This window comes from Bittarella massiliensis (ex Durand et al. 2017) (genome assembly GCF_001486165.1).
In the GTDB taxonomy this organism is placed as follows: Bacteria; Bacillota; Clostridia; order Oscillospirales; family Ruminococcaceae; genus Bittarella; species Bittarella massiliensis.
In genome coordinates, this window is the sequence record NZ_LN908977.1 from 558964 (window position 1) to 615791 (window position 56828).

General features: G+C 64.8%; 52 protein-coding genes (2 of these 52 only partly in view). 19 read left to right on the forward strand and 33 right to left on the reverse strand.

All coding sequences use genetic code 11. From position 1 onward, the window contains the following. The 3 genes from BN3266_RS09570 to BN3266_RS09580 all read left to right on the forward strand — a co-directional run. A protein-coding gene (locus BN3266_RS09570) for an ABC transporter ATP-binding protein (protein ID WP_059005570.1) crosses the window boundary here: on the forward strand, positions 1 to 1564 show its 3' portion. 161 nt of this gene lie to the left of the window's left edge; 1564 of the gene's 1725 nt are visible here — the last part of the coding sequence; its start codon lies off the left edge, out of view; its stop codon occupies positions 1562 to 1564. After that, positions 1564 to 3327 (forward strand): ABC transporter ATP-binding protein, encoded by a 1764-nt coding sequence (locus tag BN3266_RS09575; RefSeq protein WP_059004976.1) that lies wholly within the window; start codon positions 1564 to 1566, stop codon positions 3325 to 3327. The genes BN3266_RS09570 and BN3266_RS09575 overlap by 1 nt, the downstream gene beginning before the upstream one ends. A gap of 182 nt (positions 3328 to 3509) precedes the next feature. Continuing rightward, positions 3510 to 4415 carry a helix-turn-helix domain-containing protein gene (locus BN3266_RS09580; RefSeq protein ID WP_059004977.1) on the forward strand — a complete coding sequence of 302 codons (906 nt, stop codon included), beginning with the start codon at positions 3510 to 3512 and terminating at the stop codon, positions 4413 to 4415. 71 nt (positions 4416 to 4486) lie between these two features. On the opposite strand, the gene BN3266_RS09585 is transcribed toward BN3266_RS09580, so the two are convergent. From BN3266_RS09585 to BN3266_RS09620, 8 genes are all read right to left on the reverse strand, one after another. Then, positions 4487 to 5926, reverse strand: a complete 1440-nt coding sequence (locus tag BN3266_RS09585) for a potassium/proton antiporter (protein ID WP_059004978.1) — start codon at positions 5924 to 5926, stop codon at positions 4487 to 4489. Between the two features lie 208 nt (positions 5927 to 6134). Next, the gene (locus BN3266_RS09590; RefSeq protein WP_059004979.1) at positions 6135 to 6425 is read right to left on the reverse strand and encodes a DUF1905 domain-containing protein; all 291 of its coding nucleotides are present in this window, start codon (positions 6423 to 6425) and stop codon (positions 6135 to 6137) included. Between the two features lie 48 nt (positions 6426 to 6473). Next, positions 6474 to 7271: an ABC transporter permease subunit gene (locus BN3266_RS09595; RefSeq protein ID WP_059004980.1), complete on the reverse strand. Its 798-nt coding sequence runs from the start codon at positions 7269 to 7271 to the stop codon at positions 6474 to 6476. After that, positions 7271 to 8155, reverse strand: a complete 885-nt coding sequence (locus BN3266_RS09600; RefSeq protein ID WP_059004981.1) for an ABC transporter ATP-binding protein — start codon at positions 8153 to 8155, stop codon at positions 7271 to 7273. Before BN3266_RS09600 ends, BN3266_RS09595 begins: the two co-directional genes overlap by 1 nt. 1 nt (position 8156) lies before the next feature. Next, positions 8157 to 8795: a TetR/AcrR family transcriptional regulator gene (locus BN3266_RS09605; RefSeq protein ID WP_059004982.1), complete on the reverse strand. Its 639-nt coding sequence runs from the start codon at positions 8793 to 8795 to the stop codon at positions 8157 to 8159. Between the two features lie 179 nt (positions 8796 to 8974). Next, the gene (locus BN3266_RS09610; RefSeq protein WP_021658919.1) at positions 8975 to 9571 is read right to left on the reverse strand and encodes a manganese catalase family protein; all 597 of its coding nucleotides are present in this window, start codon (positions 9569 to 9571) and stop codon (positions 8975 to 8977) included. Positions 9572 to 9574: 3 nt separating this feature from the next. Further along, positions 9575 to 9826, reverse strand: coding sequence for a spore coat protein CotJB (locus tag BN3266_RS09615; RefSeq protein ID WP_021658920.1), 252 nt, complete (start codon positions 9824 to 9826; stop codon positions 9575 to 9577). Beyond that, positions 9819 to 10049, reverse strand: coding sequence for a spore coat associated protein CotJA (locus BN3266_RS09620; protein ID WP_059004983.1), 231 nt, complete (start codon positions 10047 to 10049; stop codon positions 9819 to 9821). Before BN3266_RS09620 ends, BN3266_RS09615 begins: the two co-directional genes overlap by 8 nt. 234 nt (positions 10050 to 10283) lie before the next feature. Between BN3266_RS09620 and BN3266_RS09625 the strand changes: the two genes are divergently transcribed. Together BN3266_RS09625 and BN3266_RS09630 are read left to right on the forward strand one after the other, a co-directional pair. Beyond that, positions 10284 to 11030, forward strand: coding sequence for a tyrosine-protein phosphatase (locus tag BN3266_RS09625; protein ID WP_059004984.1), 747 nt, complete (start codon positions 10284 to 10286; stop codon positions 11028 to 11030). Positions 11031 to 11076: 46 nt separating this feature from the next. Continuing rightward, positions 11077 to 11562, forward strand: coding sequence for a YbaK/EbsC family protein (locus BN3266_RS09630; protein ID WP_059004985.1), 486 nt, complete (start codon positions 11077 to 11079; stop codon positions 11560 to 11562). A gap of 70 nt (positions 11563 to 11632) precedes the next feature. Here BN3266_RS09630 and BN3266_RS09635 read toward each other — a convergent pair whose 3' ends face one another. Further along, positions 11633 to 12256: a DUF47 domain-containing protein gene (locus BN3266_RS09635; RefSeq protein ID WP_021658924.1), complete on the reverse strand. Its 624-nt coding sequence runs from the start codon at positions 12254 to 12256 to the stop codon at positions 11633 to 11635. Positions 12257 to 12294: 38 nt separating this feature from the next. Then, positions 12295 to 13347: an inorganic phosphate transporter gene (locus BN3266_RS09640; RefSeq protein ID WP_059004986.1), complete on the reverse strand. Its 1053-nt coding sequence runs from the start codon at positions 13345 to 13347 to the stop codon at positions 12295 to 12297. A gap of 364 nt (positions 13348 to 13711) precedes the next feature. On the opposite strand from BN3266_RS09640, the gene BN3266_RS09645 reads away from it, so the two are divergent. Next, a complete protein-coding gene (locus tag BN3266_RS09645; protein WP_154669053.1) occupies positions 13712 to 14350 on the forward strand; it encodes a hypothetical protein in 639 nt (212 codons plus the stop codon). 64 nt (positions 14351 to 14414) lie between these two features. Here BN3266_RS09645 and pyk read toward each other — a convergent pair whose 3' ends face one another. Then, positions 14415 to 16184: a pyruvate kinase gene (gene pyk / locus BN3266_RS09650; protein ID WP_059004988.1), complete on the reverse strand. Its 1770-nt coding sequence runs from the start codon at positions 16182 to 16184 to the stop codon at positions 14415 to 14417. Positions 16185 to 16495: 311 nt separating this feature from the next. On the opposite strand from pyk, the gene BN3266_RS09655 reads away from it, so the two are divergent. The 8 genes from BN3266_RS09655 (at position 16496) to BN3266_RS09690 (ending at position 25613) form a co-directional block, all read left to right on the forward strand. Then, the gene (locus BN3266_RS09655; protein ID WP_059004989.1) at positions 16496 to 17260 is read left to right on the forward strand and encodes a YczE/YyaS/YitT family protein; all 765 of its coding nucleotides are present in this window, start codon (positions 16496 to 16498) and stop codon (positions 17258 to 17260) included. Positions 17261 to 17760: 500 nt separating this feature from the next. Further along, positions 17761 to 18348, forward strand: coding sequence for a TetR/AcrR family transcriptional regulator (locus BN3266_RS09660; RefSeq protein WP_059005571.1), 588 nt, complete (start codon positions 17761 to 17763; stop codon positions 18346 to 18348). 201 nt (positions 18349 to 18549) lie between these two features. Further along, positions 18550 to 19221 (forward strand): hypothetical protein, encoded by a 672-nt coding sequence (locus tag BN3266_RS09665; RefSeq protein WP_059004990.1) that lies wholly within the window; start codon positions 18550 to 18552, stop codon positions 19219 to 19221. A 1552-nt stretch (positions 19222 to 20773) separates the two neighbouring features. After that, positions 20774 to 21946, forward strand: a complete 1173-nt coding sequence (locus tag BN3266_RS09670) for a phosphopentomutase (RefSeq protein ID WP_021658935.1) — start codon at positions 20774 to 20776, stop codon at positions 21944 to 21946. Positions 21947 to 22029: 83 nt separating this feature from the next. Then, positions 22030 to 22704, forward strand: a complete 675-nt coding sequence (locus BN3266_RS09675; protein WP_059004991.1) for a YczE/YyaS/YitT family protein — start codon at positions 22030 to 22032, stop codon at positions 22702 to 22704. Positions 22705 to 22973: 269 nt separating this feature from the next. Then, positions 22974 to 23807 carry a Cof-type HAD-IIB family hydrolase gene (locus BN3266_RS09680; RefSeq protein ID WP_075109783.1) on the forward strand — a complete coding sequence of 278 codons (834 nt, stop codon included), beginning with the start codon at positions 22974 to 22976 and terminating at the stop codon, positions 23805 to 23807. A gap of 982 nt (positions 23808 to 24789) precedes the next feature. Further along, positions 24790 to 25269, forward strand: coding sequence for a DUF6530 family protein (locus BN3266_RS09685; RefSeq protein ID WP_021658939.1), 480 nt, complete (start codon positions 24790 to 24792; stop codon positions 25267 to 25269). Beyond that, positions 25269 to 25613 carry a GIY-YIG nuclease family protein gene (locus tag BN3266_RS09690; RefSeq protein ID WP_059004993.1) on the forward strand — a complete coding sequence of 115 codons (345 nt, stop codon included), beginning with the start codon at positions 25269 to 25271 and terminating at the stop codon, positions 25611 to 25613. Before BN3266_RS09685 ends, BN3266_RS09690 begins: the two co-directional genes overlap by 1 nt. 78 nt (positions 25614 to 25691) lie before the next feature. On the opposite strand, the gene BN3266_RS09695 is transcribed toward BN3266_RS09690, so the two are convergent. Further along, positions 25692 to 26249, reverse strand: coding sequence for an NUDIX hydrolase (locus BN3266_RS09695; RefSeq protein WP_059004994.1), 558 nt, complete (start codon positions 26247 to 26249; stop codon positions 25692 to 25694). Next, on the reverse strand, positions 26246 to 27343 hold the full coding sequence (gene mutY, locus BN3266_RS09700) for an A/G-specific adenine glycosylase (protein WP_082671780.1): 1098 nt from the start codon (positions 27341 to 27343) through the stop codon (positions 26246 to 26248). Before mutY ends, BN3266_RS09695 begins: the two co-directional genes overlap by 4 nt. Positions 27344 to 27475: 132 nt before the next feature. Here mutY and BN3266_RS09705 point away from each other — a divergent pair, with 132 nt between their 5' ends. Further along, positions 27476 to 27832 carry a hypothetical protein gene (locus BN3266_RS09705; protein ID WP_143161555.1) on the forward strand — a complete coding sequence of 119 codons (357 nt, stop codon included), beginning with the start codon at positions 27476 to 27478 and terminating at the stop codon, positions 27830 to 27832. 92 nt (positions 27833 to 27924) lie between these two features. Here BN3266_RS09705 and BN3266_RS09710 read toward each other — a convergent pair whose 3' ends face one another. From BN3266_RS09710 to BN3266_RS09735, 6 genes are all read right to left on the reverse strand, one after another. Beyond that, entirely contained in the window at positions 27925 to 28536 is a 612-nt protein-coding gene (locus BN3266_RS09710; RefSeq protein WP_075109784.1) for a hypothetical protein, read from the reverse strand. A 207-nt stretch (positions 28537 to 28743) separates the two neighbouring features. Then, positions 28744 to 29499 carry a TraX family protein gene (locus BN3266_RS09715; RefSeq protein ID WP_059004996.1) on the reverse strand — a complete coding sequence of 252 codons (756 nt, stop codon included), beginning with the start codon at positions 29497 to 29499 and terminating at the stop codon, positions 28744 to 28746. Positions 29500 to 29578: 79 nt separating this feature from the next. Then, the gene (locus tag BN3266_RS09720; RefSeq protein ID WP_059004997.1) at positions 29579 to 30058 is read right to left on the reverse strand and encodes a COG2426 family protein; all 480 of its coding nucleotides are present in this window, start codon (positions 30056 to 30058) and stop codon (positions 29579 to 29581) included. An 83-nt stretch (positions 30059 to 30141) separates the two neighbouring features. Continuing rightward, entirely contained in the window at positions 30142 to 31542 is a 1401-nt protein-coding gene (gene rlmD / locus BN3266_RS09725; protein ID WP_242861753.1) for a 23S rRNA (uracil(1939)-C(5))-methyltransferase RlmD, read from the reverse strand. Positions 31543 to 31631: 89 nt separating this feature from the next. Next, entirely contained in the window at positions 31632 to 32798 is a 1167-nt protein-coding gene (locus BN3266_RS09730; protein ID WP_059004998.1) for an alkaline phosphatase family protein, read from the reverse strand. A gap of 319 nt (positions 32799 to 33117) precedes the next feature. After that, complete coding sequence (locus tag BN3266_RS09735) at positions 33118 to 34011, reverse strand: LysR family transcriptional regulator (protein WP_075109736.1); 894 nt, start codon at positions 34009 to 34011, stop codon at positions 33118 to 33120. A 111-nt stretch (positions 34012 to 34122) separates the two neighbouring features. On the opposite strand from BN3266_RS09735, the gene BN3266_RS09740 reads away from it, so the two are divergent. Next, positions 34123 to 34695, forward strand: coding sequence for a chromate transporter (locus BN3266_RS09740; protein ID WP_059005000.1), 573 nt, complete (start codon positions 34123 to 34125; stop codon positions 34693 to 34695). Next, positions 34692 to 35258 (forward strand): chromate transporter, encoded by a 567-nt coding sequence (locus BN3266_RS09745; RefSeq protein ID WP_021658959.1) that lies wholly within the window; start codon positions 34692 to 34694, stop codon positions 35256 to 35258. The genes BN3266_RS09740 and BN3266_RS09745 overlap by 4 nt, the downstream gene beginning before the upstream one ends. 1010 nt (positions 35259 to 36268) lie before the next feature. On the opposite strand, the gene BN3266_RS09755 is transcribed toward BN3266_RS09745, so the two are convergent. The 9 genes from BN3266_RS09755 to rlmD (BN3266_RS09795) all read right to left on the reverse strand — a co-directional run bounded on the left by BN3266_RS09755 (position 36269) and on the right by rlmD (BN3266_RS09795) (position 46950). Beyond that, a complete protein-coding gene (locus tag BN3266_RS09755; protein WP_059005002.1) occupies positions 36269 to 37207 on the reverse strand; it encodes a phosphotransferase family protein in 939 nt (312 codons plus the stop codon). After that, positions 37204 to 37770, reverse strand: coding sequence for a DUF3783 domain-containing protein (locus BN3266_RS09760; RefSeq protein WP_082671782.1), 567 nt, complete (start codon positions 37768 to 37770; stop codon positions 37204 to 37206). Before BN3266_RS09760 ends, BN3266_RS09755 begins: the two co-directional genes overlap by 4 nt. 126 nt (positions 37771 to 37896) lie before the next feature. Then, positions 37897 to 39333 carry an esterase/lipase family protein gene (locus BN3266_RS09765; RefSeq protein WP_059005004.1) on the reverse strand — a complete coding sequence of 479 codons (1437 nt, stop codon included), beginning with the start codon at positions 39331 to 39333 and terminating at the stop codon, positions 37897 to 37899. A 23-nt stretch (positions 39334 to 39356) separates the two neighbouring features. Beyond that, on the reverse strand, positions 39357 to 42446 hold the full coding sequence (locus BN3266_RS09770; protein WP_082671856.1) for an EAL domain-containing protein: 3090 nt from the start codon (positions 42444 to 42446) through the stop codon (positions 39357 to 39359). Between the two features lie 58 nt (positions 42447 to 42504). Continuing rightward, positions 42505 to 43359 (reverse strand): aminoglycoside 6-adenylyltransferase, encoded by an 855-nt coding sequence (locus BN3266_RS09775; RefSeq protein WP_059005005.1) that lies wholly within the window; start codon positions 43357 to 43359, stop codon positions 42505 to 42507. Between the two features lie 164 nt (positions 43360 to 43523). Then, positions 43524 to 44615: a hypothetical protein gene (locus tag BN3266_RS09780; protein ID WP_059005006.1), complete on the reverse strand. Its 1092-nt coding sequence runs from the start codon at positions 44613 to 44615 to the stop codon at positions 43524 to 43526. Between the two features lie 50 nt (positions 44616 to 44665). Next, positions 44666 to 45136: an LURP-one-related/scramblase family protein gene (locus BN3266_RS09785; protein ID WP_059005007.1), complete on the reverse strand. Its 471-nt coding sequence runs from the start codon at positions 45134 to 45136 to the stop codon at positions 44666 to 44668. Positions 45137 to 45188: 52 nt separating this feature from the next. Continuing rightward, the gene (locus BN3266_RS09790; RefSeq protein ID WP_059005008.1) at positions 45189 to 45560 is read right to left on the reverse strand and encodes a YkvA family protein; all 372 of its coding nucleotides are present in this window, start codon (positions 45558 to 45560) and stop codon (positions 45189 to 45191) included. A 28-nt stretch (positions 45561 to 45588) separates the two neighbouring features. Next, entirely contained in the window at positions 45589 to 46950 is a 1362-nt protein-coding gene (gene rlmD / locus BN3266_RS09795; RefSeq protein WP_059005009.1) for a 23S rRNA (uracil(1939)-C(5))-methyltransferase RlmD, read from the reverse strand. Between the two features lie 809 nt (positions 46951 to 47759). Between rlmD (BN3266_RS09795) and BN3266_RS09800 the strand changes: the two genes are divergently transcribed. Next, the gene (locus BN3266_RS09800; RefSeq protein WP_059005010.1) at positions 47760 to 48512 is read left to right on the forward strand and encodes a GNAT family N-acetyltransferase; all 753 of its coding nucleotides are present in this window, start codon (positions 47760 to 47762) and stop codon (positions 48510 to 48512) included. A gap of 78 nt (positions 48513 to 48590) precedes the next feature. Here BN3266_RS09800 and BN3266_RS09805 read toward each other — a convergent pair whose 3' ends face one another. The 5 genes from BN3266_RS09805 to BN3266_RS09825 form a co-directional block, all read right to left on the reverse strand. Further along, positions 48591 to 51137 (reverse strand): transglutaminase-like domain-containing protein, encoded by a 2547-nt coding sequence (locus BN3266_RS09805; RefSeq protein WP_059005011.1) that lies wholly within the window; start codon positions 51135 to 51137, stop codon positions 48591 to 48593. 13 nt (positions 51138 to 51150) lie between these two features. Then, positions 51151 to 52320 (reverse strand): DUF58 domain-containing protein, encoded by a 1170-nt coding sequence (locus tag BN3266_RS09810; protein ID WP_059005012.1) that lies wholly within the window; start codon positions 52318 to 52320, stop codon positions 51151 to 51153. Positions 52321 to 52332: 12 nt separating this feature from the next. Next, positions 52333 to 53304: an AAA family ATPase gene (locus tag BN3266_RS09815; RefSeq protein WP_154669054.1), complete on the reverse strand. Its 972-nt coding sequence runs from the start codon at positions 53302 to 53304 to the stop codon at positions 52333 to 52335. Positions 53305 to 53700: 396 nt separating this feature from the next. Beyond that, positions 53701 to 53958: a hypothetical protein gene (locus BN3266_RS09820; protein ID WP_059005014.1), complete on the reverse strand. Its 258-nt coding sequence runs from the start codon at positions 53956 to 53958 to the stop codon at positions 53701 to 53703. Between the two features lie 55 nt (positions 53959 to 54013). Next, the gene (locus tag BN3266_RS09825) at positions 54014 to 55978 is read right to left on the reverse strand and encodes an alpha-amylase family glycosyl hydrolase (RefSeq protein WP_082671857.1); all 1965 of its coding nucleotides are present in this window, start codon (positions 55976 to 55978) and stop codon (positions 54014 to 54016) included. A 326-nt stretch (positions 55979 to 56304) separates the two neighbouring features. On the opposite strand from BN3266_RS09825, the gene BN3266_RS09830 reads away from it, so the two are divergent. Next, positions 56305 to 56828: the 5' portion of a response regulator transcription factor gene (locus tag BN3266_RS09830; protein ID WP_059005015.1), read on the forward strand. 157 nt of this gene lie beyond the right edge of the window; 524 of the gene's 681 nt are visible here — the first part of the coding sequence; its start codon is at positions 56305 to 56307; its stop codon lies beyond the right edge, outside the window.

Here is a 56828-nt window from a genome sequence, read left to right on the forward strand (position 1 = left end):
GACCGGCGCGGTGATCGTGCTGCTGGGGCTGGTGGGGCTGGGCTGCGCCCTCATCTGCCAGTACTCGGCCGCCCGGGCCTCCCAGGGGGTGGGCACCCGGCTGCGCCACGACCTCTTTGCCCATGTGGGCACCCTGTCCCACGCCGAGATCGACAAGCTGGGCACCTCGACCCTCATCAACCGCATCATCAGCGACGTCAACCAGTTGCAGGTGGCGGTGGCAATGCTCATCCGCCTGGTGATCCGCGCCCCCTTCCTGGTCATCGGCTCCACCGTCATGGCCATCTGGCTGGACTGGAAGCTGTCGCTCATCTTCCTGGTGGCGGGGCCCCTGGTGGCCCTGGTCCTCTACCAGGTGATGAAGCGGACCATCCCCTTTTACCGCACCATCCAGAAAAAGCTGGACCGCATCGGCCTCATCACCCGCGAGAATTTGGAGGGCGCCCGGGTCATCAAGGCCTTCTCCAAGCAGGAGCACGAGAACCAGCGCTTCTACGCGGCCAGCGACGATCTGGCCCAGTCCTCGGTGCGGGTGGGGAAGGTGTCCGCCCTCTTGAACCCCCTCACCTCCATCATCGTCAACTTCGCCATCATCGCCATCCTCTGGTTCGGCGGCTTCCGGGTGGACAGCGGCGCCCTGACCCAGGGGCAGATCATCGCCCTGGTCAACTACATGACCCAGATCCTGCTGGCCCTGGTGGTGGTGGCCAACCTGGTGGTCATCTTCACCAAGGCCTCGGCCTCGGCCAGCCGGGTCAACGAGATTTTCGAGACCGAGCCCTCCATCCTCCCCGGCGGGGAGGAGAGCGGCCTCTCGGGGACCGCCAAGGTGGCCTTTAAAGGGGTGTCCTTTGCTTACAGCACCGGTGAAAACGCCCTGGAGGGAGTTGACCTGACGGTGCAGCCGGGGCAGACGGTGGGGATCATCGGCGGCACCGGGGCGGGCAAGTCCACCCTGGTCAACCTGATCCCCCGCTTCTACGACGCCACCGCCGGGCGGGTGCTCATCGACGGGGTGGACGTGCGGGCCTACGACACCGCCGCCCTCCGCAAAAAAATCGGCATCGTCCCCCAGAAATCGGTCCTCTTCACCGGCACGGTGCGGGAAAACCTGCGCTGGGGAAAGCCCGACGCCAGCGACGAGGAGATCGCCCGGGCGCTGAACATTGCCCAGGCGGCCGAATTTGTGGCAAAGCTGCCCCAGGGGTATGACACCCCCATCTTGCAGGGGGGCAAAAACCTCTCGGGCGGGCAGCGGCAGCGGCTGGCCATCGCCCGCGCCCTGGTGGGGCGGCCGGACATCCTGATTTTGGACGACTCCTCCTCGGCCCTGGACTACCGCACCGACGCGGCCCTGCGCGCCGCCCTGGGGGCCCAGGCGGGGGAGAGCACCGTCTTTGTGGTCTCCCAGCGGGCCAGCGCCATCCGCCATGCCGACGTGATCGCGGTCCTCGACGACGGCCGCCTGGCCGGGGTGGGGAGCCACGAACAGCTGTTGGAGAGCTGCCCGGTCTACCGGGAGATCTGTCTCTCCCAGCTCAGCGAAGAGGAGGTGAGCCGCTGATGGCGAAAATCAGGCAGGAGGACCGCACCCCGGTGCTGGGGCGGATCCTCAAATATCTAAAACCCTATTGGTGGCTGCTGACCCTGGCCCTTCTCTGCGCGGTGGCCACCGTCACCTGCACCCTCACCGGCCCGGTGCTGGTGGGGCGGACGGTGGACATGATCGTCGGCCCCGGGCAGGTGGATTTCACCGGCATCCTGGGGATGGCCGGCTGGCTGGCCGGGGTCTACGCCCTGGGGGCCCTGACCCAGTGGCTGATGACCTACTGCACCAACAAAATCACCTACCACACCGTCAAGGACATTCGAGTGCAGGCCTTTTCCAAGCTCTCCACCGTCCCCCTGCGCTACATCGACGGCCACTCCCACGGCGATCTCATCACCCGGGTGGTGTCGGACATCGACGTGATCTCCGACGGGATGCTCCAGGGCTTTTCCCAGCTCTTCACCGGGGTCATCACCATCCTCGGCACCCTGGCGTTCATGCTCTCCATCAATGTGAAGATCGCCTTGGTGGTGGTGCTCATCACCCCCCTCTCCCTCTTTGTGGCCAGCTTTATCGCCAAGCGCTCCCACAACATGTTCCGGGAGCAGTCGGCGGTGCGGGGCGAGATGGGCGGCTACGTGGAGGAGATGCTGGGCAACCAGAAGATCGTCAAGGCCTTTGGCCGGGAGGCCGCCTCGCAGGAGCGATTTGACGAGATCAACAGCCGCCTCTACGACTGCGGGGTGAAGGCGCAGTTCTACTCCTCCCTCACCAACCCCTGCACCCGGTTTGTCAACGGGGTGGTCTACGCCGGGGTGGGGATCATCGGCGCGGTGGCGGCCATCAACGGGGCCATCACCGTGGGCCAGATCAGCAGCTTTTTGGCCTACGCCAACCAGTACACCAAGCCCTTCAACGAGATTTCCGGGGTGGTGACCGAGTTGCAGTCGGCCCTCGCCTCGGCCCGCCGGGTCTTTGCGGTGCTCGACGAGCCCAGCGAGTCCCCCGACGCGCTGGAGGCCGCCCGCCCCGCATCCTGCGAGGGCCGGGTGGCGGTGGAGGGGGTCTCCTTTGCCTACGAGGCGAAAAAGCCCCTGATCGAGGACTTCAACTTGCAGGTGGAGCCGGGCCAGCGGGTGGCCATCGTCGGCCCCACCGGCTGCGGCAAGACCACCCTCATCAACCTGCTCATGCGCTTTTACGACGTGGACAAGGGCGCCATCTCGGTGGACGGCAAGGACATCCGCGACTACGCCCGGGGCTCCCTGCGGGCCTGCTACGGGATGGTGCTGCAGGACACCTGGCTCTTCACCGGCACGGTGCGGGAAAACATCGCCTACGCCCGCCCCGATGCCAGCGAGGAAGAGGTGATCGCGGCGGCCAAAGCGGCCCACGCCCACAGCTTCATCAAGCGGCTGCCCCAGGGGTATGACACCGTCATCTCCGAGGAGGGGGGGAGCATCTCCCAGGGGCAAAAGCAGCTGCTCTGCATCGCCCGGGTGATGCTGACCTCGCCCCCGATGCTGATTTTGGACGAGGCCACCTCCAACATCGACACCCGCACCGAGATCCGCATCCAAAAGGCCTTTGACGAGATGATGCGGGGGAAGACCAGCTTCATCGTGGCCCACCGGCTCTCCACCATCAAAGAGGCCGACCGCATCCTGGTGATGCGCGACGGCAGGATCGTGGAGCAGGGCAACCACCAGTCCCTGCTGGAGAGGGGCGGCTTTTACGCCGAACTCTACAACAGCCAGTTTGCCGGGGCAGAGGAGTAGACCGAACAGACCGCCCGTGGGGGCGCAGCCGAACAGGGGCTGCGCCCCCTTTTGCCGCCCTGGAAAAAATCGACCCTTGCCCGGGGAGGGGGGCGGGTGTTACACTGGCCCAAAAGGGGTTGTCCAACCAGGTCAAGCGCCGCGGGGCGCGCTCTGGTATCCTGTGAGAGGGGGGAAGAGAGATGGAGCTGACCGAACAGACCGCCGCTGTCCAGCGGATGCAGGACTACATCCGCCGCTGGGCGGGGAGCGACGAGTTTTCCCTGGAGGGGATGTATGCCGCCGCCGGCTATTCCCGCCGGCACGCCGACCGCCTCTTCAAGGAGCTGCTGGGGCAGACCCCGCGGGAGTACCTGCAGGCCGTGTTGCTGACCCAGGGGGCCGCCCGGCTGCGGGACACCCGGGATCCGGTGCTCGACATCGCCCTGGACAGCCGGTTTGCCAGCCACGAGGGGTTTACCCGGGCCTTTGAGAGCCGCTTTTCGGTCGCCCCGTCGCGCTACCGGCGCTCGCCGTCCCCCATCCCCCTGTTCGTACAGTACCCGATCAGGGACTATCAGGCCCTGATCCGCCGCAAGGAGGAATGCCAGATGAGCGAAGAAATCAAGATGTGTACCGTCACCGTCCAGGAGAGACCCCGCAGAAAGCTGCTCTACCTCTGCTCCAAAAAGGGGAAGGACTACCTCTCCTTTTGCGAGGAGATGGGCTGCGAGTGGGAGGGGCTGCTGAACAGCATCCCCCAGAAGATGGACACCGCCGCCCTGTTGGAGCTGCCGCCCCAGCTGGTGAAGGAGGGCTGCTCCAACATCGCCGCCGGGGTGGAACTGCCCCTGGACTACTGCGGCGAGGTGCCGGAGGGGTATGCGCTGGCCCAGCTGCCGGCCGGGGCCCTTTTCTACTTCCAGAGCGAGCCCTACGACCGGGAGGAGGACTTCTGCCTGGCCATCGAGTCGGTGCAGCGGGCGGTGGAGCGCTATCGCCCCGAGTCCTTCGGCTACCGCTTTGCCCCGGAGAGCGGCCCGTCCTTCAACTTCGGCGCCGAGCAGGAGACCGGCGCTCGGGTGGCGGTGCCGGCGGTAAAACTGTAAAACGCGCATCCAAAAAGGGGAGCGGCGCTGGATTTTTCCAGCGCCGCTCCCCTTTTGCAGCCGGTGAAACATCAGCCCCGTATCTCCGGCGAGAGGAGGGCAGAGAGGCTCTCCTCCTCCCCGCAGAGGGTGAGGGTGTCCCCCTCTTTGACCAGGGTCCCGCCGCTGGGGACCACCGTCTCCCCGGCGCGGAGGATCTCCACGATCAGCACCCCTTCGGGGAGGGGGAGATCGGCCACAAAGCGGGGTGCGCCCTGTAACAGTGCCCCCGCCGGCAGCTGCACCAGGCGGGCGGCGCCGGTCTCCTGGTAGTCGGTAAAGGTCTCCAGCACCGTGCCGTCGGGGTCCACCAGATCCAGCTTTTTGGCGGCCCAGGGGATCAGCGCCCCCTGCACCGTCACCGAGGAGAGGGCCACCACGAAGATGATGTGAAAGATGTCCCGCTCCAGCCCCGGGGCCCCGGCCGCCACCACCAGGGAGAAGACGATGGCCGCCGCCCCCCGCAGCCCGGCGACGCAGAGGAGGAGCTTCTGCCGCCAGGGCATGCGAAAGGGGGCCAGCAGCAGAAAGACCGCCGCCGGCCGGGCGACGAGGGCCAGAAAGAGAGAGATGGCCAACCCGGCGGGGAGGACCCGCGGCAGCCCGTTGGGGAAGGAGAGCAGCCCCAAGGTGAAGAAGATGGCGATTTGCAGCAGGGAGGTCGTCCCGTCGAAGAAGTGGACCAGGGGCCGCTTGTGGGGGATGGGGGCGTTGCCCAGCAGGATGCCGGAAATGTAGACGGCCAGGTAGCCGTTGCCCCCCAGAAGGCCGGTGAGGGCGTAGATGAGCAGGGCCAGCGCCAGGGTGAAGATGGGCTGCCAGCCCTCGCTCTCAAAGTGCAGCCGCTTCATGAGAAAGACCGCCGCCGCCCCCAGGGCGAACCCGCAGAGGACCCCGCCCCCCACCTGTGCCAAGAAGAGCCCGACGAGGGACCCCTCGCCCCCCTTGAGGGAGAGGATGGCCACCGTGAGGATGTAGGCGAAGGGGTCGTTGCTGCCGCTCTCCACCTCCAACAGGGGGGCCAGCCCCCCCTTGAGATTCAACTTGTGGGAGCGCAGGACCGAAAAAACCGAGGTGGCGTCGGTGGAGCCCACCACCGAGCCCATGAGCATCCCCTCCCACCAGCTCATCCCCAGGGCCAGGTGGCAGAAGAGGCCGGTGAGGGCGGAGGTGAGAAAGACCCCGGCGCTGGAGAGGAGGATGGCCCGCCCCGCCACCGGGCGGGCGGTCTTCCAGTTGGTGCCGAAGCCTCCGTAGAAGAGGATGGGCACCAGGGCGAGGGAGCAGAGCTGTTCGGCCATGGCGGCGTCGGCAAAGGGGATGCCCAGGACCCCGTCTGAGCCGAAGAGCATCCCGATGAGGGAGAAGAGGGCCAGGGCGGGGATGCCCAGCCGGTGGGACAGCTTGGTGCAGAGGGCACAGAGGGCGATGGCCAGGGCCAGCGCCGCCAGCAAGAGGGCGTTTGTCGTCATGGCAGACCTCCTTTACAAAAGGGGTGGATGGGCGAGATACAAAGAAGGCGGGGCCCCCGGAAGGGGCCTCGTCTTGTTCTTCTGTCTCCAGTATACTGGGAAAAGATGGAGAAATCAACCAAATAGAGCTGGTTATTTTCTGGAAAAAAGGGAACAAAAGAGGGCCGCGCAGGCGGCTTCTGCCCTCTGCGCGGCCCCCGGTGGGCGGCTATTTGGTTGGGCGCTCGGGAGGGATGCGCTCCCACAGGGCGACCGTCACCCGGTCCCCCGGCTGTTTGCTGATGGCGGCGCGGATCTCCTTTCGCAGCCCCAAAATGTGCCCGGGCGTGCCCATGCGCACCAGACTCCCCTGGTAGGGGTAGCCGTCAAAGGTGGCGTGCACCGGCACCCGCAGCCTGCCGAAGGCCGCCTTTACATCAAAGGGGATCTCCACATAGGCGCCGTCGAGCCCCTCCACCTTTTGGATGACCGCCTCAAAGCGGTAGACGGGTGGTTTCATCGCTCTCGCCTCCTCCCCCAAAGGGTGCCCCGGAGCGGGCGCGCCCAATCAGAGGGGCAGGTCCCGCCGGGAGAAGACCCAGACGCCCAGCCCGTAGAGGAGGGCGCCCAGCGCCGCCAGCACCGGCAGCCCCCAGAGGGCCGAGGATTCGCCTGCGATGAGGCCGGCGGGGTCAAAGAGGGTGAAGAGGTTGGCGTACTTGAGATTTTCCAGCTTGCCGCCCATGTTGGAGAGCATCTGCATCAGCAAAAAGAGGACCGGGATGCCCGCCCCCAGGAGGGAGGCGGTCCGCCCCTCGTTGCAGAGGCAGGAGGCAAAAAAGCAGATGCCGCTGACGGCGAAGTGGAGGAGGAGGAGCCCGGCGTTGAGGAGGAGAAAGGCGCTCACGTCCAGCTCGCCGGGGAAGAAGAGGTGGGCGCAGAGGACGCCCAGGCCGGTGCAGTAGCCGATGAGCAGGGCGGTGCCGGTGAGGAGGACCGAGGCCTGGGTCAGGGCCACCTGGGTGCGGGAGGAGGGGGCGGCCAGCAGGTAGGCCATGGAGCCCCGCTCCACCTGGCGGGCCACCAGCCGATTGGCGGTGATGGCCTCGTACACCAGGGGAAAGGCGAGCAGCAGCATGCCGTAGAGATAGGTGGAGAGGAAGCTGACCAGGGTGGTGCCGGGATTTTGCATCCCCACCATGGCCATCAGCTGGGGCATGGAGTCGGAGAGCTGTTGGAGGATGTTCCCCATCTCGGGGTCGAACATGGTGGTGATCATGGAGATGTAGAGGGAGAGCACCGCGGCGAAGATGACCAGCAGCTTCCAACTGGAGCGGTGCCCCTCCCGAAACAGTGACAGGCGCATTACTTTCCCTCCCCGTAGTAGTGGAGGAAGAGCTCCTCCAGCGTCAGGCGGACCTCTTCCAGCCCGGTCACCGGGTGGCGGGCCAGGGCGGCGGTAAAGGGCCCGAAGGGACCGGCCACCTCCACCGTCACCCGCCGTCCCCGGGTGCCCTTGACCCCGGGCGCGTCGGCGGCAAAGGCGGCGGCCTCCCCCTCGCTTTCAAAGGAGACCACGTAGGTGCGTCGGCGGTCGGCCTTGAGCCGGTCGACCCCCTCCACCGCGGCCAGCTTTCCCTGGCGGAGGATGCCCACCCGGTCGCAGGTGCGCTCCACCTCTTCAAACATGTGGGAGGAGAGGAGGATGGTCTTGCCCCGGGCCTTCTCCTCCAGCACCAGTTCGATGAAGCGGTTTTGCATCAGCGGGTCGAGGCCGCTGGTGGGCTCGTCGAGCACCAGCACCGCCGGGTCGTGCATGAAGGCGCAGACGATGCCGACTTTCTGCTTCATCCCCTTGGACATCCGGCGGATGCGCCCCCGGGGGTCGAGCTCGAAGCGCGCCATCAGCGCCTCGGCGCGGGAGAAGTCGGACACCCCCCGGTAGCGGGCGAGGAAGCGGAGAAATTCCAGCCCGGTCATCTCGTCGGGGAGGGCGATCTCCCCGGGGATGTAGCCCAGGTCCTTTTGGATCTTGGGGGACTGGGTGAGACAGTCCAGTCCGCCGATGCGGCAGGAGCCGGACTGGGGCCGGCTAAAGCCCATCAGGTGGCGGATGGTGGTGGTCTTCCCGGCGCCGTTGGGCCCCAAAAAGCCAAAGGCCTCGCCCTGTGCCACCGAGAAGGTGAGGTCGAAGACCCCCCGCCCCCGGCCGTAGTCCTTGGTCAGCCTGTCGATTTCAATGGTGTTCATCTCACTGCTCCTTCTGCCGCGGCTCCAGCCACTCGGGCTTGTAGAAGTGGCGGCGCATCAAATCCAGGGCCCGCAGGTACTCTCTAGTAAGTGCTTCCAAATCGCCCGCGCGAAGCTCGCCGTGCAGCTTGGAAAAGCCCTCTGCGCTCCAGAGCACCAGATCCAAAACCAGCTTGGGGTCCACGTCGTCGCGGAAGCGGCTCCAGTCGGTCTGGGCGAGGATCTGCCCGGCGCTCTGGTCGATGAGGGGGTCCCACACGGTCCCCAGGGCCCGCAGGACGGTCTCGTCCTTCTCCACCCGGGACTGAAAGAAGAAGGCGAAGAGGGCCGGATGCTCCCCCATCAGGACCAGCTTTTCCAGCGCCGCCCTCTCCAGCAGCTTAAAAAAGTCGCGCTCCTGGGCGATGGCGGGGGCGCGCAGCCGCTCGCTCACCAGGTCCAGGGCGTACCGGTAGAGGTAGAGATAGAGCCCCAGCTTGTTTTCAAAATAGTGAAAGAGGAGCCCCTTGGAGATGCCCGCCCGGGCGGCGATGTCGTCGGTGACGCAGTGGCGGTAGTCGCCCTGGGAAAAGACCTCCATGGCGGCGTTGACGATCTGCATCTGCCGGCTTTTTGGCAGGGCAAAAAATCTGGGATGCAAGCGGCGTCCCCCTTTCTCGCGCGGCGTCGGTCGGCCGGCTTGGCTCCCATTATAGCACGTTGACCGGATGGGACAACCCCCCCTGTCAAATTTGAAATAGGGGGGCCTTTTGACAAAAAAAGCCCGCGCCGGGCGGAGGGCCGCGGCGCGGGCGAGAGAGAGGGGAGGAGGCCGAGAGGCTATTTGTCGAACTCGGGGTTCATGGCGTAGAAGTTGCGGCAGTCCAGGTTGTCCTGCACCACCCGCAGCGCGTCGCCAAAGCGCTGGAAGTGGACCACCTCGCGCTCCCGCAGGAATTTCAGCGGGGCGATGACGTCGGGGTCGTCCACCAGGCGCAGCAGGTTGTCGTAGGTGGTGCGGGCCTTCTGCTCGGCGGCCAGGTCCTCGAAGAGGTCGGTGAGGGCGTCGCCCTTGGACTGCAGCACCGCCGTGGTGAAGGGGAACCCGGCGGCCGCCTGGGGGTAGACGCCGGTGGTGTGGTCCACAAAGTAGGCGTCAAAGCCCGCCTCCTTGATCTCCTCCATGGAGAGGCAGCGGGTCAGCTGGTGGACGATGGAGCCGATCATCTCGGCGTGGGCCAGCTCCTCTGTCCCCACATCGGTGAGGATGCCCTTGCACTCTTTGTAGGGCATGGAGTAGCGCTGGTTGAGGTAGCGCATGCTGGCGGCCAGCTCGCCGTCAGGGCCGCCCAACTGGGTGATGATGACCTTGGCCATCGCCGGGTTGGGCGTTTTGATCTGCACAGGGAATTGCAGTTTTTTCTCATAAGTCCACATCGGTCAGTCCTCCAAATCCCAGGGCCACGGGTCATCGATCCAGCGCCAGCTGGAAAACTGGTTGCCGGCAGTGGTGAGCGGGCCGAATGCTTGCTCGTAGGCGTCTACCGCCTTTTTGCGCAGGGCCTGCTGGTCGCCGTAGAGGCGCAGCGCGGCGCTGTCGCGGGGATGGGTGTCCAGGTAGAGGGCGCATTCCTGGATGGCGAAGTCGCTCTCCCGAATGACCTTCATCAGCTTTTCTTTTTCTCTATTCATCGCGATGGCACCCCTTTCCGGAAAACGGCTTGTCGAGGGCGCCAAAGAGGGTGCCGCGGCAGAGCGCAGTGGAGGGGGTGTACAGCTTGGAGAAGGATTGGTCGGGAACATAGCCCATCGCGGGCTGCTGGGGGCATCTGCCGCCGGTTTCGCCGGTGCAGCCCCCGCCGCAGTCGCCGCCGCAAGAGCCGCAGCCCTTGGCGTGGAGATCGTTTTGGTACATTGCAGTTGTCTCCTTGTCTGTTGAGAGTAGAGGGCGGCTCTCCGCCGTCCCGTTTCACACTATGGCGTTTGCCCGGCCGCCGTTCCGCCCCGCCCAGTCCCCGCCAAAATGCGGCTGCCCTTTTTTCGGGGAATGGCTGCGAAAGGCGAGAAAATGGTGTATAATGAAAAGCCATGGCGGGCAAAAATGCACGCCGTGGTTTTGAACAGATACAAAAGAGGGGAGAAGTGTAAAATGACTCTCATTTCGGCCAATGCCCCCCTGCCGCTGCAGGGGACCTACAACACCCGCGATCTGGGCGGCTACCCGGCGGGCCCGGGCGCTGTTTGCACCGGGCGCTTTCTGCGCAGCGACCAGCCCGCCGGGCTGGGGGAGGGGGACCTGGAGGCGCTGTACCGGTACGGGGTGCGCCTCTCCATCGACCTGCGCTCGGGGGAGGAGTGCCGGCGCGCCCCCAGCAGCCTGCGGGGGTACCGGGACATCCGCTGTGAGGAGGTGCCGCTGCTGGACAACCTCCAATCCAGCCTGGCGGCGGGGGAGACCGCCGGGATGCCCGACTCCATGGGGGCACTCTACGTCTCGCTGCTGCGGGACAGCCAGCCCTCCCTCGCCCGGGCCCTCTCGCTGATGGCCGGCTGCCGCGAGGGCTGCGTCCTCTACCACTGCACCGCCGGGAAGGACCGCACCGGTGTCCTCTCCATGCTCCTGCTCTCCCTGGCGGGGGTGGAGGAGGCGGTCATCGTCGCCGATTACGCCGCCAGCGAGGCCAACATGGCCCCCTTCTTCGCGAAGCAGCGGGCCGCGCTGGAGAAGTTGGCCCCCGGCGGCATTCCGGAGGGGGCCTTCTCCTCCGCCCCGGAAAATATGGAGATGGCCCTGGCGGAACTGCGCCGCCAGGGGGGAGCCGAGGAGTACCTGCGGACCATCGGCCTGACCGGCGGCGAGATCGGCGCCCTGCGGGCGCGGCTGCTGGCAGACTAGGGGCGGCCCGGCCGCCCGAGAAGAAGAGAAGAGGAGTTGTTGCAAGATGGCTATTGAAGCAGTGCGGGCCTACCTGAGCGCCCTGGGGCGGGAGGGGGAGATCTTGGAGTTCCCGGTTTCCAGCGCCACGGTGGAGCTGGCGGCCAAGGCGGTGGGCACCATTCCGGCGCGGATCGCCAAGACCCTGTCCTTTGTCTGGGGGGAGAGCGCCCTCCTCATCGTCACGGCGGGGGACGCCAAGGTGGACAACCGCCGCTTTAAGGACACCTTTGGCTGCAAGGCCAAGATGCTTGCCCCCGACGCGGTGGAGGAGCTGACCGGCCACGCGGTGGGCGGGGTCTGTCCCTTTGCCCTGGCGCGGGAGGACATCCTGGTCTGCCTGGACGAGTCCCTGCGGCGCTTCGAGACGGTCTTTCCCGCCTGCGGCAGCAGCAATTCGGCCATCGAACTGGGGTGTGACGACCTCTTTTCGCTGGCCAAAGCGGAAAAGTGGGTAGACGTCTGCAAGGGATGGCGGCCCGAAGAGGGCTGACGGAGACGAAAAGGGAAAAAGGGCCCCGGCGCATTCGGCGCCGGGGCCCTTTTTGGGCTGTGGGGGCGGGTCAACTGTTTTTCATGACCACCGTCTCGACGATGTCCGCCACGTGTTCGCAGGCGTCGCAGCAGCTCTCCAGTTGGTCGTAGAGCGCGCTCCAGGCCAGCAGGGCGGCCGGTTCGGCCGCCTCGGTGTAGAGCGAGCGCACCGCCTGGGTGTAGAGCTGGTCGCCCTCCCCCTCCAACTCGTTGACGGCGACGATCTTTTGGTAGAGGGTGGGAGACTTGCGGAAGTGCCGGAACTCCTTCACGACCTCTTCCAGGGCCTGGCAGCAGCGGCCGACGAGTTCGCCGAAGCGCACCGCCTGGGGGAGGACGGCGGAGATGTTGTACATGTAGGCGCGCAGGGCGACCTCTTCGATGTTGTCGGTGACGTTGTCGATCTCCTGCGCCAGGGCGGTGATGTCCTCCCGCTCGATGGGGGTGATGAACTCGTGGAGGAGTTTCTCCATCATCTCGTGCTTGACCAAGTCGGCCCGGTGCTCCACCTGGTGGAGCGAGGCCAGCTGGTCCTGCAGCGCGGCGGGGTCAAAGTCGGCGAGGATGGCCTGCAGCAGCCCGGCGGCCTCGGTGCAGTGGGCCACCTGGCGGCAGAGCAGTTCAAAATAGTCGTTTTCTCTCTTGTGGGCCATGGAAAGTCCCTCCTTTTTGGTTTCGCGCAGTGGCGCGGTCAGAAGATCCAGATAAAGAGCTTGGCCATCAGGTAGCCGATGAGGCCACAGCCAGGGAAGGTGAGCACCCAGGTGAGGAGCATCTCCTTGACGACCCCCCAGTTGACCGAGGAGAGCCGCTTGGCGGCCCCCACCCCCATGATGGCGGTGGTCTTGGTGTGGGTGGTGCTCACCGGCACCCCGGTCAGGGAGGAGAGGAGCAGGCAGCCTGCGCCGGCCAGGTCGGCGGCAAAGCCCTGGTATTTTTCCAGTTTGACCATGTCCATCCCCACGGCCTTGATGATCCGCATCCCGCCGATGGAGGTGCCCAGCGCCATCACCAGGGAGCAGAGGACCATCATCCAGAGGGGGATCTGAAAGCTCTGCGCGTCCCCCTGGCCGCCGGCCAAAAAGATGCCCAGCATGAAGATGCCCATGAACTTCTGCCCGTCCTGTGCGCCGTGCATAAAGGCCATGGCGGCCCCGCCGCCGATTTGGGCCCAGCGAAAGGGCTCCAGGGTCTTTTGGCGGTCGGCGCGGCGAAAGAGGAACTCGATGGCCTTGGTGCACAGCCACCCCAGGGCAAAGCCCAGCAGGGTGGAGAGGACCAGCCCGTAGAGGACCTTGACCCACTCGCCGCCGTTGATCCCCGACAGCCCCCCGTGCAGGGCGATGGCCGCCCCCGAGAGCCCGGCGATGAGGGCGTGGCTCTCGCTGGTGGGGATGCCGAAGGCCCAGGCCGCCGTCGCCCAGGTGACGATGGCAAAGAGGGCGGCGCAGAGGGCGATGAGGGCCTGGTGGGGGTCGCCGCCGAAATCCACCATCTTGTAGATGGTCTGGGCCACGGTGGCGTTGAGGGCGGTCATCACCAGCACCCCCAAAAAGTTGAAGGCGGCCGCCATCCAGATGGCGTGGCGGGGTTTGATGGAGCGGGTGGAGACGCAGGTGGCGATGGCGTTGGGGGCGTCGGTCCAGCCGTTGACCAGAATGACCCCCAGGGTGAGCAGGACGGTGATGAGCAGGGGCGGACTGGTGACGAGCTGCTGCAAAAAGGCGGAGAGGGAGACGGTCATAAAAGGGGCCTCCTTTGGCGGATCATCGAAATCGGTTTTCTCTTTTTTGGGGAAAAACCGGCCGTTGAGATGGCACCATCAATATAGCATCGGCCCACGGGGGCGGCAATCGGAATGTAAAAAACAGGAGATGTTTGTGTAAAATCGACAAGGGGGTGTGCACAGGGTCGGGTTTTCTTTGACAACATCCATCAGCTTTGAGGATGGGACGATAACGGGGACTTTACACAGACCTTACAAAAGGGTAAAAAATGGTGTCAAAAGGGTTAAAATCGGCCCGCCGTCCGGGACAGGAAAGGGGGGATCCGGTATACTGAAATTGGAAAGGATGACGGACCCGACGACTTTGCAAGGAGGGACGACAATGAGACACTTGAGAGCGATGGGCGGGGTGCTGTTGGCGGCCGCCCTTCTCCTGGCGGGGTGCGAGCCGCCCCCTTCCGGCACGCCGGAGGAGGATGCCCTGCGCGCCGAGAGGTTCCCCGAGAAAGTCAGCGCCGAGTGGGTGGAGGCCACCTACTTGGAGCCCTACGGCCGGATGCTCTGCGGCCTGCAGGGGGACTGGACCTCGCCCGAGCAGTTGAAGGCGGACGAGGTGCTCGCCTGGAGCTTTTACTACCCCCAGTACCCCGATGCCGGCCGGGAGCCGGAAGGGGAGAAGTACGGCGAGGGTATATACAGCCAGGAGCCCTACGGCTATCTCTTTTCCCAGGAGGAGGTGGAGGCCTATACTGCCCAGCGCTTTGGGATGACGGCGGAGCAGACGAGGACGGCGTTTTCCTACCTGCCGGCAAGAGGGGCCTATGCCATCCTCCCCTACGACAAGACCGAGCAGTATGTGACCGCCCTGGACCGATTCGACATCCGGGGGGACACCATCGACATCGAGTTCTTCATTTTTAAGAGCCAGGACGGCACGCCCCAGGGCAAAAAGAGGTTGACGGCCCGGGTCGCGGAGGACGGCGGCTTTCGGTATCTCTCCTGCGTGGAAATCGACGACTAGACGAAAAGAGAGCGGGCTGTCTTGCCATAAGACAGCCCGCTCTCTTTTATTGGCGGATGGCCGGTCACTCCTCCCGGTTGAGGGAGCTCTCCAGGGTGCTGGAGGAGACGATGCCCTTGGTGGCGTCCAGCTTGACGGTGGTGCCGCTCTTGAGGGTCTCGGTGCAGCCCGCGGCGTCGATGAGGACGGGGATGTCCAGCGCCGAGCCGACGATGCCGGTGTAGCAGTCGTCGAACTTCTCCTCGGTGATGATGCCGGAGGCCATCTTCAGCAGGTGGAGGATTTTGGGGGAGGTCTCGGGGATGACCAGGATGTCGTCCTGTTTGAACTTCTGCAGGGCCTCGTCCTCGTCCTTGCAGACGCAGAGGTTGCCCACCACCTTGCCGTCGCTGATGCCCTTGCCGGAAATCAGCACGTCGCCCACGATGTGCACCTTGAGCAGGTTGGTGGTGCCCGATTGGCGCAGCGGGGTGCCGGCGGTGATGACCACCAGGTCGCCGTCGCGCACCAGCCCGGCGTCCTTGGCGGCCTCCACCGCCAGCTCAAAGAGGTCGTCCAGGTCGTCGCACTCGGGCAGCAGCAGGGGGGTGACCCCCCAGGAGAGGTTCATCTGCCGGCAGACGGTGCCGGTGACCGAGCAGCCGATCACCGGGATGGAGGAGCGGTACTTGCTGACCATCCGGGCGGTGGTGCCGGAGTTGGTGACCACGATGATGGCCTTGGCCTCCAGGTCGTAGGCCGAGGTGCAGGCCGCGTGGGAGATGGCGTCGGTGATGTTGAGCTTGTCGGAGATGGCCCGGGCGCGGAAGCGGTTGTCGTAGCGGATGTCCTCCTCCGCCCGGCAGGCGATGCGGGCCATGGTCTTGACCGCCTCCACCGGGTAGTTGCCGGCGGCGGTCTCCCCCGAGAGCATGATGGCGCTGGTGCCGTCGTAGATGGCGTTGGCCACGTCGGTGGCCTCGGCGCGGGTGGGGCGGGGGTTTTGCATCATCGAGTCGAGCATCTGGGTGGCGGTGATGACCTGTTTGCCCGCGTTGTAGCACTTTTTGATGAGCATCTTTTGGATGACCGGGATCTCTTCCAGGGGGATCTCGACCCCCATGTCGCCCCGGGCCACCATGATGCCGTCGGACACCCGCAGGATGTCGTCGATGTTGGCGACCCCCTCGGCGTTTTCGATCTTGGAGATGATCTTGATGCTCTTGCAGCGGTGTTTGTCCAGCAGCTTGCGGATCTGCAGCACGTCGTCGGCCGAGCGGACAAAGGAGGCGGCAATGAAGTCGAACCCGGCGCGGATGCCGAACTCGATGTCGTCGGCGTCCTGTTCGGACATATAGGGCATGCGCAGGCTGACGCCGGGGAGGTTGATGCCCTTGTGATCGCCCACCGGGCCGTCGTTCTGCACGGCGCAGGCGATGTCGGTGGCGTCGGTGGAGAGGACCCGCAGCTCCACCTTGCCGTCGTCGATGAGGACGGTGTCGCCCGGCTTCAAATCCCCCGGCAGCCCCTGGTAGGTGACCGAGACGATGTTCTCATCCCCCTCCACCTCCCGGGTGGTGAGGACGAAGTTCTGCCCCTTTTTCAGCTCGACCGGCCCGGATCTGAAGCACTTGGTGCGCACCTCGGGGCCGCGGGTGTCCAGCATGGTGGCGATGGGCAGGTTGAGCAGCTCCCGCAGGGCCACCAGCTTTTCGAGCCGCTTGGCGTGCTCCTCGTGGCTGCCGTGGGAGAAGTTGACCCGGGCCACGTCCATTCCGGCCTTGATCATATTTTCCAATACGCCCTCCCGGTCGGTGGCCGGGCCCAGGGTACAGATGATTTTTGTCTTTCTCAAAGTGCATCGCTCCTATCTCTCTGGTGATGGTGGCAATCTGCTTGTTATTATAGTACCCCGCAAACAAAAAGGAAAGCGCTTTCTTTTTGTTTTTGGCGGCGGAGGGCGGGGAAGATGAGGAAACGATTTGACAAAAGAGCGTTTTTTGCAAGGGGAAGGGGAGCCGTTTTCCCCTGCGGGGGACGGGAGAAAAAAGTGCGGTACAAAGACCGTTTGCCGGGCATTTTTTGTTGACTTGTGAAACCTTCACTGCTATTATGAGGAATAACGGCCTGTGATGAGAACTGGGATTTTTGGAGGGGTAAAACAAGATGTGGCTCAAACAGCTTTACAATGACAAACTGGGGAATATGACCGTTAAACAGGTGCTGGTCAAGACGATTTTGATGTTTATCGCGGCGGCGGTCTCGGCCTTCGGCGTGGGGCTGTTTATCTGCAGCGGCCTGGGCAGCGACCCCATCTCCGTCTGGCTGGACGGGCTGGACCACACCTTTCACTTCGGCATCGGCATGGCCTCGACCATCAACAACAACGTCACCCTGGTGGTGGCCATCCTCTTTGCCTTCAAGTACATCAACGTGGGGACGGTCATCAACTCCGTCTTCTTCTCGGTTGCCCTGGGCCTCTACGAACCCTTTATGCGCAGCTTTATCGCCGCGCACAACAACCTCTGGGTGCGCAGCGCCTACATCGCCCTGGGCCTTGTCTTCATGATCTTGGGGCTGGCGCTGGTGGTCTCTCTCCGCTTTGGATTCGGCAACACCGACTCCATCCTCTTTCGCATCATGGACAAACACCCGACCTTTCAGTACCGCTTTATGAAGATCGCCCTGGACGGCTGCTACATCATCGCCGGGTTCCTGATGGGCGGGGTGGTCAGCGTGGGCACCATCATCGCCTTTGTCCTCACCGGCCCTGGGATCAGCGCCTGTGTGCCGGTCATCGACAAGCTCATCCTCACCCCGCTGGGGGTCGGCGACCACCACAACCGCGAGATGAACAAGCGCTCTAAAGAGGCCGAGGTCATCGAGGTGCCGGTGGAAGAGGCGGCGGAAGTTTTGAAAAGCGAAGACTAGAAGCGATCCCTCCCGGGTGGACCGGGAGGGATTTTTTGTCGCCGTGTGGCCATTCGTGTCAATCCTCGGCCGGGAGGGGTACGGATTTGAAAAGCGGGGCGGAGCGAAGGGGCGGGGCGCCCCTCCGGCCGTTTCGCGGCGGGGGGAGGGCTGCGTCTTAGACACATCTAGATGTGTATAAGAGCACGACCAAATAGAGCTGGTTATTTTCTGGAAAAAAGGGAACAAAATATGACCGTGAAGCCTCACTACGGCAGTGTTGCTCTCTGGTGACGGTCGGGGGTGTGAGCAGTGAACGTGGAAGATGGGAGGGGGGGGTGGTGGCGGGAGAGCGGGTGTAGACGGGTTGTTGACAGGTGTGTGAAGGTCATATGGTTCCGGGAGGGTGGGTGGGATAGTGTTTATAATTAACACAAAGTGTAGAATAGAAAAGAGAGGGGGAGGGGACGCTGAAAAAAGAAGGGGGCGGCCCCTTGACAAAGGGGGAGCAGTTCTCTATAATGAACATTGTTCATGTTGGAGGTGGTGCAGTGCATCCGGCGGTGACTTCTAGAGAGGCCATTTTGGCTGTCAGCAGAGAATCGATCATGAAAAAGGGTTGGACGGCCCTCAACATTCGCTCGGTGGCTGCCGCCTGCGGCATATCTGTCGGTTCGGTCTACAACTACTTTGGCTCCAAGTCCGGTCTGGTGGCCGCGACCGTCGAGAGCATCTGGGGCGATATTTTCCGGCTGCCGGAACAGGGGGAGGGCTTTGAGGACTTTTTGTCCTGCATCCGCTGGATCTACGGGCGGATCGGGTGGGGAAACCAGACCTATCCCGGCTTTTTCGCGCTGCACGCCATGCGTTTTTGGGGAGAGGAAAAGGCCGAGGCCAAGCGGCTGATGGCCCGGACTTGGCGGCACATGCAGGAGCACCTGAAGGCGGTTTTGGAGGGCGATAGACAGGTGCGCCCCGACGCCTTTGACGAGACCTTCACCCGCGACCAGTTCGTAGAGCTGGTTTTCTCCATGATCCTGGCGGCCCTGTTGCAGGAGAGCGACGGGCAGGCGGCCGCCCTGGAAGTGATCAGACGGGCCATTTACTGACACAAAAGCTCCCCGGTACGGCGGGGTTTTTTTGAGGGTCAATGTGAACATTGTTCATAATGGAAAGTGGGCGGCATTTGAGGGGGAAGGACCCCGCCGTCGGTTTTCGCCTGGGCCATACCGGGGCGCGCCCTTGTTGACGCTGTTTGAGAGCGATCTGCTCTTGAAATAGAATCTTTATAGCCGAAAGGAAGAGGTATTTTGCAGGCAATCATTGAGACGATTTTTGATGTGGTGTATCTGACCCTGGTCGTGACCGTGGGGATCGCCATGGCAATCAAGAGCGGGGGGGAGAAGCAGTATCGACTGTTTGGCGTCATGGCCATTGTGCTGGGGGCGGGGGACTCGTTTCACCTTGTCCCCCGCATGATTGCCCTCTGCACCACGGGGCTCGACCAATTTACCGTGGCCCTGGGGGTTGGAAAATGGGTGACCTCCATCACCATGACCGTCTTTTACGTCCTTCTCTACTACGTCTGGCGCAACCGCTACCACATTGTGGGAAGGAGGGGAACGACGGCCGCCGTCTACCTCCTGGCCGGGGCGCGGATCGCCCTCTGCCTGTTCCCGCAAAACGGGTGGCTGAGCGCCTCGGCCCCCCTGTCCTGGGGGATCTACCGCAATCTCCCCTTTGCGGCGCTGGGTCTCCTCGTCATCGCACTGTTTTACCGCAGCGCAAAAGAGGCGGGGGACAGGGCGTTTCGCTGGATGTGGCTGACCATCGTCTTGAGCTTTGGCTTTTACATCCCGGTGGTTTTGTGGGCCGATGCCGTGCCCGCCATCGGGATGTTGATGATCCCCAAGACCTGCGCCTACGTATGGACCGTCCTCATCGGCTACCGGGCCATGAAAGAGGGACGGCAGGCCGACTGACAGGAGGTGTCCCCGCTGCGCGCCCGCCTTTTTGAAGGGCCCTCTTCGCTTGGGCCGGTGCGCGGAGGGGAGCGGCGGCGAGGGGATGGAAGGGGCCGAAACCCGCTGTTTTTCACAGCGTGGCCCTGCTGCAGCCACTGCTTCCCCTTCTTTGGACCCCGGGCGCGCTGGCCGGGAGGGGAGCCGCTGCGAGCTTCCGGGGCACTGGAATTTCTGTTGGGCCTGGGTGCATACCTGGGTGGGCGGCGGCCCCCGGTACAAGGCCCCCTTTGGCGGCCCCTGGTGGGGCCGCCTTTTCCTGTTCGCCGCTGGACGGGGTGACCAATAAAATGAGGTCTATCCCCTGGCCGGGGAGGACTGCCGAGGCAATCGTCATGCCCGGTGGAAAGGGGGAGGGCGGTTGGCAAGGGAGGGGGGAGCCTGCGGTAGCCGCTCTTTTTAAGGGCTCTGCGTTGAGAGGGACACTGGGGGTCCCATTCACGGGCCGTGGGGCGCCGGCAATCCAGCTTCCATGCGCACCAGTGCACATTGGGCCGGGCGGCATTCCTCCCCTTTTTTGGCGGCCTTGGTGGGCCGCTTTTTTCTGTTTATCACAGGATGGGGGAGTGCAAAAACGCGGTTTGTTCTCTGGCGGGGAGGTGTGTTGCATGTGCGCGCTTCAGCGGGGGAAGGGGAAACCATCGCCTTTCGGCGTGGGGAGGGGATGCCTGCCGCGCAGGGAGGGGGTATCTGTTGTGTCCGGCGGGAGGGGGCTGTCGCACGCGGCAGAGGAGAGATGTATCCGTTTGCCCAACAAGGGGAAGGGGGGCCGCTGTATATGATAGGGAGAAGAGGTATCCGCCTGCCGCGTACGAAGGGGGAAAGGCATCTGCTGCGTTCGGCAGGGAGGGGGCCCACCGCACACGGCTGGGAAGGGGTGCGCTCGTTTGCCCAACAAGGGGAAGGGGAGCATTGTGCACAGTAGGGGGGAAGGTATCCGTCTGCCGCGCAGGGAGGGGGAGAGGCATCGGTTGCGCCCGGCAAGGAGTGTGGGCCCGCCGCACACGGCAGGGGAGAGGTGCGCCCGTTTGCCCAACAGGGGGACATTGTGCACGGCAGGGGGGAAAGGGATCTGTTGTGCACAGAAGGGAGAGGGAGCCACCGCGTGCGCACGAAAGGAGAAAGGGATCCCCGCTATACTCGGCGGAGAGAGAAGAGTGCCCGCCGCTTCCGACGGGGGGAGCGGCGGCTGAGAGGGAGGAGAGGCTGATCAGGCCCGGCAGGGTGCAGAGGAACGGGAGGCCCATCACACTGGGCGGAAGGAGGGGCGGTTGCGCCCGGCAGAGGGGGGCCGCCGCGCCTGGTAAGGGGGGCGAAGGGAGCGGGGGGAAATCGCCAACAAAAAGAGAGTGATTTTATGTATTTTGTAAAAGCGTTTTCTTAAAGGGGATGAACAAACTCGAAATTCTTTGAAGAAAGAGGGCAACTTTTGCAATATGCCTTGTTTTGGCAGCTTTGCCGTGCTAAAATGAAACCATCATCCAAATCTTTTGGCAAAGGAGAAATAAGCGATATGGCAAAAAGAGCATTTTTGATCGTGCTGGACAGCTTCGGCATCGGCGAGGAGCCGGATGCTGACAAATTCGGCGATGTCGGCGCCAACACCCTTGGCTCCATCTCCAAGTCCCCCAACTTCAACACCCCCAACCTGAAAAAATTGGGGATGTTCAATATCGAGGGTGTCACCTGCGGCGAGAAGGAGGCCGCCCCTGTGGGTAGCTTTGCCCGCCTGCGCGAGCGCTCCAACGGCAAGGACACCACCATCGGTCACTGGGAGATCGCCGGCGTGACCTCCGCCGACCCCCTGCCCACCTACCCCGACGGCTTCCCCCGCGAGGTGCTGGACCCGTTTGAGGAGCAGACCGGCCGCAAGGTCGTCTGCAACAAGCCCTACTCGGGCACCCAGGTGCTGGACGACTACGGCGAGCACCACATGAAGACCGGCGATTTGATCGTCTACACCTCTGCCGACAGCGTGTTCCAGGTGGCCGCCCACGAGGACATCGTCCCGGTGGAAGAGCTCTACCGCTACTGCGAGATCGCCCGGAACATCCTCAAGGGCAAACACGCCGTGGGCCGGGTCATCGCCCGCCCCTTTGTCGGGGAGCCGGGGGCCTTTAAGCGCACCTCCCGCCGCCACGACTTCTCCATCAAGCCCCCCCGCAAGACCGTCCTCGACTACATCAAAGAGAGCGGCAAGGAGTGCATCTCCATCGGCAAGATCTTCGACATCTTCGCCGAGCAGGGGCTGACCGAGTCCAACCGCACCGTCAGCAACGACGACGGCATGGACAAACTGATGCAGATGCAGGGCCGCGACTTTGACGGCCTGTGCTTCCTGAACCTGGTGGACTTCGACATGGCTTACGGCCACCGCCGCAACGTGGACGCCTACGCCCAGGCGGCCACCGATTTCGACGGCCAGATCGCCGCGTTCATGGAGGGGATGCGCCCGGACGACCTGCTGATCATCACCGCCGACCACGGCTGTGACCCGGCTTACACCAAGCACACCGACCACACCCGCGAGTACGTGCCCATGCTGGCCTACGGCCCCTCTGTGAAGGCGGGTGTCGACCTGGGTACCCGCTACGGCTTCTGCGACATTGCCGCCACCGTTGCCGAGCACCTGGGCGTCAAGGCCGATGTCGAGGGCAACAGCTTCCTGTCCGAGATCAGCAAATAGGCAAAAACACCACCTGAGTTATAAACTCCTCTGCGGTGTCTCACACTGCAGGGGAGTTTTTGCAGGCGGGGGGAGGAAAAAACGTGAGTGATAAAGTCAAGGGGTACCTGCGGCGGACGCTGGTCATGCTCCCGGCGGTGCCGCTGATGGCGCTGGGGATCTCCCTTTGCGTCTTTGGCAACCTGGGCAGCGACCCCTTTACCGCCTTTCAGCAGGGGATCGGCAACCTGAGCGGCCTCCAGGTGGGGGATGTGTCGATGATCTGCAACGTCTCCATCGTCGTGGCCTTTATCTTCATCGACCGCAAGATGGTCAATGTGGGCTCTGTCATCTTTGCCTTTTGCACCGGGCCCTGCATCAACTTCTTCAACGGGGTCATCCGCTCGATTGCGGGGGCCGAGTTTGCCACCGGCTGGGTGGCCTATCTCTACCCGGTCATCGGCAACCTGCTCATCACCCTGGCCCTGGCCTACTACCTGCCCATCGACCTGGGCATTCAGGCGCTGGACATGCTCTCCCTCACGGTGGGGGAGCGGATGCTCAAAAAGACCTACGGCGTCGGCCTCTACATCGTCTACGCCGTCATGTTTGCCCTGGCGCTTTTGATGAAGGCGCCCTGGGGCTTTGGCACCCTGGTGAGCATCCTCCTGGTGGGCAAGGGGGTCGACCTCCTCAAGCCGCGGCTGACCCCCATGGTCTACAAGCTGGCGGGGATGGCTCCCCCCCAGGTCTACGCGGTGGAGGAAGAGGGGCAGTAGCCCTTTTCAGTTGGACTTTACTTTACCCCCAGATGGGGCGGTGGGAGCGGCTTTGCTCCCACCGCCCCCTTTTTGTGCCCGCCGCTCCGGAGGCGAATGGTGGGGTGTGGGATGTCACGGCCGCTTTGCAGCCGTGATGCCGGGGATGGCCGGGCAGATGGGAGATGCGCAAACGCCGTTTGTCCCCTGCCCGACGGCCGATACCGCTGCGCGCGTTGCGCGCTTGTGGTATAATGGTCGGAGAGAACGAGTGTGTGGAGGGAAACGAGATGGGCATTCGACTGATCGTCACCGATTTGGACGGCACCCTGTTGGGGGACGACCACAAGGGGGTCTCCCGCCGGGACAGGGAGGCGCTGGCGCTGGCCCGGGACAGGGGGGCGGTGGTGGCCATCGCCAGCGGGCGCACCTGGCAGGCCCTGGCCGACGCGGCGGAGCAGATCGCCGTGGCCCAGTACGCCATCCTCTCCAACGGGGCGGCCCTGCGGCGGGCGGACACCGGCGAAGTGGAGCCGGTGCGGGAAATCCTGCCCGGCTGCTGGGAGCCGGTGGTTCGGCTGCTCTGGCGGCGGGGCGGGGTGTTTGAACTCTACGCCGGGGGCCGCAGCTACATAGAGGAGGGCGACTTTCTGCGGCTGGGGGAGTGCGGCCTTTCGCCCGGCTTTTTGGAGGACCTGCGCTCCTACAACACCCCCTCCCAAGGGGTGTGGCAGCAACTCAGGGGGCGGCCGATCGAGAAGATCAACGGCCTCTACCTGCCGGAGGGGGCCCAGGAGGAGGTGCAGGCGGTCATCGCCCAGACCGCGGGGCTGGTGCGCACCTCCTCTATCCCTGGCAGTTTGGAGCTCAATGCCACCGGCTGCAACAAGGGGGTGGCATTGCAGGCCCTCTGCGCCGAGCTGGGCATCGCCCCGGAGGAGACCATGGCCTTTGGCGACGCCGACAACGACCTGGAGATGCTCCGCTTTGCCCACTGGTCCTTTGCCATGGAAAACGGCTCTGCTGAGGCCAAAGAGGCGGCCCGGTACCGCACCGCCTCCAACGCCGAGAGCGGCGTTTCCCAGGCAATATTGCGGCATCTGGACGAAATCGGCGCCCGCTAGGGCAGCCGAAAGGGAGGGGCGCCGTCTTTTCAGGCAGAATTCCCCTCTGTTCTGCCCAGGGGGCACCTGGGCGGTGAGGAAAATCCCCACAAAAGGGGGAAGAGGCGGTCGGCCACGGCGGCGGACGGGCTACCCCTCTGCGCGACTCGCGGGTGTTGCAAACCCCCGACCAGCTGGCGGTTCTGCCGTTGGCGTGGGCGGCGACGGCGGGGAGGTGGTTACCACCCTGCGCTCCTCGGAGGGCCCCTCCACCGCCGACCACGCCTTTTTACAGGAGATGCAGCAGGGGGGCCGACGAGATGGATGGGCCGGAGAGAGGCCATCTGCCCCCGCTGCGGCAAGAACCTCTGCGTTTCCCCACCGTGAGAAAAATTGAGAGACAGGCGGCTCCCCAAGGAGCCGCCTGTTTTTTGTAGAAGAAATCCCCAATTGTGCCGGGGCCTTTGGAAAAGCGCTGGCGATGGGGAGGGAGTGGACATTCCCTTTGACGCAGTGAAAGCGCGGCCGGCCAGCGGTGCAAAAGGAGGACGGCAGAAGGGGGAAGGATGGCTTGGCGCGTATCGGTTGGAACTGCAACTATCCCATCCCCTTTGCGCCAAAAGGCCTTTTACAGCAAAAACAGATGGAAGTCGGAGTTGTGAAACGGGGAGCGGATCGCAGTGCCGGGGCAGAAGGGCATCCCAATCACATACATGTGCTTGCAAATCAGCGCAGAGGGGGGCAGATGGTGGACAGGTGAGATGTGGGAATGTGGGAATGGGTGGATCGATTTGTGGGTGACGGGGGAGGGTCCCTTGCAGGTGGCAGGCGGTACCCGCACCGTGAGGCGTGACTGGGAGTGTCGGGCTTTGCCCCTCGGATGTGGGGCCACCGGCCCTGCCGGCGGTTGGCCCTTGACAGGAAGGGAAAAGGGGTGTACACTGAATTTACTAAATTAGTAATTTAGTAAATAACTAAAGATAATCGAACAGGAGGCGACGAGATGAAGATCCCAACCAATCTCAAACACAAACCGGTCATCGTGACCGAAAACTACGAAAATATCGACGGCCGCCGCGCCTACGAGACCGACGCGAAGGGCCTCTCCCTGGGGCTGGCCCAGTGGAACGACCGGGGCCGGGTGGACATCTCGGCCAAGGTCTGGCGCTATACCGGGGAGAAGTGGTCCCGCCAGTCGGAGGAGCTGCCCCTGCACCGGGTGCTGGATCTGGCCATCCTGGTCTGCCGCTCCCAGCAGTACTTCCGCGACGCCTACCGCTATCCCAAGCTGTACGACGAGCAAGACCCCTCGGTGGACCAGGTGGGGTTGCAGGGCGACGCCATGCGGATCTCGGTCTGCACCGACAACGCCTGCATCGACGAGGACATCCGCCTCTTTCAGGACGCTCTCGCCAAGGACGACGAGATGTTGGGCGAGCGGTTTGCCGTTCTCGCCCGCATCCTCAAGGAGATGGGATACTGATGGAAAAGGAGCGCAGAAGAGAGCTGATCCGCGGCTACAAGGAGCGGCCGCTGCGGGGGCTGGTCTACGCCATTGAGAATCAAAAGAGGGGGCGGCGGCTGATCCTCGCCGAGACCGACCCCCAGGGGGCCCGCAACCGCTTTGCCTTTTTTCAGATGACGGGGGACTGCCCCCGCAGCGAACTGGCGGCCGACTGGCGCGCCGACGGCCCCCAGGCCTTTGCCCTGGTGGAGCTGGAGGAAATCGAAAAGAAGCCGGAGCAGGAGCCGGAGGCCTTTCGGGAGGACCTGAAGGCCCTGGGCGAACTCTGGCGGGAGCGAGAGAAGCCCGAGACCCTTTACTGAAAGGGGTTTCCCCCAAAAAACCGCCCACCTCACCCCAGCCGTTTTGTCGGTTGGGATGGGGCGGGCGGTTTGGTCTGTTCAGCCGTAGAGGTGCAGCTTGTCGATGAGTTTTTGGTAGACCGGGTGCATCTCCCTCTCGGTGGAGTAGGTGAGCATCTGCTCGATGGGCACCCACTGCACCCCGCTGTTTTCGTCGGGCTTGATGGCCAGGGGCTGGTGCTCGTCCGCCTCCAACAGGTAGGTGAAGTTGAGGTGCTGGTGGCTGCTGACATAGCGGCCCCGCTTGACGTGTCCCCAGACCGGCAGGATGTCCAGGGTGTAGATGCCGGGGTAGAGGGGGCGGGTCTGGGCGCCGGTCTCCTCCTGCGCCTCGCGGATGGCCACGGCCAGCAGGTCGTCGTCCCCGTCCGCGTGTCCGCCGGTCCAGGCCCAGGAGTCGTAGAGGTTGTGGTAGCACAGCAGGGTCTTGGTCCGCTCCCGGTTGACGATGAAGGAGGAGGCGGTGAAGTGGGCGAACTCGTTGTCGCGGGTCAACAGGTCATCAAAGCAGCGCAGGTAGGAGAGGATGACCTCCCGGTCCTTTTCCTCCTGCGGGCAGGTGGGGGTATAGTGGTCGAGCTGTTCGGTGAATTTCAAAGCAATTCCTCCAGTAAATCGGTGTAGGCCCGCAGGGCGCCGGGCAGGGAGTAGGTCTGGCGCACCTCTTTCAGCGAGGCAAAGCGGCAGCCGTCGGGCGGGGGGAAGGGGGGGCAGGAGAGGGCGACCCCCTCCATCCGCCACTCCACATGGGTGAAGATGTGCTTGGCCTGACCGAGCCGGCGGGCCCGCCCGGCGGGGATCCCCCGCTCGGCCAGGACCTGGTCCCGCTGGGCGGCGGTGAGGTGCCCGTCCAGCAGCAAAAACTCCCACAGCCCGGCCAGGAGGCCGCTGTCCGGCCGCTTGTGGAGGAGGACCCCCTGGGGGGTGATGACCAGCACCACCGTCTTTTTTTCGACCCGGCGGGCCTTTTTGGCCGCCTTGTTGGGCAGGCGGTGGCGGGTTTCCCGGGCCAGGGCCTGGCAGCACCCCCGCAGGGGGCAGGAGGCGCAGAGGGGCAGGGCGTTGGGGAGGCAGACGGTGGCCCCCAGGTCCATGATCGCCTGGTTGAAGTCGCCCGGGCGGTCGCTGGGAACGGCCTGCGCCGCCAGGTCGAAGAGGGCCCTCTTCACCGCAGGGGCGGCGATGTCCCCCTCGGCGCTGAGGAGGCGGGCAAAGACCCGGTGGACGTTCCCGTCCACCGCGGGGACGGGGAGGCCGAAGGCGATGGAGGCGATGGCCCCCGCCGTGTAGGGGCCGATCCCCGGCAGTTCCAGCAGCGCCCGGTAGTCGCCGGGCAGCCGGCCGCCGTGCGTCTGCATGCAGACCTTTGCGCAGGCCTGCAGGTTGCGCGCCCGGCTGTAATAGCCCAGCCCCTCCCACAGTTTGAGGAGCAGTTCCGGGTCGGCCGCAGCCAGGGCGGGGATGTCGGGCAGCGCCTCAAGAAAGCGGTGAAAGTAGGGGAGGACCGCCGCCACCCGCGTCTGCTGCAACATGATTTCCGAAATCCAGACCCGGTAGGGGGTGGGGTCCAGCCGCCAGGGCAGGGGCCGCCGGTTCTGGTCGTACCAGTCGAGGAGGGGGGCGGCTGCGCCCCGCAGCAGGGCGAGGCAGTCGCCGTCGGGCAGGGGGGAGAGAAGGGGTTGCAGATCCATGGGGCGACATCCTTTCTGGGGCGGGGCCCCGGCATTTTTTCCGTCCGGCAACACCCCGGCACCCTTTGCCCCGGTCGGGCATAGCATGAGGGTGTCAACATAGGGGCGAACTGCCCGACAGGAGGAATTGCTGTGAGTATGATTTTAAAGACCACGCTGGGCCCGGTGGAGCCCGATCCCCAGAACCCGTGTCAGCACGCGTCGGTGTGCGGCTGCGTGCCCGCGCCGGTGGCGGTGCAGAAACTGCACGTCACCATCGATGTCGAGGGCCTCTGCGGTCACGACTACTTTGTCTTTTTGCAGGTGCGCGACCCGGAGCGGGAGCACGAGTACATCGTCAGCCAGACCTACTACAACCCGGTCCCGCCGGCTGCCTGCGGCTGCACCACCACCATCCCGCTGGACATCCTGGTGCCGCTGGTGGACTGCCAGCAGGCGTCGGAGTCGGTGGTCGACGTGGTCGTTCAGTACGCGGGTTGGGGCTTCTAAAGGGAGGGGACTTCCCTCCTTGAAGAGAGGGGGGCGCCCGTCTGCCGCCATGAGCAGGGCGGCAGGGGCGCCCCCTTTTTTTGCCTGTGCGGCTACGAGATGGAGAAGCGCAGCATGCGAATGACGTTTTTGGGGTGCACCTCAAAGAGGGTGTCCGCTCCGACCAGTCCCCGCTCGCCGCAGTCGGAGAGGAGGACCTGCCGCCCCGCCGCCCCCTCGGCGTAGCCGCTGACGGTCACCCAGTGCCAGTTGTCGTCCTTGAGTTCGGGCGCGCGGTGGTGGAGGATGAGCAGCGCCAGCGGGTCGCCCTGGTCGATGCTCTCTTTGACGAAGGAGAAGCCGTCGTCGGCCGAGGCCATCTTTCCGCAGCCGACGGGTCGGGCGTGACGGCCCCGCTCCCGGCAGTAGAGGGCGAAGTCCCGCGCAAAGCGGCCGGCAAAGGGATAGCCGTGGATGCCGGGGGTCATGTAGCGGTACATCTCCTCCATGCAGGTGAGGTAGGTGAGGTGGGAGAAATCCCCCGGGCGGCCGGGGTAGAGGGGGGCCAGGTGGCCGCTGCGGGCGGCGTAGTAGGCGGCCAGGTTGGCGCCGGTGACGCTGCCGCACCCGGCGCGCCGCTGCCACTCCCGCGAAAACCACTCCTGGTTGCCGCCGTAGCCGATGATTTCGCCGTCCTTTGTGACGGCGGGAAAATCGAGTTCCACTGTGGACAAATGCGTTTCCTCCTCTCCCTCGCCCGGGGGCGCGTTTGGCGGGTCATCTGCTCTGACAGAAAGACGGGGCCCAATCGCCCCGCAGGCGCCCTGGACCGGCTGGGAGCGCGCCGTTTGGCGCCTCAGCGCGGGTGGGGCGCTACCCCCTTATCCTATCACGGGAAAGGGGAGAATACAAGGGTTTGAAAGGCCCCGGCGCTAGCCGTTGAGGGCGTGGGCGATCAGGCGGCCGGCCCCCCAGAGGAGCAGCAGGTGCAGGGGGTAAAACCAGTAAAAGAACCACTTGGGCCCCCGCCCCTTTTGGCCGCTGTAAAGAGAGATGGGGAGAAAGGAGAAGAGGGCCGGGAGCTCCGAGGCGCCCAGGGAGAGCAGGGCGGCGGACCCCATTGCCGCCCGCACCGCCGGCCGCTGCCGGGTCAGGTAGAAGAGGGCCACCAGCAGCACCCCCATGGCCCCGTAGTCGGCAGAGAGCCCGGCTGCCGCCAGGCAGCAGAGGCCCACCCCCAGCACCTGGAGCAGCGCTCGCCCCTCCAGCCAGACCAGCAGTTGCAGGGACAACACCCCAAAAAAGAGGGTGAAGTAGACGTTTTGGTAGTCCGGCGCAAAGGGGGTCAGGGCGAAGGCCAGGTCAAAGGGGATCTCCGACAAGAGGGCGAAGGTCAGCAGTTGCAGGGCGTAGCGCCGCCGGTCGCGGGTGTGGCAAAACCCCTCCGCCAGCAAAAAGCAGAAGAGGGGGAAGGCCAGCCGCCCGACGGTGCGCAGCGCCATGTCTGTCAAGAGCAGGGGCCCGTACCAGCCGGGGAGACCCCCGCCGCCGCCCTCGTAGAGGCCGTAGAGGGGGAGGAGAAAGACCGGCTCCAAGATGGCCGCCCCGATGTGGTCGGCAAGCATGGTGCAGACGGCGAGCCACTTGAGGCCAAAGCCCGAGAGGGCGGCGCGGCGGGGTGGGGGCATCTGCGCTCCCTCCTTTTTTGTAGTTTGACGGACGGAAGGGCCGCCCCCGGCCAGCCGGGGCGGCCCTCTGTGTGGCTTGTTAGGCGGCGAGGAAACCGAAGGCCCCCAGCAGCCCGGCGCTGGCCAGCCCCATGATGACGCCGGCCAGCAGCACCCCGCCCATGACGGCGAGGACGCTGGATTTGAAGTCGAAGTCCAGCAGGCTGGCGGCGAGGGTGCCGGTCCAGGCGCCGGTGCCGGGCAGGGGGATCCCCACGAAGAGGAGCAGGGCCACGAAGAGGCCGAGGCCGGCCTTGGCCTGCAGCTTCTGGCCGCCCCGCTCCCCCTTGCGCAGGAACCAGGCGAACAGTTTGCCGATCACCGGCTTGGTGGAGCCCCACTCCAACACCTTGCGGGCAAAGAGGTAGATGAAGGGCACCGGGAGCATGTTGCCGATGATGCAGACGATGTAGGAGGGGAGGAGGGGCAGCCCCATCACCTGGGAGTAGGGGATGGCGCCCCGCAGTTCCACCACCGGGACCATGGAAATCAAAAAGATGAGCAGATACTTCTTCAGCATTGAGAGAGATCCTCCTAAATTGATTCAGTGCTGGGCCGGGGTCGGCCCGAGGGGGGAACCGGCACTCCGCGCCGGTCCCCCCTTTACCGCTCCAGCAGGCAGATGCACTCTAGGTGCGCCGTCTGGGGGAACATGTCCACCGGCTGGATGCGGCTCACCCGGTAGCCGGTGCGGCAGAGGGCGTCCACGTCCCGCTGCTGGGTCTCGGGATTGCAGGAGATGTAGACGATCTTCGCGGGGGCGATGGCGGCCAGCGCCTCCAAAAAGTCGGGAGTGCTGCCGGCGCGGGCGGGGTCCATAAAGACCACGTCGGCCCGCTGCCCATCCTCCGCCATCCGCACCAGGTACTCCCCGGCGTCGGCGGCGACGAAGCGGGCGTTTTTGACCCCGTTTTTGCGGGCGTTGCCGACGGCGTCGCGCACCGCGTCCCGGTTGCGTTCGATGCCCAGCACCTGCTTTGCCCGCCCCGCCGCGAGCAGTCCGATGGTGCCGATGCCGCAGTAGGCGTCCACCACCGACTCGCTGCCGGTGAGACCGGCCATCTCCACCGCCGCGGTGTAGAGCCGCTCGGTCTGGCGGGGGTTGACCTGGAAGAAGGAGCGGGGGGAGATGCGAAAGCGCATCCCGCAGAGGGCGTCCTCGATGAAGCCGGGGCCGTAGAGCACCTTTTCGTACTCCCCCAGCACGGCGCTGGTCTCCCGGTTGTTGACGTTTAAAACCACCGTCTTGATTTCTGGGTGGCGCTCCCGCAGGGCGCGGACAAAGCCGCCCTGCCCGGGAAAGAGGGTGTAGGCCGCCACCAGCACCACCATCGCCTCGCCGGTCTGCTGCCCGACCCGCACCAGGATGTGGCGCAGAAAGCCCTCGCCGGTGTCCTCGTCGAAGGGGGCGATCTGAAAGGGCTTCATCAACTCCCGCACGGTGGCGATGATCCGGTCGGCCAGGGGGTGGTGGAGCAGGCAGTGCTTGACCGGCACCAGCCGGTGGCTGTGCTCCTGATAGATGCCGGTGACCGGGCGGCCGCCCCGGTCCCTGCCGGCGGCCAGATGGGCCTTGCAGCGGTAGCCCAGCGGGTCGGGTGCGGGGAGGATGGGCTCCACCGGCCCAAAGCGGCCCAGCAGCGCCTCAGCCCGGGCCCCCTTTTCGGCCAGTTGCCCCTCGTACTGCAGTTGCAGCAGCTGGCAGCCGCCGCAGCGGTCGGCATAGGGGCAGGGGGGCTTTTGCCGCAGGGGGGCGGCCTTTTTCAGGGCGCGCACCTCGCCGGTGTACTCGCCGAAGCGGCGGGAAAGGGCCACCTCGGCCACCTCCCCCGGGAGGAGACCGGCGACGGCGATCTCCCGCCCGCGGCAGAGGCAGAGCCCCCGGCCCCGGCTGTCCAGCTGGGTGCAGGTGAGGACCTGGGTGGGCAGCTCTTGGCGGCCCTCCTTTGCGGGGGCGGGCTTTCCCTTTTGCGGGGGAGCTGACCGCCCTTTTGGGTGGGGCACAGGCCCTTTGCGGCGGGCTTGTCCGCCTTTTTTCGGGGTGGGTTTTGGCATGGATAGACTCCTTTTTTTACGGTTGTGGGGAGGGCGGGCTAGGGCATTTCGCAGAGGATGAGGGGGATGACCATCTCCGGGGCGGTGAGACCGGCGTGGTGGCCGAAGTAGAGGTGGCCCTTGTCCGGCGCGTTGGGGGTGCGGTATTTGAGGTAGCGGTCCCCCACGGCACAGGCCACAAAGTCCCCCACAAAATCCAGCGATTTGGGGTGGGGCGTGCCCGGCCCAAAGAGCTGGCGGGCAAAGGCCTCCTCCCGGGTGAGGAGGAGAAAATCCGCCCCCAGGTGCTTTTGGAAGAGGGCGGGGAAGTCGGCCTTTCGGTCGGGGCGGACAAAGAGGGAGGCGGCCCGGGCGTCCATCGAGGGGGGGAGGAGCAGGCAGGCGGCCAGCTCCTCGATCTCGTTGAGGTAGACCGGCTGGGGCTCCACATTCCGCAGGCCGTGGTCGGCCGAGACGATGAGGAGGGTGTCCTCCAACTGGGCGCACATGGCCTCGACCTGGGCGCTGAAGCGGCGGACCATCTCCTTGATGCCGTCGGTGTAGCAGCCCTGTTTGTGCATGGTGGAGTCGGGCTCGAACCAGTAGGCGTAGATGAAGTTTTGCTGGCCGTTTCGGCAGATCTCGGCGATGGTGTCGCAGTAGGTCTGCACGTCGTCGGCGTGCACCAGGGTGTGGGGCCCCTCCCGGAAGGGGATGAAGGAGGGCTGCAGGTTGTAGGTGTGCACCCCGCTGCCGGCCTCGGCGATCCGCTCGTAGATGGTCTTGTAGGAGAGGAAGCGGTCGTTTGCCCGGCCGCCGGCGATTTCCTCCCCGGAGAAGCTGTCCTGGTTGGGGAAGATGTCGATGCAGCGGCAATACTCCTTGAAGTAGAGCGACCAGCCGAGGCTGCCGTGTTCCAGCGGGGAGAGGCCGGAGTTGTAGGTGGTGGTGGCCGCCGCAGTGGTGGAGGGGTAGACCGAGGTCAGCTCCCGGCGCAGGTGGCGGCGAAAGAAGTCGTCGGGGGCCAGATCGTGTTCGAGCATATCGACCCCCAGGCCGTCAAAGATCATAAAGACCACGTTGCGGGGGCCTTTTTGCAGGGCCTGGTCCAGTTCGGGCAGGGTGGCGTGGGTGTCCTGCACCCCGTAGTGGCGCAGGACGGAGGAGATGGCCCCCAACAGGCTGTTGGGGTAGTCGGGAAAGACGATGGCTTCTTTGGTCTGCATGGACGCAGTCCTCCTTTCCCCTGGGCGCGGCGGCCCGGGGCAAACCGCTCCTTTTCGCCGGGGGCTGTGGAGGGGGGCGACGAAAGGCGAAAATAGAGTGTGACCTGTGTTTTGGCTGTATACGCTTTCTATTTTACCACAAACGGCGGAAAAAGGGCAGAAAAAAGAGGGATCCCCCCGCTTTGTGTTTGGCCGGTGGCGGGCGGCTTTTCCGCGCCGCCGGTCGCAGGGGGAAAAGGGGGGCGGGCTGCCGGGGAAACGGCTGCCCTGTGCGCCCCGCGCTGTTGCCCTGTGCAAAGGGGAGAAAAGGGGGAGGCTTTTACAGGCTGGATGGCTCGAGGGAGAGACAATCTCGGACGGTGTCCAGCAGGAGTTGGAGCGGTTTGGTGAGGTACTGGTTTTGGTGAAACATGGCAAACATCTGGTTTTCCATCGCCGCGGCGCGCAGCTCGATTTCTTGGAGCCGCCCGGCCGACACCGGCTCCGAGAGGAGATTTTCCGGGAGGACCGCGACGCCGAGCCCCGCCTCCGCCGCCTTGACCAGGGCGAGGGAGTTGACGCTCTCCCAGGTGGGCTCTGCCGCGAGGCTTTCCGCCGCCAGGAGGCGGTCAAAGGTGTCGCGGATGGCGCTTCCCCGCTCCCGCAGGAGCAGTGGGTATTGGCAGAGCTGCGACAGGGAAAGGGGCTGGCGGGGGAGGGAGAGACGGGGGGAACAGGCGGCTTTCAGCCGGTAGGAGCCCAGGGGGATGATGGCGAACCCCTCTCTGGGGGCCGGGCCTTCCCAAAAGGCGATGTCGGCATCCCCATGGCGCAAAACGTCGATGACGGCGTCCGCGCTCACCACCCTGGCGGAGACCTTTAGGTGGGGGTATGTCCCGCAAAACCGCTCCAGGATGGCGGGGAGCAGAGAGGTGGCGATGGTGATGCTGGAGACGAGGTGGAGGGGGGTATCCTCCTCCAGATGGGCCATTCGCCTGTCCAGGTTCCGGCAGGCGATCAGGATGCCCCGCGAGCCCTCCAGAAGAGAGCGGCCGCAGGGGGTGATGGAGACCCCTTTGGGCAGGCGGTCAAAAAGGGCCGTTCCCGCCTGCGCCTCCAGCTCCGCCACGGCGTGCGAAACGGCCGACTGGGTGATGAACAGCTTTTTGGCGGCCCCTGTGAAGGAGCCGGTCTCTGCGACTGCCTCGACGATTTCCAGGTGGCGAAGGTTCATGATCTCCCTCCCTACACATGAGTAAAAACGATTGAATACACAAAATTATATCATTTTACAGATTGCAAAACAAGTGCTATAGTTCTCGTGTGCTGCGCGTCGCGAGAGAGGATGATTTTTTTGAAGCAAAGGACAAGGACCTACGCCTGGTTGTTTGGCGTCAATTTATTTATCAGTGCCTTTACATTTGGAGGGGGCTACATCGTCGTGCCGATGGTGCGCCGGTATTTTGTGCAGAAAAAGCGGTGTTTTACAGAGGAGGAGCTGATGAGCATGGCCGCCATTGCCCAGTCCTCGCCCGGGGCGATCGCCATCAACCTCTCGGCGCTGGCGGGCTATCAGGTGGCCGGTTTGGGCGGCGTGCTGGTCAGTTGTGTTGCGGCCATCCTCCCCCCGCTCCTCATCCTCGGGGCCGTGTCCGCCTTTTACAGGGTTTTCATCGCCAACGCGGTGGTGGCCGCCGTGCTGAAGGGGATGGAGGCGGGGGTGGCGGCGCTGATGGTGGACCTGATCGTGGACATGTGCGCCATGATCGTGAAGGAGAAGTCCGCCTTTTTGACCGCCATGATCCCAGTCGCCTTTCTGGCAAACTTTGTCTTTCAAATCGGCGCCGTCTACATACTGCTTGCCTGCTGCCTCCTCTGCATTGCGCGGGCTGTCTGGAAGAGGAGGGGAGTGCAGTGAGTGCGATTTTGCGGCTGTTTTGGACCTTTCTCAAAATCGGCCTGTTCAGCATTGGGGGCGGGTACGCGATCATCCCCCTGATCCGCGAGCAGGTGGTGGCAAATTCCGGCTGGATCAGCTCCAAAATGTTCACCGACATCATCACCATTTCCCAGATGACGCCGGGGCCCCTGGCCGTCAACACCTCGACCTTTGTCGGGCTGCAGGTGGGGGGGATCGCCGGGGCCGTTGCGGCGACGGTCGGCTGCGTTCTCTGCGGCATCGTCATCTGTCTGCTGCTGCACCGCTTTTTTCAAAGGCACCAGAGCTCGATCTATGTGTTTGAGGTGTTGAACGGGCTGAAGTCGGCCTCTTTGGGGCTGATCGTTTCGGCGGCGGCGACGATCGTCCTGACGGCGCTTTGGGGGGCGCAGCCGGTGCCCATCTCCGACGCCTTCTCCCTTTTGAACGGGACAGCCCTGGCCATCTTTTCGGTCGCCCTCCTGGTTTTGCGAAGGTGGAAGCCAAACCCCATGCTCGTCATGCTGGCGAGCGGGGTGGCCGGGCTGCTGCTCTACTCGTGACGCGGCGGCCGCCGCAAGGGGGACAGGCAGGGCGGTTTTGACCGGCTTTTTCAGCGGGGCGCGAAAAAGGGGTGCGCCTGCCTGCCGTCTTTGGGCAGGGGCGGTGGGAAAGCCCCCGCCCGGATAAGGAGAAGAACGGCCTGCCGCTCTGGGGCGGCAGGCCGTTCCTCTCTGTCGTTTTAGCGGCCGTACCCTGGTTTTGGCGGGGGGCAGGCGGCTTTGGTTTGGGGCTTTTTGAGGGCCACTGGTTCTGCCGGGGGGAGGGGACGAGTTACTTTGGCGGGGGATTTTCTGCTGTCTCCCGGTTCTGCTGAGGCAAGTTGCTTTGGCATAGGACTTTCTGCCGCCCCCCGGTCCTGCTAAGGGACAAATTGCTTTGGCAGAGGGTTTTCTGCTGTTCCTCCGTTCTGCCGGGAGGACGAGTTGCTTTGGCAGGGAGCTCCTGCTGCTCCCTGCTTTTACCGTAAGGCAAGTTGCTTTGGCGGGGGGAGTTCTGCTGTTCCCTAGTCCTGCTATGGGAGAAATTGCTTTGGCGGGGGGATCCTGCTGTTCCCTGGTCCTACCAGGGGAGAAATTGCTTTGGCAGAGAGTTTTCTGCCGCCCCCTGATTCTGTCGGGGGACAGGTTGCTTTGGCAAGGGGCGTTTTGCTATTCCTTAGCCCTGCTAGGGGACAAATTGCTGTGGCATAGGGCTTTCTGTTATCGACTGGTTCTACTGGGGGTGGAATGCTTGGAGCGAGGTTTTCTGCAAGGGAGGTGCCAAGGGAGGGAAAAGGAAGGCGCTCTCTGGAGAGGGACGGCGCGAGCGGGTGTCTTGAATCGCCGATGGCCGTCGCTTTTTATGCCCGCGACGGGGGGAGGCGGTAAATCGAGTTCGACGCCCTCACGGGGCCGGGCTTGTGTAACGCCCTTTTCGGGCCGGTGCCCGCCATTTCATTGGTAGTCTTGCTCGCCGCGCCTTCGGTGTGCATGCGGCCCCCTGCTGGCTGGAAAATCGCCGCCAGAGGGGGTCAACCCAGATAGGGGGCGGCTGTCTCGAGGGCTGCCTGCAGCTGCGACAGGTAGTCTTGCAGCCGGGGGTCTTGGCAATCGATCTCCCCTGGGGGGAGGGTGCCCAGATACCAGCGCAGGGTGTCCATCCGCCGCAACAGGAGAAGGGCCGCATAGCGGGGGCGGTGGTCCGCCCAGCGGGCTTCGCTCCAGCCGTAGCCCTCCAAAAAGGCCTGCCACTGGTCGCCCGAGTGGCGCTCCAGGGAGGAGACCTCGTAGTCGGGGCAGGCGTGGACCGCGGCACAGCCAAAGTCCACCAAGGTGACGCCGCCTGGCCCACAGAGGAGGTTGCGGGGCGACAGGTCCCCGTGACAGAGTCCCAGGGGGATGCGGCAGGGGTCCAGCCCCGCCCACAGCCGGCGGATCGGCCCCTGTGCCGAGCGGGGATAGCCGCCCAGCGCGAGCACCGGGTCGCCCTCTGTCAGGCAGGAGAGGTTGTAGGCAATCTGCCGCTCCAGGGTGGGGGAGAAGGAGTCGCAAAAGCGGTTGTCCCCCACCCACTCCAACCCAAAGCCCTGCACCGGGATTTGGTGCAGCGCCCGGGCGAAACGCCCCAGTTCCCGCCAGAGGGAGAGGGCCTCCTCCCCCGAGAGGGCGGTGCCGGGCCGCCCCTCCACAAACTGTTCCACCAGGTAGGCGGTGTCCCCCTCCGCCCCGCAGAGGAGGGGGCGGGGGACCGGCAGACCCGCTGCCTCGGCGGCACGCAGGCACCAGACTTCCTTTTGATACTCCCTGAGGGCCCCCGGCCGCAGCCGCAGGAGCAGCTTTTCGCCCCCGGCGAGGCGCAGCGCAAAGACCCGGTTGACGCTGCCCAGGCCGCAGATCTCCTCGACGGCGAGAAGGGACCGGCCCAGCTCCTCTCGGCAGAGGCGCCGGGCCAGTCCCTCGGGATGGGTCACAGCCGGGAGAGGGCCGCTTCCAGCTCCTCGATGGCGTTTTGCAGGGTCAGGGGTTCGGGGGCCTTGTCGGCCTCCAAGATCCGGCGGCCCTCCAGGGCGGCGGCGCGCAGGTCGGCGCCCCCGTCGGCCCGGGCCTCGGCCTGTTCGGTCAGCTGGGTGAGGCGCTGGATCCGCAAAAAGAAGCGGTGCTCCTCCTGCAGCTCAGAAAAGAGCTTGGAGAGGGTCCACTCCCGGTTGTAGGGGGTGATGACCGCCTTGAGCTCGATGGTCAGCTCGCTCTCCTTTAGCTGGGCCAGCAGGTGGTCGAGCCGGTCCTTGGTCAGGCCCCCCAGCAAGATGGCCTCCTCCCGCACCGGGGCGGGGGGCTGGGCGGGCGGCTCTGCGGGCTGGTACCCCGCCAGCCCGGCGCACCAGCCGATGGTCTGGCAGAGGTCGTCCGGCCCCAGCTCCCGACAGGGGATGCCCAGGTCGCCAAGCACCTCCTGCACCCGGCGGCCCCGGGGCGTGCCCTTTCCCAAGTGGTAGAGGAGAGCAATCTCCTGGGGGATCATCCTCGCTTTCATGGCAGTTCCTCCCAAATCATTGTGTTCTTTGCTATGAGTATACACCAAAAACGGCAAAACCAAAAGCGCCGGGAAAAAGAAAGGGCAGGCCCCTTCCAAAAAGAGCCGCCCTCTCTACATAAAATTTCAAAAGCCCATCTCCCGCAGGCGGGCCACCAGTTTGACGTACTCCTCCCGCACGTCGAAGCCGCGGTAGTCGTCCCGCCGCAGGTCGATGACGTCCCCGTGGGAGATGCCCCGATAGCCGGTGGCGCGAAAGACCCCCAAAAAATTGCCCCAGACCGCCGAGGGGACCGACACCAGCCCGTCGTTGGGCCCCTCTGCCGCCTTGACCACGCAGTAGGGAAAGGCGAGGACCATGTCGCTGAGGGCCCCCTTCATCACCGAGGCGCAGCTCTGGTAGTAGACGCCGGGGCAGTCGGGGGCGATTTGGGCCAGGTGGGCGGCGTAGGCGGTGGTGAACTCCCGGCTGGCGGTGTAGAAGTCGGGGTGGGTGTCGCCCAGTCTGGCGAACACCCGGTCGACTGCCCGCGCCAGGGCGCGGTAGAGGCCGTCGGGCATCTTCACCAGTCGGTCGATGACCTGGGAGCCCCGGTGGGGGGTGGAGACGGTGGTCAGGGAGGCCACCTGCGCCCCCATCCCCAGGCAGCTGATCATGTAGCGGGCGTCCAGTCCGCCCTTGGAGTGGGCGATGATGTTGACCTTTTCGCTGCCGGTCTCGGCCAGGATGGAGAGCACCCGCCGGCGGATGTCGGCGGCGTTTTGCTCCACCGTCCCCCAGGCCTCCTGGTTGCCATAGTAGAGGCGGGCCCCCAGCCGGGTGAGCTCCTTGGGGATGCGCCCCCAGTAGCAGAAGTGGCGCAGGTCGCGAAAGCCCACCCCGTGCAGAAGGAGGATGGGGTAGCGGGTGGCGCAGAGGTCGGACTCGGCCCGGACCCGGCGCACCCCCTCCATGAGACAGCCGTGGTCGTACTCAAACCGGGCCTGCCGGCAGAGGTACCAGGCCGCGAAGAGGCCGATCACCGGCAGGGGGAGGAGCAGGATGACCACCACCCGGCGCACCAGGTTGAGCCATTTGGAGGTGCAGAGGACCCGCAGCACCCCGTTTGCGCAGAGCGCTGCGGCCAGGAGGAGGGAGACGGCGATGTCCGCTGTCACCAGCGGCCAGGGGAGGGAAAACCGCCGGGCCAGCCGGGGGTAGAAAAACCAGATGGGGATCTGCGTCAGCAGGGCGTAGATGCCCGCCATGGTGAGAAACCGCCCGTCCCAGAGGACCCGCAGCCGGGCGGTCTCCCCGTCGCGGCGCGCGCGGGTGGGGAAGGCGCTGAGGCGGACGGCCCCGTAGAGCCAGAGGAGAAGGAGGGCGGCCAGGGAGGACCCTTTGGCTAGGGGCGGAGCGGCCCACCCCCAGAGGAGGAAGAGGAGCAGCGGCAGGTGCGGCAGCGCCGGCAGGGCGAGGGCCAGCACCCAGCGCCGGCAGAGGTCGATGCGCCCGCACCCGTCCAGAATCGCCAGGGCGAGGGTGGCGGCCAGCGCCGACAGGGACACCGAGAGAGGGGACAAGGGGAAAACCTCCTTTCGCGCGGTCAGTTGCCGGGCTGCTGCCGGCCGAGTGCGGCCCAGTGCTCAAAGTCCTGCTGGGCCATGGGGCGGGCGAAGTAAAAGCCCTGGATGGTGTCCAGCCCCATGGGGCGGACGATCTGGTACTCCTCCTGGGTCTCGACCCCCTCCAGGCAGACGTGGATGCCCACGTCGTGGCAGAGGGCGACGATGAAGCGGATGAAGGTGGCGTCGAAACGGCTGTTTTGGATCCCCTTGACAAAGTCCCGGTCGATTTTGACGATGTCCGCCGGCGCCCGCTTGAGGATGTTGAGGGAGGAGTAGCCGGTCCCGAAGTCGTCCATGGCCAGGCGGATGCCCATTTTCCGGATCTCCTCAAAGGTCTGGGACATGGCGTCGGCGCTGGAGGCGATGTAGCTCTCGGTCAGCTCCAAGACGATGTGGGCGGGGTCCACCCCCATGTCCAGCAGGGTCTGGCGGGCGAAGGGGAGAAAGTCGGGCTGGGACAGCTGCAGGTAGGAGAGGTTGATGCTGAGGGAGAAGTCGGGCAGGCGCTCGACCCAGCGGGAACAGGTGCGGATGGCGCTGGCGAAGATCCAGCGGCCCACCGGGTGGATGAGCCCGCTCTCCTCCAGGAGGGGGATGAACTCGCCGGGGCCGACGGGGCCGTAGTCGGCGCACTGCCAGCGGGCCAGCACCTCGGCCCCGCGAAGGGCGCCGGTCCTGGCGTCCACCTGGGGCTGAAAGGCGAGGGAGAAGCCCTCAAAATCCCGCTCGACGCTGGTGCGCAGGTGCTCGATCAGGTCGAGGCTGCGCTCTTTGGAGAGGAGGATGGAGGGGGAGAAGGGGATCAACTGGTTTTTCCCCCGCGCCTTGGCGTGTTCCAGGGAGTAGGAGGCGTACTTGAAGAGGTCGAGGTAGTTGTTCCCGTCGTCGGGGTAGAAGGCGGAGCCGGCCGAGAGGGTGCAGTAGTACCTGCGGCCGGAAAACTCCTGCTGGCGGGAAAAGACGTCCCGCAGGGCGCTGTAAAACTGCTCCGGCGCCGCGCGGCCGCCCCCGCTGAAAATCACCCCGAACTCGTCGCCGTCCAGCCGGTAGACGGTGGCGTTGGAGGGGAGAAAGGTCTGGATCTTTTGGGAGGTGATCCGCAGCACCTCGTCCCCAAAGACCCGGTCGTAGAGGTCGTTGACCCGCTTGAACTCGTCGAGGCCGAGGACCATCACGCTCAGGCTCTGGTCCGGGCGCTCCTGCAAAAAGTGGTTGACGTCCTCCTCAAAGACAAACTTGTTGAGCAGCCCCGTCACGTGGTCGATCTTGTTTTTGCGCCCCAGGTTGGCGATGGTGCCGGCAAAGAGGACGGGCTCTCCCTGCTCGTCTCGCTCCACATGGCCGCGGCAGCGCATCCACACCCACTCGCCGCGGCGGTTTTTGGCCCGGTACTCGATGTTGTGACAGCTGGTGCGGCCGTCCTCGATCTCCTGGTTGGACTCCAAAAAGGCCTGTTTGTCGTGGGGGTGGATGCGGCTGCCCCAGACGGCGGCGGCATTTTTCACCACCTCGCAGGGAAGGTCGAACTCCTCCACCATGGCCGGGGGATAGCGGAAGGTGCCGGTCTTCATGTTGCAGACGTAGACGTAGTCGTCGGTGCTCTGCACCAGGGCGTCGTAGAGGCGGTCCTTGTCGTAGGTGAAGGCCTCGACAGACTCGTCGGTCTCGCCGACGGCGGCCCGCTCCTCCGCCCGCTGGATGTGTAGCAGCCGCTTCTGCCGGTACATCTGCTCGTCGGCGCGGGCCAGGAGTTCGTCCGCCCCCAGCCCCTCGTCCAGCGGCACCTGCACCAGTCCATAGCAGAAATCGGGCTGGTAGGGGAGCGCATGTTCCTCCGCCAGGGCGGACAGCGCGGCCTTGGCCGCCTCGATCTTGGCCCGGGCGGCGGCCTCGTCGCTGTTCCAGAACACCAGGCAGAATTCGTCCCCGCTGAGGCGGAAGGCGTAATCGGCGCTGTCCAGTTGGGAGGTGACGGCCCGGGCGGTGAGTTGGAGGGCGCGGTCGCCCTCCAGGTGGCCGTACTGGTCGTTGATCTGCTTGAGGGAGTTGACGTCGTAAAAGCCCACCACCAGGGGGAGGGCGGCCCGCTGCGCCGCCCAGACCGACTGCACCAGCGCCTTTTTGCCCGAGCGGCGGTTGCGCACCCCCGTCAGCTCGTCGATGGAGGCGGCCTGGAAGAGGGCCTTGCGCTCGGTGATGTCCAGCGACTGCTGCAGGTGCACCCGGGAGCCGTCGACCCACTGCACCAGGCTGTCGTAATTTTGGTAGGTGCGCCCGGTGCGGCTGTTGTGCTCTTCCCAGACGCAGGAGGGGTTGTCGGAGGGGTCTTGCAGCAACAGCTGCACCGGGCAGAACTTGCAGCGCCCCTCCTGGCCGGACTGCAGCACCTGCCAGCAGATCGCCCCCTCCGGCTCTTTCAGGGAGAACGCCTCTTTCATGGTGCGGTTCATGTAGAGGATGCGGTCGGTCTGGGGGTCGGTGATGTAGATGTTGGCCTCCAAGCTGTCCATCAGGGCGCCGAAGATGAAGGATTGCAGGCGGATGTCGTCCATCCGCCCCTGCTGGGCAAAGAAGAGGGAGAGGATGTCGGCCAGCGATCCGAGGGCCGCCCGCTCCCCCTCGGTCCAGGGGCCCCTTTCCCGCGCCTTGCCCAGGTAGAGGAAGCCCAGGAGGGCGCCCTCTCTTTCGATGGGGAGGAGGGTGGGGGAGTAGGGGGGCGTCTGGCCGCCGAGGATGTCTCGCACCATCTCCTCCACCGCGCTGTCCTCCGGCGGCTGCCCGCGGGAAAAGGAAGCTGTCAGCGAGGGGAGATAGCGTTCGAGAAAGAGGGGATAAAACCGCTCCCACCGCTCCTGCGACTCGCCCCAGAAGGCCGCCTCCGCGGGCTTTTGGGCGCTGTCGAGCCGCAGAAAGGCCACCCGGCAGACCGGGACAGAGTGCCCCACAAATTCGGCCAGGCAGCCCACCCGCTGCCGGGGACTGGAATCGCTTGAGAAGAGGGGGCGCAGGGCCAAAAATCCCTCGTATAGCTGGTAGAGGGGGCCCTGCCCCCGATTGCACTGTTGCATGATCACACGCTCCCACTTTTTGTTTGAGGTGCTCGGATGGAGGCCGGCCGGGAATAAGTCACCCGGCGGGACTGTCCAGGAGGCGGTGCAGGTACTCGGTGACCCGCCGCTCCTCCTCTTCCCGGTAGGGATAGCCGAGGGCGGCGGCCACCGCCCTTGCGGACTGGGAGAAGAGGCGGCCCAGGTCGAAGAGGGATCGGCGGCAGGCGGGGTAGCTGTCACAGCGGCAGGTCGCCAGCAGGGCCTGCCAGGTCTCGGGGGGGAGGTATTGCTCCAGGTACTTGCCGCACTTGCCGGTGCTCACCGAAAAGCCGGTCTGACAGCCCACCTGCCAGCCGAGCATCCGCACCAGTTCGCCGTGCAGGGCATGCAGGTGTTCGGCGGCGTAGAGGATCTCCCCCCGGCAGATGCCCTTGAGCACGTAGGGGGAGAGCCACCAGAACTCGTTGCAGCAGGCCCAGAACGCCGCCAGGCTGGGGCGCTTGACCCAGTGGCAGCGGTCGCTCGGCGGGGGCAGGGGAGGGCAGCGGCCGTCTTTGTCCAGCAGGATGACGGTCTGGGTGTCCTCTTGGAGGTAGTCCTCCAGCATGTCCAGGGTGCGCAGCATCAGGTCGATGCGGTTGCCGTCGGCAAAGAGCATCAAGTAGGTGTAGGCGCCCCCCAGCGAAGGGGGGAAGAGGACGCCGTCCTCCGGGGTCTGCAGGATGACCCGCTCGCCGAATACATCGATCCAGCCGGGGGTGGCCAGGAAGGGGGCCATGTCGGTGACAAAGTAGACCACGTCGAAGTCCTGAAAGGCGTCGCGGGGGGCCTGCGGGTTGGCGCGGGAGCCGTTGAGGGCCACCAGGCGGACGCGCGGGTCGCTTTGGGCGGTATCGAGGATGAGCTGATACATCTCCTGTTCGGTGCGCATGACAGGGACCTCCTTCGTCTTGATCAGATAGATAAACCCATTATACAGGAAAACGGGGAACAAAAAAACAGCTGAACCAAAAAGAACAGCTGTTTTGGGGGCATTTTGTGAAAAATGCCGCTGATGGGAGAGGATTTGGAGTTCAGAGGGGGTGGAGGAGACACTCAGTCGCCGACGCCGGTGACGAGGTCGGGATCGCTGTACTCCTCCTTGAGGATGTCGTAGTCCTTCCAGTCCTCGCTGTACTGCACCTCCAGGGAGAAGACGCAGCGCGCCGCCTGACCCGACTCGTTGAAGGTGCTGATATAGCCGTCGGCCAGCACCCGACCGTCTTCGCCGGCGGAAAAGTCGGTGAAGGTGACGGAACTCCCCTGACCGACGTAGCGATAGCGCAGGACGAGGTGGTCTTTGCGAATGTAGGAGGGGCGAGCGCCCTTGACCACGTATTCCCCCTTGGAGGGGTAGTGGACGTGGCTCAACAGATAGGCGTTGAGGTCGCTCTTCGCAATGGAGGCGGGGTTGTAGCTGTTGCCCACCACGATTTTCAGGGGGATGCTCACGACCTCGCCGCCGGGGGTGTGGGCAGTGATCTCGGTCTCGCCGTCCTGCAGGATCTGCAGCTCGACCGAGAGGCGATATCCCGTGCCGGAAAGAAGGGAGACGGGCTTTTGGGGGAGAGAGGCGGTGGCGACTTCGGGGTGGGAACTCTCCAGCTGGATGTAGGGGTAGTCCTCGCGGAAGGCCGCCTCGTATTGGAGGGTGACAGAGGAAGAGCGGCCCGCCGTGTCGCTGGAAAACCACCTGGCCTCGGTGTCGGCAAACTGCAGGGCGGTGATGGTACAGCTGTCCTCGTCGGCCGCCACCTCCTGTTTGTTCTGTACCACCTTGAAGAGCTGGGGCTGGCTCTGCACTTTTCCGTCGGCGCTCTGACAGTAGACTTCCGCCAGGCCAGGCTCCTTGGGGGTGGCCACCCCTTTGACGAGATTTACAAAGGTGTCGTCCATCGCCACCGCCAACACATCCGGGTTGGTGGAGACCCACTGAAAGTCTTCCGGCGAGAGGCTGACACTGCCGGGGCACTTGGCGGTCAGTTTGACCGGTTTGCTGTTGTCCAGTTCTAGAAGGAGGGCGGCAGGGCGCTGAAAATCGATCGAGGCGACGGGATCCTTCTCGGCCCCTTCCCGCTTCTGGCAGCCGGTGGCCGTGAAGAGGAGCAGGGCGGCGCACAGCAGGGACGCGGTTTTTTTGAGAGACATGGTGGAGGGCCCTCCTTTGAAAAGAAGTGTTTTGGAAATGCCGGGCGGCATTACCCGTTTGAGCAGTTGGCCGCGTCGATGGCCAGCACGATCATCAGGGCCAGCAGCACGTTCCCCTGTTCGGCCACCTCGATGACATAGGTGTCGGTCCAGTGCAGCGGCTCTTTGTAGACCCGGGCGATCTCCCGCCCGGCGGCGTCCAGCACCTGGTAGTTCCAGCCCAGCCAGTCCCCCTCCACCCGCCAGCCATTGCAGTCGAGGGTGTAGGAGGGGCGAAAGAGGGTGAACTCCCGCTTGATTTGGCCGATGCAGCGCTCCCCCAGATAGAGGGCGAAGCGGGGGAGAAAGGTGAGCACCTCCTCCTTGACTTGCCCCAGATACCGGTCTTGGGTGTCGTAAATTTCCAGCCGGTGCCCCCAGGAGAGCTGCCCCTTTACGGTGAAGAGGGAGGCGCCCCACTCGTCATAGATGTCGTAGCTGTCAAACCAGGAGAAAAAGCGCTGTCGGAACAGAAGTTTCATAAAAGTCTCCTCTCTGCCCACTGGGCGGGGCGGGGATCGGTGGAAAAAAGTCCTAGCGCCACACCGCCTTGACGACGAGCCAGGCGATGAGGAGCCAGAACAGGAGGACGGGGAGGGCGTAGTACCACCTTTTGGGCTTTCCGTCCTGCCAGATATTGGATGAGCGCTCCCTGCTCCGTGCCCAGACGTCGGCCGGGATGCAGCGGACCGTCAGGGCCACCAGGGCCGGCAGCAGGAGGAGGTCGTCCAGATACCCGAGCACCGGAATGAAATCGGGGATGAGATCGATGGGCGACAGGGCATAGCCCACCGTCAGGGCGGCGAGCGCCTTGGCGAGAAAGGGGGGCTCCCTGTCCTTGAGGGCGATGAAGACGGCTGGGATGTCGGCCTTTAGCTGCTTGGCCCGCTCTTTGATGGACGGCATCTGCACCTTCCCCCCTACTCGTGGATCGTCAGTCGCCGGCTTTGGAGAGCAGCACCACGCACTCCACATGGGAGGTGCGGGGGAAGAGGTCCACCGGCTGTATCTGTTGGGCGGTATAGCCCCGCTCGGCAAAGAGGGCCACGTCCCGGGCCATGGTGGCCGGGTTGCAGGAGATCATCACCACCCGGTCGGGGGCGAGGCGGGTCACCTCGTCGATGACGTGGACGTCGCAGCCCTTGCGGGGCGGGTCCAGGACCACCGCGGTGGGGGAGATGCCGTTTTGGGCGAAGTAGTCCACCGCGTCCTTGCAGTCGCCGCAGATGAACTGGGCGTTTTCAATGCCGTTCAGGGTGGCGTTTTTCCGGGCGTCCTCCACGGCGGTGGGGACGACCTCCACCCCGTACACCTCTTTGACCTGGCCGGACATGGTCAGGCCGATGGAGCCCACCCCGCAGTAGAGGTCGAGGAGGATGTCCTCCCGGCTCAACTGGGCCATCTTGGCGGCGAGGGTGTAGAGGGTCTCCGCCGCGTCCCGGTTGACCTGGTAGAAGGAGAGGGGGGAGAGGGCCAGGCGGATGCCGCAGAGCTCGTCCACGATCCGCTCCTCCCCCCAGAGGAGGGTGCACTCCTGCCCCATGATCACGTTGGTAGCCCGGCGGTTGTGGTTGAGATAGATGCTGCGGATGTCGGGGAACTGGCGGGTGAGGGTGTCCACCAGCTGGCCGCTGTGGGGCAGCCGGTCCCCGTTGATGACCACCGTCATCATGATCTGCCCGGTCTTTTGGGCCAGGCGCAGGCAGAGGTGGCGCACCAGCCCGCGCTGGTTTTCCTCGCTGTAGACCGAAATCTTGTGGCTCTCCAAAAAGCGGCAGAAGCTGACGGCGATCCGGTCAAAGACGGGGGGGTGGAGGGAACAGCTCTGCAGGGGGACGATGCGGTGACTGTTTTTGCCGTAGTAGCCGCAGACCACCCGTCCATCCCGGTCGAGGCCGACCGGGAGCTGGCACTTATTGCGATACCCCTCCCGCCGGGGACTGGGAAGGCAGGGGGGGAGGGTGTGCTCCATCCCCGCCCCCTTTTTCAGGCAGCTCTCCACCGCCGCCGTCTTGATGGACAGCTCCTTGCGATAGGTCATCTGCCGGTAGACGCACCCCCCGCAGCGGGGCCAGAGGGAGCAGTCGCTGTCGATCCGGTCGGGGCTGGGCTCCAGTACCGCCAGCAGCCGGGCAAAGCCGTAGTTTTTCAGCAGCTTGAGCACCCGCACCTGCACCCGCTCCCCCTCGATGGCGCCGGGCACAAAGAGGGCAAAGCCCTCATGCCGGCCCACCCCGCTGCCGTCGTGGGTGGTGCCGGTGATGAGCAGTTCCAGTTCGTCGTTTTTCTTCAGCATTTCAGTCAATACCCCATTGTGGCGGGCCGGGGCCCGATGATGTGTGCCCCCGAAAAAAGAGACTGGCTGCGGGGGCGGGAAAGGATGGCTCTGGGCGGCGCTCCTCCCTGCGGGGAGAGAGGCTGCCCCCGCGGGCGGGGCGGTGGGAAAGTGGTCCCACCCGTCCCGGTGCGGGGAAGCCGGAAAAGTTGTTTTCGGTCATTGAAGGGTCACGGTTATTATATCACAAGCGCAAAGCGCGTGATGGCATTGGCGACGAGGCGGGGGCAGAGGCGGTTTGTGTGTCGGTCTGGCCGTCTCGGATTTACAGTCGCGCTGGGGAGGGAAGTCCACAAGCGCAACGTGCGCGGCGGTGCTGGTCGTGGAGGCAGGGGCAGAGGCGGTTTGTGTGTCTGCCCGGTCGTCTCGGACTTATAGTCGCGCTGGGGCGGGAGAGTCCACAGGTGCGAAGTGTGCGGCGGTGCTGGCCATGAGGCGGGGAATAGAGGTGATTTGCGTGTCGGTCCGGCCAACCCGGATTCACAGTCGCGCTGGGGCGGTGAAGGCTACAAATGCAAAGCGCGTGGCGATGCTGGCCGTAGAGGTGGGGACAAAGGCAGTCTGTGCATCTGCCCGACCAGTCCGGATCCACGGCTATACAAAAAACATTATACCATAAAATCGCGCGCAGGGCACCGGCCTGTCTGCGCGCCCTGTCGAAAAAGGGGGAGAGTCGGGTTGAGGAGGGCGGGCAGATGTGCTATTCTGGTCAAAAGAGACCGGCCCGCCCGAAGGAGGGTGGGCCGGTGAGAGAAGGGGGAGGGGCGCAGATGGAAGGGCGTTTTATCAACTTGACGGAGGAAAACCTCGCCGACGAGCACCTGTGCTGCATCATTCGCAGCAAGGTGGTCCACCCGGGGGTGGAGGCAAAGCGGCAGTGGCTCGCACAGCGGCTGAAGGAGGGGCACGTCTTTCGCAAGCTGGACGAGGCAAAGGCCACCGTCTTCATCGAGTACGCCCCCCTGGAGACGGCCTGGGTCCCGGTAATCGGCGAAAATTACGACTACCTGTACTGCCTGTGGGTCACCGGCGCCCACCGGGGCAAGGGGTACGGGCGCGCCCTGATGGAGTACTGCCTGGCGGACGCCCGGAAAAGGGGGCGCTCCGGCGTCTGCATGCTCGGGGCGAGCAAGCAGAAGTCCTGGCTCTCCGACCAGGCCTTCGCCAAAGGGTTTGGCTTTGAGGTGGTGGACACCACCGCCAGCGGGTACGAGTTGCTGGCCCTCTCCTTTGACGGGACGGCGCCCTCCTTTGCGCCAAACGCCAAGAGGGAGCGCATCGAGGGCGAGGAGCTGACCGTCTACTACGACATGCAGTGCCCCTACGTTGCGAGGAGCGTGGAGCGGGTGGAGGCCTACTGCCGCGAGAACGGACTGCCGGTGTCCCTCATCCAGGTGGACAGCCTGCAAAAGGCCAAGGAGCTGCCCTGCGCGTTCAACAACTGGGCCGTTTTTTACAAGGGGGTCTTTCAGACGGTGAACCTGCTGGACACCGCCAAACTGCAGAGGATGTGCAGGCGGTGACCGGCCCAAAAGAGAGAGGGAGGGGGCGCGGCTTAAAAAGCCGCGCCCCCTCCCTGCGCTGTGATGAACAGATGGGGTCTAGTTGAGGTGGAGCAGGCGGAAGGAGAACTGTTTGGGCAGCGACAGGTCTTTGTACACCCGTTTGCTAAAATGCGCCACAAACGCCTCCATCCACCGGCGCTCCTCGGCGGTGCAGCCGCCCTTGGAGAAGCGGGCTTTCTGCGCCAGTTCCAGGGCCTTGGCGAAGTCGCCCTCGTGCACCGTCAGGTGGCGGATCTGCAGGGAAGTGGCGTACTCGTCCACCGGCAGATGCTGCCGGTTGTCCTCGCCCAGGTAGCGCAGCACCCGCTCCAGCCGCCCGTAGTCGAGCAGGACCTTCTGGGTGTCGTCGGCCCGGCGGTACCGGCCGGCGCGCCTGGCGCGGACGATGCCGGCGCGCAGGAGGAGGGCGGCGAGGAAGAGGGCGAGCAGCGCCCCCACAAAGAGGGGGATCATCAGGTAGAGGGGGAGCCGGCCGAGCCAGGTGTCCCCGAAGCGGAAGCCCAGGAACTTCTCCTGCATGGTCTGGGGGCCGTCCACCCCGCCCACATTCTCCTCCGCCTTGGGGTCGCCCTCGCTCTCCAGCGGGGAGCGGTCGCCCGAGAGGAGGGGATAGCTGTACCCGTCGTAGGGGTCGCGGAAGGTGGTGGTCATCTCCATGGGGATCCAGCCGTAGCCGTCCACATAGACCTCGGCCCAGGCGTGGGCGCTGTAATCCAGCACATCCACCTGGCGGGCGGGGTTGGAGATGGCTTCGCCGCCGATGTCGTAGACCAGTTGGTCCCCCGCGTCCTTGCCGCTGGAGAAGGTGTCGCCCTTGACCAGGTACCCCTCCACATACCGGGCGGGGACGCCGGCGGCCCGGAACATGGCCACCGCCGCCGAGGCGTAGTGGACGCAGAAGCCGCCGTCCATCTGGTCGTAGAAGTAGGTGATGAAGTCCTCGCCCTCGGGCACCTTGCCCGGGTTCATGTCGTAGATCTTGTTCGACTGCAGCAGGGTGCGGACGTATTTGGAGTACCCCTCGAGCCCGCCCAGCTCCTGGTACTTTTCGGGGGTGCAGGCGGTGCGGATGCTGGAGAGCCCCTCGTCGGGCAGCTCGGTGTAGACCTGGTGGACATAGTTCTCGTAGACAGAGAGGAGCTCGATGTAACCGAAGGGGTCGTCGCTGGCCGAGGCGGCGTCGTGGCGCAGACTCCCCACCTCCAACATGCTGGGCAGGGCAAAGTAGTCAAACTCGTACTTGCGCTTTTTGCTCTTGACCGAGACGTTTGCCTCCCCCGAGAAGGTGACGTCGTCCTCGCTGAAAAGGCCGTTGTAGGGGGTGTAGGTGTAATCGGAATTGGCGCCCCGGTTTTCGACCTTCACGTGGGAGAGGACGCTGCGCTTCACCTGGTTGCTGAAGGCCTTGCGGGCCAGGGAGACGGTCTCCCCCTGCAGGTTTTGGGGGTGGCTGCCGCTGGCCTCAAAGGCATCGTACATCTCCTGGGTGAGCTGGGTCTCCCTGGCCATGTCGGCGGGGAGCCAGGCGGTGCCGATGTACTCGCCCCCCACGAAGCCCCGCAGGTAGAAGGTGTCGCCAAAATAGGGGCCGGTGACCCGCAGGGCCGTCTGACCGGTGTAGCGCAGGCCGTCCACCTCGTAGAGCTTGCCGCCGGTCAGCCCGCCGGAAGCGCCCCCGAAATTGCCGCTGAGGGGGAAGTCCTCCAGCGCCTCGGCCATGTCGTCGCGGAAGTTCTGCACCGCCGTCGAGTCGTAGAGGGCCGGGGTGAGCAGGGCGGTGGCCCCGCCCATGCTCAGGCAGACGGCGGCGATCAGGATGACCGAGACGATCATCGAGAGCCACTTGCGGTGTCCACCGTTGTAAAAGAGGACGTCCTTTTTCTTTTTGGGGCGGATAAACTCCCCCTCCCCCCGGCGCTGGCGCACCACCTGCATGGCGCCGATGCCGGCGTAGGCCGCCACCAGCAGCAAAAAGGAGAAGTAGGCGGGCACCAGCCCCACGAACATCCCCACCTCGATGACGGGGAAGCTCAGGAGCAGCACCATGGGCAGGCTGGGCCGGCGGAGGATGAACCAGCAGATGCCGGCGGAGAGGAGGAAGAACACCAGCATGAAACAGAGGTCGGAGCTGTCGGTTTCGGCAAAGGAGTAGGAGATATAGGGCAGTTCGGTGGGGATGCGGGTGTTGATCCGCGCCGCCAGGGCGTTGTAGGCCATGTAGGCGCTGGGGATCAGGCGGTCCCCCATCCAGACACAGACCCCGGCAAAGCCGGCAAAGGCGATGGGGAGGCCGATGCGGGTGGTGTACTTGTTGAAGTAGATGAGCCCGAAGAGCAGGGGGAAGACCGCCACCCCCAACATCAAGTTGGAGTGGGACTGGTCGATTTTATAGATGGTCGAGAAGGTGCTGGCAAAGCCCAGCAGGCAGAGAAAGGCCAGCACGATGGTGGCAAAATAGCTGAAGCCCGGGACCTCCCAGCGGAAGGCGAGGGAGGCGCCCTCTTGAAAGAAGAGGCCGCTGTTCTGCCCGGGCTCGACGTCCTTGCGCCGGGAGGGCGCGCGGGAAGCGGATTTTTTTGACAAGACAGGGCCCTCCTTACAGCATGAGATTTTGCAGGCTCGCGCCCACCTGGTCGGGGTCGATGGGCACCAGCCCCGGCCCCTGGGCCTGTTCCCCCCCGTCGGGGTTGGTGTAGAAGATGGTGAAGCTGTCGCCAAAGCTGCGCAGCCGGTCGTCCTTGGCCACCTCCTCCGTCAGATTCGGGGTGACGTAGAAGGCGTAGGGCTCGGTCCCCGCCAACTGGTCGAGGTAGTAGTCCTGCAGCATGTGCGGCCGGTCGGCGTAGGGCTTGGCGCCAAAGACCTGTTGCAGGGCGTCGAGCACCTCCTCCTCCGCCCGGACGGGATAGCGGTGCAGCCCGCTCTCGTCGCACCAGCAGAGCTGGTGTTCCCCCACCTGGTCCAGCAGGTAGAAGGAGAGGGAGGCGCAGGCGTCCAGGGCGGCGCTCAACTCCTTTTTATAGCGGGGTCGGCTGGGGTCGGCCCAGAGTTCGAGCAGCAGCAGGGGGGCGTTTTGCAGGGGGTAGCTGCCCTGGCGCACCATGAACCGGCCCTGCGAGGCCGTCAGCTTCCAGTGGATGCGCTGCAGCTTGTCGCCCGGCTGGTAGTCGCGGATGCCGAAGGTCTCGGAGTAGTCGTCGCCGAAGCGGTTTTGGTCGAAGGTGTCGCTCTCGCCCAGGGCGTGGCGCTGGGCCATGTTGGACTCGATTTCATAGATCACCGGCATCACGGTGAAGGGCACCGGGTCGGGCAGCTCTTTGGCCCGGCGCTTCCAGAGCTTGAAGGCGTCGAAGTAGACGATGGAGCGCACCTCGATGACGGCGTTGCCGTCGTAGAGGGCCCGGATGGGGAAGGTGAAGTCTTGCCGGTTGAGGGGGAAGAGGGGGAAGACCACCGTCTGCACGTCTTCCCCCCCGTAGTACTGGTGCCGGCAGACCAGGGTCACCCGGCACTCGGACACCGGCAGGAAGGAGCGCACCCGCGCCTTGATGTGCAGCGTCTGCAAGTCCCCCGCCACCACCGAGTAGTGCTCGCAGGCCAGGGAGATCTTGGTGTAGCGCACCGCCACCCGCAGCAGGATGTAGAGCAGCAGCGGCAGCAGCAGGGTGATGGCAAAGGTCAGGTAGGAGAGGTAGTCCTTGTAAAAGACCGAGAAGAGGGCCATCCCCACCACCAGCAGGCCGTAGACGCATTTGCGAAACCACATGGCGCCCGGCCCCTAGCGGTCCCGCCGGGGGCGGGCCGGCTGCTGGATGGAGGGGGACTCGATCTCCCCGAGGATCTTCTCCAGGATGTCGCCGCCGGTCAGCCCGGCCACCCCCGCCTTGGAGGTGAGCAGCACCCGGTGCCCGGCTGTGGCCTTGAGGACGGCGCGCACGTCGTCGGGCACCACGTATTCGCGCCCCAGGTAGTAGGCGTTGGCGCGGGCCATCTTGGCCACCGCCAGGGTGCCGCGGGGGCTGAGGCCCAGCCGCAGGTCGGGGTGGTTGCGGGTGGCGGCGGCGATCTCGGTGATGTAGCGGTAGATGTCGTCGTGCACGTGCACCTCGTCCACCTCGTTTTGCATGGCCATGATCTCCTCGCCGTTGGCGATGGGCTCGATGTCGTCGAGGGGGTTATGGCCCTTGCGGTCGCGCAGGATGTTCAGCTCGCTCTCCGCGTCGGGGTAGCCCATGGTGAGGCAGACGGCAAAGCGGTCGAGCTGCGATTCGGGCAACAGCTGGGTGCCCACCGAGCCGATGGGATTTTCGGTGGCGATGACCACAAAGGGCCGGGGGGTCTGGCGGGTGACCCCGTCCACGGTGATGCTGCCCTCCTCCATCACCTCCAGCAGGGCCGACTGGGTCTTGGAGGAGGTGCGGTTGATCTCGTCGGCCAAAAAGAGGTTGCACATGGCCGCGCCGGGCTTGTAGACAAACTCCTGCTTTTCCTTGTCGTAGATGGAGAAGCCGGTCACGTCCGAGGGCATGACGTCGGGGGTGAACTGCACCCGGTTGTAGTTCAGGTTCATGGCCTTGGAGAAGGCCACCGCCAGGGTGGTCTTGCCCACGCCGGGGATGTCCTCCAACAAAACGTGGCCACGGGCCAGCACTGCAAGCATGACCTTGGTGACCACGTCGTCTTTGCCGATCACGGCTTTTTTTACCTCGTTGACAATGTCCTGGGACTTGTAGACATAATCGCGATTCATCTTCCCATTCCTCCGCATTCTAATCTCTTGGGTGGCCTTTGAAAAACACACAATCTATCAACATTTTACACGGCGGGGGGAGATGTGGCAATTCTTTTATTTTGTTTTCACAAAACGGTCACCGAAATCCGCTCCCTCTTCCCCTGTGGTGGCAAAAGGGGGACAAACCCGCTCCCCGGGCGGGCCGAGGGGGGCGGGGAGAGGGGCGAGCGGGAAGGGGGACTATAAAAGGTGCACAAAATAAACCCGCAAAGTTCATGCAGCCTGTTTTGAAAAGATTGGAAGAAACGGTCCCCTGTCCGGGCGCGTTTTGGGCGGCGAGGGGGAGGGGAAAAGAAAACCGCCCCGCCGGGGGCGACCCGGCGGGGCGGAAGGGGCGGAAGGGGCGTTTTGCAGCTACGGGTTGCGGCGGGGGGAGGCGTCTTCCCCCTCCCGGGCGCTCTGGGCGATGTAGAGTTCCGCCGCCCGCTCCATCTTGGGAAGGGCTTTCTGCGCGGCGGAGAGGGTGCGGTAGAGTTTGTAGGCAAAGAGGCCGCCCACCGCGGAGACCACCACCGCCCCCACCGAGACGACCGAGCCCACAAAGGCCAGCGAGCGGGCGATGGACTTGGAGGACTTGACCAGCCCGGCGGGCTGTTTGACCGATTTTTTCAAGGAAAAGCACTCCTTTCTCACGGCCGGCCGGATGCTGTGCCGGCCGGGCCTGCCGTTACGACAGTTTGTAGACCACCCCGCTGCGGCGGGGGAGCAAGAGGGGCTCCGGCCCGGCGGGGGGGAGGTCGCCGCTCTCCATCCAGCCGCCGAAACGCGTTTCGACGGTGTGGAGCACCGGCTGCCAGACCCGGCCTTTCTCCGGCGGGGGGAGCTTGGTCTTGCAGTCGTTCACGGGGTGGAAGTTGAGGGCAAAGAGGTAGTCGCCCCGGCGGTAGACCAGCAGTTTGCGGTTGTGGCTGAGTGTTTGCAGGTTGGAGGGGGCGCCCAGCAGATTGCCGCTGTTTTGCAGGTCGATCATGGCCATGTCAAAGGCCTGCAGGTGCTGGTAGCGCAGGAAGGGGCTGTCGGCCAGGCTCCACTGGCGGCGGGCGTACTGGTAGCTGTTGCCGTTGCCCTCCCGGGGCATGTCGATCCACTCGGGGTGCCCAAACTCGTTGCCCATGAAGTTGAGATAGCCCTCCCCCGCCAGGGAGAAGGTCACCAGCCGGATCATCTTGTGCAGGGCGATGGCCCGCTCGATGACGTCGCTGTGGGAGTTTAGGTCCATGTGCCAGTACATCTCCGCGTCCGCCAGCCAGAAGATGAGGGTCTTGTCCCCCACCATGGCCTGGTCGTGGCTCTCGCAGTAGCCGATGTTTTTCTCCTGCGGGCGGCGGGTGGTGAGTTCAAACCACATCTTGCCCAGGTCCCAATCCTCGTCCTTCTGGGACTTGAGGGTCTTGATCCAGAAGTCGGGCACCCCCATGGAGAGGCGGTAGTCAAAGCCGATCCCCCCGTCGGCGATGGGGACGCACATCCCCGGCATCCCGCTCATGTCCTCGGCGACGGTGACGGCGTTCGGCGAGACCTCGCGGATGAGGTCGTTTGCCAGTTGCAGATAGGTGACCGCCTCCACGTCGGTGTTCATGCTGAAGTATTTTTGATAGGAGTCAAAGCTCTCCCCCAGGCCGTGGTCGTGGTAGAGCATGGAGGTGACCCCGTCGAAGCGGAAGCCGTCGAAGTGGTACTCGGTGAGCCAGTATTTTAAATTGGAGAGGAGGAAATGGAGCACCTGGGGCTTGCCGTAGTCAAAGAGCTTGGTGTTCCAGGCGGGGTGGTCCCCCTGGGGCCCGGCGTGGAAAAACTGGTACTCGGTGCCGTCGAAGGCGGCGATCCCCTCGGCGGTGTTTTTGGCCGCGTGGGAGTGCACCAGGTCCAAAAGGACGGCGATCCCCATCCCGTGGGCGGTGTTGATGAGCGCCTTCAGGTCCTCCGGCGTGCCCAGCCGGGAGGAGACGGCGAAGAAGTTGGAGATCTGGTAGCCGAAGGAGGCGTAGTAGGGGTGTTCCATCACCGCCATCAGCTGCACCGTGTTGTAGCCCAGCCGCTTGACCCGGGGGAGGACGGTCTCGGTGAACTCCCGGAAGGAGGAGACTTTGGGCTCCTCCCCGGCCATCCCCACGTGGCACTCGTAGATGAGGGGCGGGGTGTCCCGCCGGCGCACAAAGTCGCCGTCGGTCCAGACAAAGGGCTCGTCGGGCCACCAGATCTGCCCGTTGAAGCCGAAGGTGAGGGGATCCTGCACCGCCCGGCGCACGTAGAGGGGGATGCGGTCAAAGAAGGTGCCGTCGGCCGTGATCTGCACCTTGACTTCCGACTGGTGGGGGATGGGGCCCTTGACCCGCAGCTCCCAGTTGCCGTTTTCCAGTTTGCGGCAGGGGTGGGCCTCCCGGTCCCAGCCGTTGAAGTCGCCAAAGAGGTGCACTGCCTCGGCGTGGGGGGCCCACTCCCGGTAGACCCAGCCGTCTTCGGTGGGGTGAAAGCCGTAGTAGAGGCTACCGTTGGCGAAGTCGGAGAGGCTGCCCCCGCCGCCCAGCAGCTGTTTTTTGACGCCGCGGTACCGCTCGTCCCGCAGGCGGATATCCCCCTCAAACGGGGCGAGAAGGGGGTCGATCTCGAGCAATTTCAATCTGTTTTTCACAGCGGTCACTCCTTGTCAAGAGAGGGGAGGGCGCCCCCTCTCACCGCGGGGAGAGAGATTTCTCCCCTTTTTCTCTACTGTATAGCAAACACAGACAAAGGTCAACGAAATCAGTACAGTTTGCACATATTTCACGATATTTTGATCCATTGTCTGTCAATTGATACAAATGCTCCCTTTGGCGAGAGGGGGGAGATGTGCTATACTCGTGGGGGGAGGAGGGCCTGTCCCCCCTCCCCTTTACAAAGATAGCGGGGGGCGCCCGCGAAATTGATAAAAAGTTGAGAATTGCCGGGTAGACTGTTTGAAAAAAGGGGTGCTGTGAGATGGGAGAGACACTGCTGATCGTGGACGACGAGGCCGACATCCGCGCCATGTTGCGGGATGCCTTTTTGCTGGAGGGCTACCGGGTCTTGACGGCCGCCAGCGGGGAGGAGGCCCTGGCCCTGCTGGAGCGCCGGCCCGATTTGGTGCTGCTGGACGTCTCGATGCCGGGGATGAACGGGCTGGACCTCTGCCGCCGGGTGCGGGACTTCCTGGCCTGCCCCATCCTCTTTCTCACCGCCCGGGTCGAGGAGGGGGACAAGCTGGCCGGTTTTTCGGCAGGGGGAGACGACTACGTGAGCAAGCCCTTTGCCATGCAGGAGCTCAGCGCCCGGGTGGCCGCCCACCTGCGGCGGGAGAGCCGCCGCCAGCACAGCGCCCAGGTCCGCTTTGCGGGGGAGCTGACCGTGGACTACTCCCAGCGCGCGGCCTGGGTGGCGGGGAAGGCGCTCCCCCTAGCCAAAAAGGAATTTGACATTTTGGAGCTGCTCACCCTCAACAGCGGCCAGACCTTTGACAGGGAGCG

Coding starts and splice junctions, on each gene's coding strand:
- BN3266_RS09585 (WP_059004978.1), bottom strand. CDS start 5,926: ATGACGACAAACGCCCTCTTGCTGGCGGCGCTGGCCCTGGCCATCGCC.
- BN3266_RS09680 (WP_075109783.1), top strand. CDS start 22,974: ATGGGCATTCGACTGATCGTCACCGATTTGGACGGCACCCTGTTGGGG.
- BN3266_RS09635 (WP_021658924.1), bottom strand. CDS start 12,256: ATGGCCCACAAGAGAGAAAACGACTATTTTGAACTGCTCTGCCGCCAG.
- BN3266_RS09720 (WP_059004997.1), bottom strand. CDS start 30,058: ATGCTGAAGAAGTATCTGCTCATCTTTTTGATTTCCATGGTCCCGGTG.
- BN3266_RS09670 (WP_021658935.1), top strand. CDS start 20,774: ATGGCAAAAAGAGCATTTTTGATCGTGCTGGACAGCTTCGGCATCGGC.
- BN3266_RS09645 (WP_154669053.1), top strand. CDS start 13,712: ATGAGACACTTGAGAGCGATGGGCGGGGTGCTGTTGGCGGCCGCCCTT.
- BN3266_RS09655 (WP_059004989.1), top strand. CDS start 16,496: ATGTGGCTCAAACAGCTTTACAATGACAAACTGGGGAATATGACCGTT.
- BN3266_RS09595 (WP_059004980.1), bottom strand. CDS start 7,271: ATGCGCCTGTCACTGTTTCGGGAGGGGCACCGCTCCAGTTGGAAGCTG.
- BN3266_RS09740 (WP_059005000.1), top strand. CDS start 34,123: ATGATTTTTTTGAAGCAAAGGACAAGGACCTACGCCTGGTTGTTTGGC.
- BN3266_RS09620 (WP_059004983.1), bottom strand. CDS start 10,049: ATGTACCAAAACGATCTCCACGCCAAGGGCTGCGGCTCTTGCGGCGGC.
- BN3266_RS09685 (WP_021658939.1), top strand. CDS start 24,790: ATGAAGATCCCAACCAATCTCAAACACAAACCGGTCATCGTGACCGAA.
- BN3266_RS09610 (WP_021658919.1), bottom strand. CDS start 9,571: ATGTGGACTTATGAGAAAAAACTGCAATTCCCTGTGCAGATCAAAACG.
- BN3266_RS09785 (WP_059005007.1), bottom strand. CDS start 45,136: ATGAAACTTCTGTTCCGACAGCGCTTTTTCTCCTGGTTTGACAGCTAC.
- BN3266_RS09600 (WP_059004981.1), bottom strand. CDS start 8,155: ATGAACACCATTGAAATCGACAGGCTGACCAAGGACTACGGCCGGGGG.
- BN3266_RS09575 (WP_059004976.1), top strand. CDS start 1,564: ATGGCGAAAATCAGGCAGGAGGACCGCACCCCGGTGCTGGGGCGGATC.
- BN3266_RS09625 (WP_059004984.1), top strand. CDS start 10,284: ATGACTCTCATTTCGGCCAATGCCCCCCTGCCGCTGCAGGGGACCTAC.
- mutY (WP_082671780.1), bottom strand. CDS start 27,343: ATGGATCTGCAACCCCTTCTCTCCCCCCTGCCCGACGGCGACTGCCTC.
- BN3266_RS09660 (WP_059005571.1), top strand. CDS start 17,761: ATGAACATTGTTCATGTTGGAGGTGGTGCAGTGCATCCGGCGGTGACT.
- BN3266_RS09815 (WP_154669054.1), bottom strand. CDS start 53,304: ATGAATCGCGATTATGTCTACAAGTCCCAGGACATTGTCAACGAGGTA.
- BN3266_RS09690 (WP_059004993.1), top strand. CDS start 25,269: ATGGAAAAGGAGCGCAGAAGAGAGCTGATCCGCGGCTACAAGGAGCGG.
- BN3266_RS09715 (WP_059004996.1), bottom strand. CDS start 29,499: ATGCCCCCACCCCGCCGCGCCGCCCTCTCGGGCTTTGGCCTCAAGTGG.
- BN3266_RS09730 (WP_059004998.1), bottom strand. CDS start 32,798: ATGCAGACCAAAGAAGCCATCGTCTTTCCCGACTACCCCAACAGCCTG.
- BN3266_RS09640 (WP_059004986.1), bottom strand. CDS start 13,347: ATGACCGTCTCCCTCTCCGCCTTTTTGCAGCAGCTCGTCACCAGTCCG.
- BN3266_RS09780 (WP_059005006.1), bottom strand. CDS start 44,615: ATGTCTCTCAAAAAAACCGCGTCCCTGCTGTGCGCCGCCCTGCTCCTC.
- BN3266_RS09790 (WP_059005008.1), bottom strand. CDS start 45,560: ATGCCGTCCATCAAAGAGCGGGCCAAGCAGCTAAAGGCCGACATCCCA.
- BN3266_RS09590 (WP_059004979.1), bottom strand. CDS start 6,425: ATGAAACCACCCGTCTACCGCTTTGAGGCGGTCATCCAAAAGGTGGAG.
- BN3266_RS09760 (WP_082671782.1), bottom strand. CDS start 37,770: ATGAAAGCGAGGATGATCCCCCAGGAGATTGCTCTCCTCTACCACTTG.
- BN3266_RS09630 (WP_059004985.1), top strand. CDS start 11,077: ATGGCTATTGAAGCAGTGCGGGCCTACCTGAGCGCCCTGGGGCGGGAG.
- BN3266_RS09580 (WP_059004977.1), top strand. CDS start 3,510: ATGGAGCTGACCGAACAGACCGCCGCTGTCCAGCGGATGCAGGACTAC.
- BN3266_RS09775 (WP_059005005.1), bottom strand. CDS start 43,359: ATGCGCACCGAACAGGAGATGTATCAGCTCATCCTCGATACCGCCCAA.
- BN3266_RS09735 (WP_075109736.1), bottom strand. CDS start 34,011: ATGAACCTTCGCCACCTGGAAATCGTCGAGGCAGTCGCAGAGACCGGC.
- rlmD (WP_059005009.1), bottom strand. CDS start 46,950: ATGCTGAAGAAAAACGACGAACTGGAACTGCTCATCACCGGCACCACC.
- BN3266_RS09770 (WP_082671856.1), bottom strand. CDS start 42,446: ATGCAACAGTGCAATCGGGGGCAGGGCCCCCTCTACCAGCTATACGAG.
- BN3266_RS09615 (WP_021658920.1), bottom strand. CDS start 9,826: ATGAATAGAGAAAAAGAAAAGCTGATGAAGGTCATTCGGGAGAGCGAC.
- BN3266_RS09810 (WP_059005012.1), bottom strand. CDS start 52,320: ATGTGGTTTCGCAAATGCGTCTACGGCCTGCTGGTGGTGGGGATGGCC.
- BN3266_RS09800 (WP_059005010.1), top strand. CDS start 47,760: ATGGAAGGGCGTTTTATCAACTTGACGGAGGAAAACCTCGCCGACGAG.